Source organism: Mycobacterium sp. NGS67 (assembly GCF_059812185.1).
In genome coordinates this window covers 1-56,378 of sequence record NZ_JCALCF010000027.1, presented here as the reverse complement: position 1 = coordinate 56,378, position 56,378 = coordinate 1, and the positions used below count along the sequence as shown (strand labels likewise).

Here is a 56,378-nt window from a genome sequence, read left to right as displayed (position 1 = left end):
GAAGTACACCAGCACCGCGGCCTCGGTGCCGAGCTGGCTGACCGCGGTGAACGACGCGCCGGCGTCACCTCGGAAGAAGATGCGCGAGACGATCGCCAGGTGCCCGGATGAGGAGACCGGCAGGAATTCGGTCAGGCCCTGCACCACGGACAAGACGACGACTTGCCCCCAGGACATCGGCGCGACCGCAGACACGACGACGACCGTACCCGGTCGGTCAGGAACTGGTTCAGCGTGAGACGGGCACCGCGTGGGCGACCGAGTCGCGCACGGCGGCAGCTAGGCTGCGCTCGTCGGTGAGGTCGATGTAGCGGATGCTGTGTACGGCGCGGGCGACCACGTCTTCGTCTTGCGGAACGGGGCCCGACAACCGCGGCCGGTAAACTTCGACGACCAGCGAGTGATGTTCGATATGGAAGGAAAAACTGCGCCCATCTCCGACTTGTCCGTAGCCGCTGGCGAAAATTCCCGCGCACATGTCTTCGATAGCAAACTCGTTGTTTGCGATATGCCGGTCGACGATGACGGTCATGGCGTGAGAATACCTCTCCGGCGGGTTTCTAATCAGCCAACATGGCCAAATTGAGCGCGATAGCGTTCCTTAGAGTTTTCTATGTGCCACTGAAGGGTCTGGAGCGCAGATTTGCTGTTGAAGTGTCGTAAGCGGTTCCATCAGTGCGTGGTGGCCCTGACGGCTTTGCTGCTGCTCGCGACCGGGTGTTCCTCGAATCCGCTGGTCGCGCCGCCACCGACCATCGAACCCGCCCGGCCGGCAGTCGCACCGCCCGCCCAGCAGCCTCCGCCCGGCGCGGTGCGACCCATCGATGGGCGAGCGCAGGAGGCGTTCTTCGACGGCGGAACCCGCCAGTTGGTGGTGCTGTCCCCCGGCCCCGAGGCGGGCGCACCTGCCACTCTCACCGTGCTGGGTCCGCAGTCCGCACCGCGTGTCCTCACTCTGCCGGCGCCCGCGACGTCGCTGACCGGCGACGGACGCGGAACCGTCTACCTGGCGACCGCAGGTGGCTTCCTGACGGTGGACGTGGCGCGCGGCGCGAGCACCCCGGTGACGGTTGCGCAGGGCGTGGACTTCACCGCGATCGCCCGGCGCGCCGACGGCAAACTGGTACTGGGCAGCGCCGACGGCGCGGTGTACACGCTGGCCACGGACAACTCGGTGGCCAGTCGCAACAAGATCTTCGCACGGGTCGATGCTCTTGTGACGCAAGGCAATACGACAGTCGTGCTGGACCGCGGTCAGACGTCGGTGACGACGATCGGAGCCGACGGGCGGGCCGAACAGGCGCTGCGCGCGGGTGAGGGTGCGACCACGCTGGCCTCCGATCCCTACGGCCGGGTGTTGGTCGCGGACACCCGCGGCGGCCAGCTGCTGGTCTACGGGGTCGACCCGCTGATCTTGCGGCAGGCTTTCCCGGTCCGGCAGGCCCCGTACGGACTCGCCGGATCCCGGGAGCTCGCGTGGGTGTCCCAGACGGCGTCCAACGTCGTCGTTGGTTACGATCTGAGCACCGGAATACCCGTGGAAAAGGTGCGATACCCAACCGTGCAGCAACCCAACGCGCTGGCCTTCGACGAAGCCTCGGACACGCTTTACGTGGTGTCGGGTTCGGGTGCCGGGGTTCAGGTGATCGAGCACGCGGCGGGCAAGCAGTGACCGCGCCGCGCTGGAGTCGCCTGCCGGCGGGCTGGGAAGCCGACATGTCCGACGAATACGAGTGGGCGCCGCTGCGTCTGCCTCCGGACGTCACCCGGCTCAGCGCCTCCACCCGGCTGTCGATCGAGGCGGAGTACCGCGGCTGGGAGCTGACCCGGGTGCGGCTCTACACCGACGGTAGTAGACGAGTTCTGTTGCGCCGCAAGAAGACCCGCATGTCCGATCAGCCCGAACCATGACGGTCACCGAACCGCTCGCCGAGCGTCATCAGCTGTACGGCCTACTGCGAAACCTGCTGTTCATGGTGCCCGCGGAACGGGTGCACACCCTGGTATTCGCCGCGCTGCGCGGTGCCACTGCGGGGGCGCCGGCCCGCCGGGCGCTGAGCCGACGGCTGGGTCCCACAGACCCGATCCTGGCCAGCACGGTGTTCGGGGTGCGGTTCCCGGCACCGCTCGGGCTGGCGGCCGGATTCGACAAGGACGGGACCGGCCTTTCCGTCTGGGGCGCAATGGGTTTCGGCTATGCCGAGATCGGCACCGTCACCGCCCACGCCCAACCCGGCAACCCGCCGCCTCGGCTGTTCCGGCTACCCGACGATCGCGCGCTGCTCAACCGGATGGGCTTCAACAACCACGGTGCCGGAGCGCTGGCCGCGCGACTCGCCCAGCACGTGCCCGAGGTGCCGCTGGGAGTCAACATCGGCAAGACCAAGAACACCCCGGCTGAGGAGGCCGTCGAGGACTACCGGGCCAGCGCCCGGTTGTTGGCACCGCTGGCCTCCTATCTGGTGGTGAACGTCAGCTCCCCCAACACTCCGGGACTGCGCGATCTACAGGCGGTCGAGTCGCTGCGGCCGATCCTGTCCGGGGTCCTGGCCGAAGCATCCGGCACCCCGGTCCTGGTCAAGATCGCACCGGACCTCTCCGACTCTGACGTCGACGAAATCGCCGATCTGGCAGTGGAATTGGACCTGGCCGGCATCGTGGCCACCAACACCACGGTGTCGCGGGACGGACTGCGCACGCCGAGGGTCGACGAGTTGGGCGCCGGCGGCATTTCCGGGCCGCCGGTGGCGCGGCGCGCCGTGGCGGTGCTGCGTCGGCTGTATCGCCGCGTCGGGGATCGGTTGACGCTGATCAGCGTGGGCGGCATCGAGACCGCCGACGACGCTTGGGAGCGCATCACCGCGGGTGCCTCACTGCTGCAGGGCTACACCGGCTTCGTCTACGGCGGAGGGCTGTGGGCCAAGGAGATTCACGACGGGATCGCCCGACGGTTGCATGACGGCGGGTTCGATTCGCTCAGTGCGGCAGTCGGCACGGCCGTCTGACGTCAGGCGGAGCCGCTCGGCGCAGCGAGGCTCTCGGCAATGAAATCGGCAGTGCGACTGTGCCATTCGCGCCACCGACGGACCATGTGGTGACCAACGCCCTTGATGCCCACCCACTGCGCGTCCACCCCACGCTGCCGCGCACGCTCGGTCTGAATGCGGGAGACGTCCGGATCAGTGCGGGTGTCGGCGGTGCCGTGAATGACCAGCAGCCGGGTACCGACCGGGATCAGGTCGCCCTTGTCGCCGTACCACCACGGTGCCAGCGCCACCAGGACGTCGATGTCATTGTGGGCGGCGAGGTGCGCCGCCACCCGTCCACCCATCGAATGTCCCACCAGTGCAACGTGTTTGGGCTCATACCGGGCCCGCACCCGGTCCAGCACTGCCTGCGCGTCGCGAACCGGGTCCTGCCGTGGGCTGTTCCACCCACGCAGCCGATAGCGGACGCTGACGACTTTGACGTCGGGCCCCAACCGGCGACGTAACGCGTGCGCCAAGGCAGCTGCCCGCAGGCCCGCCGGCTGCCACCATCGGTAAGCCTGCTCACTGCGGATCATGCCGCCGGGCAGGACGAGCACGCAGGCGAGCATCCGGCTGCCCCGGCGCCTTAAGTCTGCTCGTAGGTGGCGTGGATGACGGCGCGGGCGATCGCGTGCTGGAACAGGTTGAAGCCCAGGTATGCCGGTGTGGCGTCCTCGGGCAGATCCAGTTTGTCGACGTCCACCGCATGCACGGCGACGTAGTAGCGGTGCGGGCCGTGTCCTTCAGGGGGTGCCGCGCCGATGTAACGCCGCTGCCCGGCGTCGTTGGCCAGCGTCAGGGCCCCACCCGGCAGATCGCTGCCGTCGCCGGCGCCGGCCGGCAGCTCGGTGACGTCGGCGGGCAGGTTGGCCACCGCCCAGTGCCAGAACCCGGACGCGGTCGGGGCGTCGGGGTCGTAGACGGTGACCGCGAAGCTACGCGTCTCGTCGGGGAAACCCGACCAGCTCAGCTGCGGGCTCTCGTCGTCGCCGCCGGCCCCCATGATCCCGCTGACCTGTGCATTGGACAGCGACTGCCCGTCGGTGATCGACTCCGAGGTCAACGTGAACGACGGCAGGTCGGGCAGCGCATCGTAGGGGTTGGGCACACTCATGGTCTGTCCTCTCGTGTGATCAGCAGTGGGTGAGAAAGTGGGCCAGCACCTGCGTGCCGAACCGCAGCGCTTCGATGGGTACCCGCTCGTCGACCCCATGGAACAGCGACGAGAAATCCAGCTCCGGCGGCAATCGCAGCGGGCTGAACCCGAAGCAGCGAATTCCCAACCGCGCGAAGGCTTTTGCATCGGTGCCGCCGGAAAGCATATAGGGCACCGTGCGCCCGTCCGGGTCGACGGCGAGCACCGCGGCGTTCATCGCGTCGACCAGATCGCCGTCGAAAGAGGTCTCGTAGGAATCCAGGCTGCGGATCCACTCGCGGGTCACGTCGGGTCCGAGCAGGGCGTCAACCTCGGCCTCGAAAGCGGCCTGTCGCCCGGGCAGCACCCGGCAGTCGATCACCGCTTCCGCCGTCGCGGGCACCACGTTCGCTTTGTACCCGGCTTTGAGCATGGTGGGGTTGGCGGTGTCGTGCAGCACGGCCTTGAGCATGCGGGCCATCGGTCCCAGCTTGTCGATCACCCCGTCCAAGTCAGGCGAGTTGACGTCGAGGCTCAGGCCGGTCTCCTCACTGACCGCAGCCAGGAACTGAGCGACGGTGTCGGTGACCACCAGCGGGAACTGGTGACGACCGAGCCGGGCGACGGCCTCGGCGAGAACGGTGACCGCGTTGTGGTCGTGCACCATCGACCCGTGCCCGGCCCGGCCCCGCGCGGTCAGCCGCATCCACTGAATGCCCTTCTCCGCGGTCTCGATCAGATACAGGCGGCGCTCGCCGCCGTCGCGGCGCGGCACGGTCAACGAGAAGCCGCCGACTTCACCGATGGCTTCGGTGACCCCGGCGAACAGATCGGGGCGGTTGTCGACCAACCACTGTCCCCCGTATTTGCCGCCGTTTTCCTCGTCGGCCAGGAACGCGAAAACCAGATCGCGGGGCGGCACGATGCCCGCGCGGCGCAGGTGCCGGGCCAGCACCAGGGTCATGCCCACCATGTCCTTCATGTCGACCGCGCCGCGGCCCCAGACGTAGCCGTCCTCGATGGCTCCGGAGAACGGGTGCACGCTCCATTCGGCCGGTTCGGCCGGCACCACATCCAGGTGGCCGTGGATCATCAGGGCGCCGCGGGATGGGTCAGCGCCGGGTAGCCGGGCGAAGACGTTGCCGCGGCCGGGCGCACCGGATTCGACGTATTCGGGCTGGTAGCCGACTTCGGCAAGTTGCTCGGCGATCCAGCGGGCGCACTCCGCCTCGCCCTTGGTGGTCTCCAGTTCGCCGGTGTTGCTGGTGTCGAACCGGATCAACCTGCTGACCACCTCGGCCACGTCGTCGCCGAAAACGCTGTCCGACCGAGGAAGGGTCACAGTCACCTTTCCTACCACTACACCGGCGGCCGCGACCCGGGCCGGGCCGATTGGGCGGTCGCCCGCCGATCCGATAGCCTTAGCTGCCAACTCTGTTGGTCTGGTCCGAGTGGCGGAATGGCAGACGCGCTAGCTTGAGGTGCTAGTGCCCTACTAATGGGCGTGGGGGTTCAAGTCCCCCCTCGGACACATCCGGCGACACGACTCAGGTCGGCAGTCGCCGTGACTCGCCGAAGATGCGGGTCGTAGTCGAGACGCAGGCCCAAGCTTGCGTACACCTCGGCGCGCTCAGCTCCGGTTGCCGCGCCGAGGATGACCGACAGTCCGCCTAACTCCTTAACTAACTCACTGATCTCGGCGGCACACATGGCGCGGGGCCGCTCCACTCGCTCAACGCGTGCCCTCAGCTCGTCGCGCTCGGCGGTACGTTGACGCAACGCAGCAGTTAGATCCTCAACGGCCACGCCAGACTCCACGGCGGTGATCAAGGCAGCCACTTTGGCATTCGCCTCGCTCAGCTGGCGCTGCAAGGCGGCGTAGCCAGGTCCGGCCGCCGGGTCCACGTCTTGCCCGCGTGCGAGGTCTTCTGGATCGGCCAGAGTGGCGATCCATTCGTCGAGTCGCGCTGTCACTGCGTCTTCGCGGAGATAGACGGTGCGCGGATGATCACTCAGGTCCACAGGTACAGAACGTGACTTGCCGAACTCACAACGGTAGAGGATCCGCGTTGTTTGCTTCCCCGGCCGGGCGGCGCCCTGCATTCGCCGTCCACATGCGGCGCAGAACAGCAGCCCACGCAGCGCATACGGCACTGTCGATTCTCTGCTGCACACGCGACCGGGACCACGCCGCGCCTGCATCCGGAGACGAACAGCCTGCGCCAGCTCATCAGGGATCAGCTCTTCGTGCGTGCGTCGATCGGGTGCGATCCAGTCGGCCCGATCGCGCCACCGCATGCGAGTCTCATATCCCGCGGCGACATCATCGGGGTTCAAAAGGACCTCATACTTCTCCTGCTTGCCCCAGACACGGATACCGCGGTACGCAGGGTTGTCGAGAATGGCGCGGATCGCCGAATGGGACCATCCACGTGGGTCACGATGCCGGTTCCGTGCCGGGTCGTATTGGCTCGGTGATGGCACTCCATCGTCGGTGAGCTGCTGTGCGATGAAGCGCAAGCCAGCACCATCGGCATACATGCGATAGATCCGCTCGACGGTCGGGGCGGTCTCGGGGTCAGGCTCCAGGCGGTGAAGACGCTGCCCAAGACTTGCCTTGGCGGGGTTTGGGTGCGGGCCGGCATCGACGAGTTGATAACCGTACGGTGGGCGACCGCCGAGGTATCTGGTTGTGTCCTGCGCGAGTGCCGACATCGCGGTACGCACGCGCATCTGGATTCGCGCACGTTCTCCCTTGCTCATTCCGCCAAAGAGCGTCATCACGAGGTCGTGTGCCTCGGATCCGGGATCAACCGCTCCGCCAACTTCAGGCACCCATAGGCCGACCCCGTAGTGCGTGAGCACCGGGAAGGTGAGCGCAAATTGCGGTCCGTAGAACGCGCGAGCAGGTTCCCCGATCACGACGGCATCGAAGCCACGGCCACGAGAAGTGACATCTGCGAGCAGACGTGAAGCCTCCGGCCTGCGTTTCCAGGGAAGCGACCGGCTCTGGCCTATATCGAAGTAGTCGGCGGCGAGGACGCCGCCATGCGGACTGATCAGATCGATGGCACGACGTTTCTGCCAGCTGCGGCTCGCCTCCGGATCTTGGGCGTCCTCGGTACTCACTCGGCCATAGAAGGCGAACCTGAGGCTCATGCCACTCCCCTCCCTGATCTAGGCGTCCGGTCCCGCATAGCCAGTATGACGTTTACCAGCGCGCGGTTGGCCTCGCGCGGGAGCCGATACCGGTTCGGCAGGTCAATTTCAACACCTCCCTCTGACATGTTCGGAGCATCGACTCGAACGTCACACTCGGAGCGAGCATGTGTCGTAGTCGGGCATCTTTCAGCCATCGCTTGCCCCTAGCGGATCCCATTGTTCGTTGTGGGCTTGGCGACGTGCTTCTACCAGTCCGATGAGGCGGGAGTGGATGCGTTGGAGGGCCGCGGAATAGACGAGACTGCGATCGCCGAGGCTGCCGAGGCCGGCACGTTCGAACTCCCACGCCACCAGATCATCGCGACCGGCGAAGTCACAGTTGGGATCGTATTGGTATGCAGTGCTTTTCAAGCGTTCTTCACGCGTCCAAATGGCGCGCTGTTCGCGCAGCACGGTCATGGTAGTGGAATAACGGCGGGATTTGCTGGTGATGTGGCCGCGGAATCCGAGGGTGTGCAACCACCGCCCGATGCCGGACAGTCCTTTGTCCGCGAGATCGCTGATGGTGGTCAGGATGGTCCGCACATGCTCTGACACGTCCAGGTCGGGTATGGCTTCCGTAGATAGGCGGCGCGCGCTGATTCCGAGGTCTACCAAGGATTTGGTGACATACTTGGCGAGATAGCGTGCCACCAGCCGGCCAGACATGGACCGTCCTGAGCCTGACCCTGGTTCTGGTTCTGGTTCTGGTGGAGCACTTTTCACTGGTTTTGCGGATGCGGCGAGGGGTTGGGTGTCGATCTGTGTGCCGAAACGCATCGTCCGCGCATCGGTATCAGCGGTCGGATCGTCGATGGTGAGCGTGACGGTGCGGGCGGCGTGTTGGATGATGGTGGCGAGTTCGACTGCACCGATGGGTGATTCCCAATCGGTCTGATCGGGGTCGTCTTGGGGGTCCAGGCGGATCAGGGCGTGGATGTGTGGGATGGCGCGGGCTTGCAGTTCGACGATTTTGATGAAGCTCACCCGCACCGCATCCGGATCCACACCGGTGGCTTTCAGTTCTTTGCGGAGGGTGCGCCGCATGGTGATGGTGAAGCGTCGCCACAGTTCGGGAAGATGCCAGGCGAACAGGACATGCCCGGCATAGTCGTAGCACTCCGGACAGAGCGGCTGACCGACCCGCTCGTCGCCATGATCATGGGACATGCTGCACCACAATTGTTTTCCATGCGGGCAGCGGCGGTAGCCGCCGATCCGGTGCTGGTCTCGGCATACCTGCGCTTTCTTGTCCCCCGACGTCGTGGCGGTGTGGACGGCCCCGAAGCTGGGGGCAGTCAGGGTGAGGAAAACTTGCGGATGATCGCCCACCGCGGTGGGCATGCCGTGGTGGCCTCCCGCAGCGCCGGCGTGCACGAGTTGCCAGGTGTCGCGGGCGTAGAGATCTGAACACGACGGGCAAATGTGGGCGCGACGGTTGTTGCACCGCGTCCACACCACCCGCTGACGCCCGTACTCATCGGTACCGATCAGCTGGATGGGGTGAGCGCAGAATCCGACGGATTCTGCTCGTCGCCACCAGGATTGGTATCCCATCGACGCGGCCCGGCGCACCATCTGCTCGACCACTCGGGTGGTATCAACTGTATCCGGAACACCCGGCAGGGCAAGCTGCGCCGATGTCATGGAGCTATTCACCGCTGCCCTCACCCACGGTGTGCCCGGTATCGGTGTTGTGTGGCTGGTGGGTCTTGTTCGGTCGGCTCGGGGGTCGGCGGAACCGAGTGGCCAGCGCGGTGATGTCGTGGTCGGTGACGTGGAAGGCCCGCACCCGCTGGGCGTAGGCGGTGCCGTCAACCATCATGTAGCCAACACCCGGTGTCGCGTCGGGGATGCGGTCACATTCGGCGCCGGCATCGCGTGCTCCCTGTCCCAGGACCATAGTGGTTTGGGTGGCTTCAGTCAGGCGCAACCCGATCCGCACCGTGAACAGCTGCCTTAACGGCAGGGTGTCTTTGGCGGGGTCTTGCACCGCGGCGACGACGCTGATGCCGACTGCGCGGCCTTGCGAGAGCAGGAGGCCCAGGAGTTGTTCGATTTCGGTGCGGACCTTGCGGTCGGTCACATACGCACTCAGTGCTGCGATTTCATCGATCACTACCACGAACAACGGCTCCGACGTCGTGGGAGTGTGTAGTCGGGTGTGGCCGCGCAGACGATTCGCCCGGGCGTGCATCACCGTGACGAGCTGGCGTAGCAGCTCCAGGGTGGTGTCGGTGGCGTCGTGGGTGAACACGGTGAACAGGGGTGCTCCGGCACCGAGTTCCATGCCACCTTTGGGGTCGATGACACATAACCGCACCAGTCCGGTCTTCACCGCGGGGGCGATGCCGGCGATCAACGACCACAGCACTGAGCCTTTACCTGCGCCGGTTGCCCCGGCGATCAGCACATGGTGACCGAGCAGCGGCACTTGCCACCAATGCCGCGTTTCGGTGATCCCGACCCGCACCAGCGCCAGGTCCACCGGGGTTGCCGGGGCGGGCATGGGCAGGACGATCGGTTCAGCGAGCACGTCTGCCCGCATTAAAGTGATGCGCAGTTCGCCAGGCGAGGTGGCGGTGATGCTGATGCGGTCGGCGCGCCACGCGGCGGCCAGCGCGTCGGACTGTTTATGCCAATCTGCCACGGACTGGCCGGTGACGATGCGCACCGCCAGCACATCGGTGGTTTTACCGATTGTCACCGTGCGCAGGGTGGGAGTGAGGGTGCGGCCGCCGAGTGTGGCCGTCAGGCCGTGCAAGGTGCAGGTCGATTCCCAGGTGCGGGTGTAGCGCGACCACGTGAGCCAGCGCCGCCGTACCGGTTCGGTCACCCAGGCGCGAAATGACCCCGGTTGGAGCCAGGCCCAGCCCGCATACCCGGCACTGCACACGATCGCGCAGATCAGGCCCACGCGTGGGCCGTGGCTGATGGCAAGCACGAGGCTGGCGATGATGGGCACGTTGATCGCCGGGAACAGCACCGCCCACCAGAGCACATACCCGGCTGCGGTGAACAGCGACATGACCAGTTCTCCGAACCAGTCGTCATCGCCTGATCCACTGTTGGTGGTGTTCTTATTGTTCGATGTCATGAGAGATGCCCTCCGTGAGCGTGTGGTCAACAGCAATGCCCGGGGTGGCGGGGTGCGGTGATCGGTTCACCGCACCCCACACCCGCTTGGGGTTACTTCTGCGGGCGTGTCTGCTCACTCGGCGCAGCACCACTGGCGGTGGCGGGGGTGAGGGCATCAGCGCGGAACGCCACCCCGCTGCGATCACCTTGGGCCCACGGGATGGCCACCAGACCAACCACCGAAATAGACTGCGTGACTGTAACTTTGGGGTCTCCTGCCACGGTGACATTGAGTACTTCGCCGCCGGAGTCATCCAGCGCGAGGACCTGGGTGGCGTACATCGGCATCCCGGTGGCGGTGTCGACTTTCGGGGCGCCGGTTTCGAAGTTCAGCCGTGGCTCCGGAGCGCGGGTGACGATAAAACGAGTTCCAGACGTATCGATTCTCAAACGCATTGTCCTACTAGTCCTTTCGTGAGATGTTGACGCCGGTCCGGCGCTGGATTCAGTTCACGTGGACATCACGGACGTTGCGAGAGACATGTGCCGACATTTCCGACACATCCACGGGCATTTCGGACACGGCCGGACATACCCACGGACATCACACCGACACTATCGCCGCAGGGTGGCGGCAATCGCATGGCAAACTAGACACCACGCGCTGAAGGATGGATACGGACGACACGGGAAGATGTGCGCTGACACGATGGACGAGCAGGACGGCACCGAGGCCGCCATCACTCCCAACGATCGCCTCGCGCAGCGGCTACAGGCCAAAGGTCTGTCCTCGCAGCGGTTCGCCACCGCGGTGGGTGTCGATATCAAGTCGGTGCGACGCTGGCTGGCCGATAGCGACTACAGAATTCGCGAACACAACGCCCGCAGCGCCAGCGAGGTGCTCGACTGCACTCCGCATGACCTGTGGCCCAAGCAGTACCCGGCCGCTACCCCCCGTGCAGTGACAACAGCGTCTGCGGGTGGGCCATTCACCGCGACCCTGTATGCCAGCCGTACTCAGCTGCCGATCACGACGTGGCAGCAGCATTTCGCCGACGCCACCACCGGCATCGACATCCTCGTGCTCGCGGCCACGTTCCTGTTCGACACCCTCGACGGATTCCTCGACACCCTGCTCGCCGCCGCCGCCCGCGGTGTGTCGGTGCGGTTTCTCGTCGGGGATCCCGACACTGCGACCACGATCTTGCGCGGTGAGGAGGAAGGGATCGGCGAGGCTGTCATCGCCCGCTGCCGCACGTCGGTGGAGTTGCTCGCCCCTCACGCTTGTACCCCGGGGCTGGACATTCGCACCCACGACACCGCGCTCTACACGTCGATCTTTCGGGTCGATGACGCCATGATTGTCAACTTCCACATCTACGGCTCACCCGGGCGCAACAACCCTGTGCTGGTTCTGTCACGTCACCATGAGCCAAGGCTCTGGACCACCCTCGAAGACGCTTTCACCCAGGTCTGGAACCGCGCCAGACCGCTGACCGCGAAAGGCTGACCCCCGATGCGCACCGACTACTACAATGACCCCAACGCCCCGGCGCCCAACAGTGTCGTTCCGTCCGCCTCGGCCATCGTCACCGACGAACAAGGTCGTATTCTGCTGATCAAACGCCGCGACAACACCCTGTGGGCGTTACCCGGCGGCGGACACGACATCGGCGAAACCATCGCCGACACCGCCGTGCGGGAAGTCAAAGAAGAAACCGGGCTCGACGTCGAAGTCACGGGTCTGGTCGGTGTCTACACCAACCCCCACCACGTGGTCGCGTTCACCGATGGCGAAGTGCGCCAACAATTCTCGCTACTGTTCGCCACCACGGTGCTCGGCGGGACCCTCGCCATCGACCACGAAAGCACCGACATCGCCTGGACTGCCCCCGACGACATCGCTGGCCTGGATATGCATCCGTCGATGCGACTGCGCGTCGAGCACTACCTGCAACGCCGCGACAGCCCCTACCTCGGCTGACCGCTGGGCTACAGCCAGTCGCGTACTCGCCGGACCGCCGCCAACAATTCGTCGCGGCCCGCGTCGACCGCCCGGTGCACCGGGTCCTCGGATCCATAACGCGCCAACACGTCGCGTAGTCGATCTCGCGGTGATATCGGCGCCCCGTCAGGTCCAGTCGTCAGATCGCAAAAAGTCAACGCATCAAGGACATTGCTGGGCGGATCGCTGAACGCGGACAAACCCGACAAGCCCCGCTCGGCAGCCTCCGCGTGCGCTCCGGTATGAAAGGCCACCAAGGAAGCGACCAGCTCCCCGAAACCCGCCGATCGCACGAACTCCGCTCCATCAAGGGGATGAAAACCGGTCCGGCGCACCGACGGTGCGTAACCGATATCGTGCAACCACCCCGCCGCGACCAGACAGTCCGCCGTTTGAGCATCGAAACGCCGGCTCAACCGCTCGGCAGTCGTCGCGACCCCCCGGACATGCGCCAACCGCCGCGGCTGCTCAGCCAGCCGCGCCTCGGCCTCGCGCCGTGCACGCTGCGCCAAAACTACGCTCACAACCGCCAGCCTACGAGCCCCAGCACCATGCCGCAGCCCCGTCGCGGCTGATGGCGCAGATCCTGGACACCCGCGACCCGCAGGAACCGGCGGCCACCAGCAGGCTTCGCTACGCTCGCTCTGCTCCCGTCCGCTGGCGCTCCCGTCCGCGCCGCTCCCTGCGCTCCGCCCTCCGTCCGCCGCCACGCATGCATGCACCCACGACCGGCGCCGGAACTAAGTCGCAGGCCACAGCGCTGGCATCACGACGAGGCGCAGCTGCCCTCGCTGCTCGCCGCATCGAGACGCCGCGAGCGGCAGGCCGGACCAATAGCCTGACCGTCGCTGACCTGCGATGTGAGAACTTTCTTTACTGGTATCGAGACACCTGCTCGATACAGCGGCGAAGGCGTACCGCCGCTAACAGGAAGAAGTGCAGGTCACGTTCAAGAGTTTGGAGTTCCACGTGGTCGGCGTGCCGCTTGTTGAAGCGTCGGTCGATGCGTCCTGATTGGAGCGCCACGGCGTTGATCCAGTTGGTTGCCTCGGTGCGAAGACGCTCGACAATGACGCCCTCTGATGGGGCATTGCGTTGACGTTCCGTTGCCCTCATTCTGTCCCTGCTGTGTGATCCATGGGGTGCGTTACACCGGGGAGGAAGTGGTGTCGGGGGCCGCTGGCCGCGTGCGGCAGAGCGATGAGGTGTGTGCCCGAAACCGCGGAGTCCGGTTGTTGGAGGTGGCTTCCGATCAGGTTGACGAGTGTGGCTGCGACCGCTACGAGGTCGGCTGCCGAGCCGTGGAATGTGGGGACCGAGCAGCCCCTGGTTGGTATAAGTTCGTCATCGCTGGGTTCTTGCCACAGCGTGTGGTAGAGCTCAAGTCCGCTGTCGCCCTGGATTGTTCGGCCAGCGTCTTGATCGATGCTGGAAACTGTCGCTGTTGCGCTTGCGGCGCACAGCACGGCTAGGCCGAGCGTGCCAGAGCGAGCGTCTGTGGCGACCTGAGCGATCAATGCCTTTCGCGTCGGCGCAGTTGCCAACGCATCGAGACAGCTCGTGATGCCGTTGTTCACTGTGGCGTCGATGATGAGATCCGCTGCCAGGCATGACGTGTGGTCTTCTGGGAGGTGCCCTTCTGCGACGGTGACCGTCAGGTCATCACGGATCGCGCGGAGCCGTCCAGCGAGTGCCTCGGCTTTGGAACGGCCAATGTCGTCTTCGACGTAGTTTTGTCGGACGAGCAAGCCGCCGGTGACGATGCCAGGGTCGCACACGGTGATCTCCGATGCTCCTGCGCGAGCGATGAATTCGGCGATCCATGATCCGAGCCCGCCGCAGCCCCAGATGTGGACAGTCTTTCGTTGAAATCCGTTCACGGGGCGGCCGTCGTCGCGGCGGGTTGTCACTTCGGGTCGTTCGTCGGACATCCTGCACCACTCAATCGGGATTTCAGTGTTGATCTTCGCGGGGTCGAGAACAACCCCCACACCCCGTTGCTGCGCGACCTCGCGGAGCGCATTCGCCGTTGGGGTGGGGAGCCGTCCGCCCAAGAGGTGGGGTGGGCCTCCAGCGGGGTGCGGCACGGCGAGGACGAAGTATTGCTCGGCGTCGTGGTGATTTCGTAACGCACTCGCCAGGAGGGCGGTGAGGAACGCCGGCGATTGCGGTGCGATCCGGGGAGCCCGTCCTTCGAGGCGGTCAAGGTAGGGGTCGTCCAGGAGAGCAAGCAGTAGCGCGAATGTGGATGCGGCACCGAACGGCAGCGCGGTGGCCAGGGTAATTACCGGTACGCGATGCCCGGCAGCTCCAGGCGAGTACGTCAGGTCGTATCGGTGCGTTGACCGGGCGATCAGGTGAGCCGTTTGGTGGCGCTTCGCCGGTCCGGGTTCTCGGGTAACGATCGTCGGTGTGTCATGTGCCTGATGCGGCACTCCGCCAACAGCGTGGTACATGGCGGTGGCGGCGTCGAAGTTTCCGGCGGCCGCGTCGACGAGCCAGTCCCAAAGGCGGGTGAGTAGGCCGGCCACACCAAGCGTCGGCTGCCATTCCCGTGAAGGATCCAAATAGATGCATAGTCGTTGACCCGCGAGCACATGGGGGTAGCCGAGAAACCGAGTGTGATCAACGTCGATAGCCGGTAGCGAGTACGAAGAGGGGCGAAGCTGAAGGATGAACTCCTCGGTCTCTTGAAGTTGCAGGCCACCCGGATGATGCGGGATGGCGGCCGTGCGTAGCGAGATGCGGAGCGACGCCTCGCCGCTAGCGTCGAGCGTGGGTCTTCCTCGGACCTGGATTTCGTTGGGACGTTGTTGCGCTAGCGCTTTGAGTTCGGCGAGGAGATGCTTCTGCCAGCCCGTCAGCGTGGGCTGGTGGCGTCTGGTCACCCTGCCCGACCAGAGCGCCCCACTGTTGAGTCCGCGGCAGAGGTGGCTGCTGGAAACTTCGCGCTAGCGGTTGTTGTGGCCGGCGCCTTGAATCCGTCGCCGAAGATGTTCTGCCACAGCTGGACACTGCGGTCTTTGTCTTTCTCCTCGTAGGCCGCTTCGATGTCGGCGGCATGCACGTGGATTCGGTCACGGAAGTAGCTGTAGGTCGCCTGAGCGCTCTCGGGGTCTGGTCCCCACCGGTGGTCGAACGTCACGCCGGAACCGGACGGGTCGGCGATGGAGGGCTTGATCGGGTTCGCTTGCAACCAGGTGTCGAGGTCTTGCACGACATGAAGAAGAGTTGTGGGGACGTTGCTGTAGTAACTCGGGTCCAGGAGCTTGCGCAAGTCTGTTACCTGCTCCCCCAGCATGGTGGTCAGCAGGACTGAACGTGTGCCGGTGAACGAATTCTTGTGATCACGAAGGTATTTCATGAGTCTGATCACTTTGCGTAAGTTCCCGCTGGCGATAGAGTCCTGTTTCTTCATCCAATCGGTGAAACCCTGCGGGTTCGTCAGCTCCCACTCGTTGTCGTCGCGGTTGACGATGACCTCTCGACCGTCGGCCAGGTTGAGGTGAGGGACGATGTCGACGTGCATGGAGTTGGCGTAGACGAGCCGCGCGCAGCGGCACTTACGTGAGTGCGGCATGGTGCCGTAGGTGCTGTGCCGATGCAGGGCTGCGTAGACCTCATCGATGTAGGTCTTGGGGTTGTCGGCCCAGTCCGGGTTCTGGCTCATGTCGAGCATGAAGTCGGCGTCGAACTCGTTGTCACCGACGGGGTTGATGATCGTGCGGTGTGCCCAGGAGCCTTGCGGCGTCTTGCCGGTGATCAGCGCACCGATTTCGACGTCGGCTTTGAGTGCCTTGTAGATGGCTTCGACGCGCTGGTTGAGTAGGTCCAGTTTGAACTGGCTGAGATTGACCGTGTCTTTCAGCAAGACGTTGAAGTGGTCAGCGAGTTGCATTGGGGGCCTCCGTGTGTGAAATGCTGCCCGGATCGTCGCGGTGTCGGCGTCCGTTCACCGGTGTGTATGCGGGCGCCTGGTGGTCAGCGAATTTCGCGGTGTAGCTAGGGCTGAGTTCTCGGCTGACTGAGGCAGCGAGGCCGGCCACGTCCTTTGGGTCCGCCGAGTCCAGTGCGTAGAGGCCGCCGGGCACTAGAGCGTCGAAGCGCGTGTAGTTGGATTTGCCGATCAAGTGTTCGGCGAGGCCCTGTCCGCCACGGCTGCTGGCGTTAAGGATCAGCGGGGCAATCGGTCTTGCCCAGTGTAAGAGTCCGCCGCGGTCCAAGCGCTTGGGGTGATCGGTCAGCTGATCAATGGTGCCGACGTTGAGGACGGTAATCGCGTCGAGAGGAACACCGAGCATGCTGACGGCCTCGGCGATCGCGACGACAGCCGGGTTGTTGGCCCATACTCCGCCGTCAATGAGCCTGTGTCCGTCGACGTACGCCGCGGGGAAGTACAGCGGCGCCGCCGAGGTCGCCAGTGCAACGTCCACCATCGGTATGCGCCAGTCGCGGGTCAGCCGTGTGTGGTGCGGAGTCTTGAAGATGTGCACGGCCCCGCGTTGTACATCCCACGCGGGAATGACGAGTCGCTTCGTGCTGTCGCCAAGGAGTCGGGCTCCGAGGACGCCGGTCAACGCTTGCCGCAGCGCCTCTGCGTCATAGATGGGCGATCTCAGCTGCCGTGGTCGGCGCCATCCTCGCCGCCTCGACGCCGGAAAGACTTTCTCGACCAGTTCTTCGTAGTGGGAGACAATCTCCTTCGGCGTGAGGCCCGCACCGAGACCCAGTGCGACGATGCCGCCCGCCGACGTGCCAGCAATGAGGTCGAAGGAATCGGTGATCCTAACGCCCAGATCCTGCTCCAGACGTGCAAGCACATGCGCAGTGAACAACGCCTTGGCGCCCCCTCCATCGAGAGCGAGGACCTGGAAGCGCTCGGGGCGCGGGCCAGCCGCCTCGCGCTCGGCTGCTGGATAGACCTGCGCGGCGAATTCGCCAGGTCCCGGCGAGGACGTACCATTATCAAGGTTGGCAGGCGTCGCGGGAACTACATCCATGTAACTAGACTACGCCGCTCCGCCGACAACGACCTAGCCGTTATTGCCACCGGCGTGGGGACCCGCGCAGCCAGCAGCCATGTCAATGCTCCGGCTCAGCATTTGCCGGCTCCGTCGAGACCGAAACCGTTTCGCTCGGCGTAGCCGCACGGAAACGAACGACTGTCTGCTGGTGCGTCATCGCGACACGATGGCGACATGGCGCCGGAGCAGCGCCCGCACTCTGGCCGGCACCCTCGTCGGCGGACTGGAGATCATCTGCGCTGCCACACGCGCAGCGTCGCCGCGCTCGCCGGCCTTTGTGATCTTGGGGTCGCCCAGGCGCCACGGCGAAGCGTGGTAATCGGGTTGTGACGCGACGATCTCCAGTAGTGTCTCGATATCCTGGAGGTCACGTTCGGAGTCGCGAACGGTACGTGCCAGCATCTTCAACACGAATGCTGCCTCGACGTCGGGAACCGGAATTTCGAACTCAACCGTGTCGCCGTCGGTGAGTCGGGCTGTGACGGCGACTTCGATCGGCGGTAGGGCGAGCGCCAACCGCAGCCCTGGCGCTCCGTCGAAGGCTCGTTCGCCGATGATCCGCTTGCCTGGTTTGGCTGCGGTGGGAACTAAGAGGTCGACCGCTTGCTCACCCCGCTCGTAGCGGTTGCCGCACTCAGCGGTGTACCCCAGTGCGGTGAGTCGATCGTGGAGGTTCCCGGTGGACGCCACGTTGACGTCGATCCCGGTGTCTGCGTCGGAGGTCAGTCGCGGTATGCCCGACACGTTGTAGACGTGCCGCAGCAGTCGCACCATGTGACCGCCGATGACGCGGTACTCGATGTCGGCAGTGACTGCGGCCACGTCACGCAGTGCACGCATTCCGTTGTCGTCGGCCACCGCAGTGCAGGCGATTTGCACCGATGCTGTTCCGGTCACCGGTGCACGATCCAGTCGCTGAGATGCTGCGGTGCACCGTCGCCAAGATCGGCACCGCCGCTGAGGTCCTGAAGCGCAATCACTGGATCCACAGTGATGATGTCGGAACGCTGCGTATCACGAACCCGCCGCCACCAGGCCGCGGTCGTCCAGACGGTCGGGTCGGCGGGAACCCGCACAGTCAAGGTCGCTTCCTCGGCGGTGGCCTCCACCAAACCGAACTCGGAGAGGTCGACCAGTTCTTTGGCATAGACCAGACCTCTGGTTGGTACCTGCCACGGTCGCAGGACGTCGGCGGCGACCTCGCCGCCAGCAAGGATCGGCACGGTGAGCTCGGCGCCGAGTCGGGTCGCACTGCGCACCTGCTCCACTACCGGATCCATTCCATACCAGTACGTTTCGACAAGTCCGCTGTCCGCAGGTACCAATGCCAGTTTCACCAGGAGCTCCCGGCGCGCAGCCTCGGTCATCGGCGTGTCCGGCAGCGGATCCTTCTCGGTCATTTTGGACACCGCCTGCTGGCTAACTCCGATGGCCGCGGCAATGTCGCGTTGGCGGAGGTGACCGCGCGTAAGCACACAGACCCGTTCAGCCGCCCGCCGCCGCCAGCTGCGCTCGCTGGCGGCGCGGGGCGGCCGTCCTGGTGTTGGCGTTCGGTAGGTTCGCCCGGAGAGCACCAGTTCGCCGGTGCTGCCGACGCTGAGATCCACGTCAGCCTGAGCCAGGAGCGCTGAACGTGCCTCATCTGAGATGGTCTCGCACACCACGAATACGCGGCGGCCTGGATGGCGGCGCACACGACTAAGGACTGCGGCCGGAGATGGCACACGTTCTGCCAGAACCAGGTCCGCTACTACGGCGCGGCCATCGATTCGGTATGTGATGCTGTGTGCATCACCAGTCACCATCCGCACGCCTGCGTCGACCAAGCGGGCAGGAATCGAAGCAGAGAGCACGTCTGTTACTCTACTCAGTGACTACTTGTCAAACAACCTATTGTCGATAAATAGCGTTCTGGTTGTTTGACTTCGACCAACCAGTGGCGTACAAACCGTCCATTGATCCGTCATACGCTGGTGGAGTTTAACGGGCCTAGCGTCGAGGAACCTGAGCAGATAGAGCTACTCTGACGTTTTCGCGGCGACGCCGGTAGCCCAGGCATCGCTGACAGCCGCTGACTCTTAATCAGCGGGTCTGGGGTTCGAAACCCTGACGGCGCACCATGCAAACGCAATGCTCAGGCAGGGTTGTTGTCGTTTCGGAGTGTTTGCTGCCTGTGACAGATGTGACCGATGTGACCGAAAGGTCTCCATATTGTCCCCGCGCTGCGGAAGCAGACCCACCACAGCAAACGGCGCGTCGGCGTGACATGTGAGACCGCCGTCCTAAGGTCGTGCCGTGTCTAATATGCCTCCCGACCCCGATGCATCTGACTCACGCGAGGACGGTGCACCTACCAAAGAGGCCTGTGCCAAGCTCTATCAGGAAGTGGGTCTGCTGCACGATCAGGTGACAATTTCGGTCACGCGGCCTGACTGGCCGTCGTGGTCATGATGGCTTCGTATTCGACGGGGGTCAACCGGCCGAGGGCGCCTTGGCGGCGACGTCGGTGGTAGGTGCGTTCGATCCAAGTGACGATGGCGATCCGCAGCTCCTCTCGGGTGGCCCAGCGGCGGCGGTCGAGGACGTTCTTCTGCAGCAGGCTGAAGAAGCTCTCCATCGCCGCGTTGTCGCCGGCCGCGCCGACACGTCCCATTGAGCCGACCATGCCGTGATGGTGCAGGGCCTGGACGAACTTTCGACTTCGAAACTGCGACCCTCTGTCCGTGTGAACCACGCAGCCGGCGACCACCCCACGGCGGCCGACCGCGTTGCGCAGCGCGGCGGTCGCCAGGCGTGACTTCATTCGGGAGTCGATCGAATAACCCACGATGCGGTTGGAGAATGCATCCTTGATCGCGCAGAGGTAGAGCTTGCCCTCGCCGGTATAATGCTCAGTTATGTCGCTGAGCCACAACATGTTTGGCGTTTCAGCGGTGAAGTCGCGCTGGACCAGATCGTCGTGCACCGGCGGTCCTGGTTTGCCGTTCTTGCCGCGCTTCTTGCCGAACACGCTCCACAACTGCTGCTGTGAGCAGATGCGCCAGGCGGTGCGCTCGGCCATCGGCTCGCCGGCCTCACGGGCCTCCTCGACGAGGTAGCGGTAGCCGAACTCGGGGTCCTCGCCGTGCGCGTCGAACAGGGCGTTGGCGCGGTATGCCTCGACGAGTTCGGCATTGGTGATGGGATTTGCCCGCCAGCGGTAGTAGGGCTGGCGGGCGAGCTTGAGTACCCGGCGCGTCACCGCGACGGGAATCCCGTCGGCGGCGAGCTCACTTACGAGCGGGTAGACCCTTTTCCCGGCAGATTGGCCTGCGACAAGTACGCCGCTGCCCGCCGTAAGACTTCATTCTCTTGTTCCAACAACCGATTTCGGCGTCGTAGCTCGCGCAGATCAGCGGAGTCATTGGTGCTCTTACCTGGCTTGGCGCCCTCGTCGACGTCGGCTTGGCGCATCCACTTGGTCAACGTCATCGGGTGCACGCCGAAATCGGTGGCGATCTGCTCGATCGTCACCCCGTCGTCGCGGTTACGGGCAACGCGGACGACGTCGTCGCGAAATTCACGGGGGTAGGGCCTAGGCACACTGACATCCTTCCAGCCCGCCCGCTTTGGGCAAGCCAACTCAGATGTCACCTATTGGTGCAGCAGACCCGATGATCGTGGGCTGGCGGGTAGCGTCGCACATGCGTACCACCATGGTGCTGGATGCGTTGGAGATGGCTCGTTGGTCACGCGGAAACACATTGCCGGGCTTGACATGTCACTCCGATGCCGGATCGCAATTCACCTCTATCCGCTATGGCGAACGGCTCGCCGAGATCGGAGCGGTCCGCTCGATCGGCACGATCGGAGACAGCTACGATAATGCCCTGGAGACGGTGAACGGCTACTACAAGGCGGAGCTGATCTACGGGCCAGTCCGCACCAGGCCGTGGAAGACCGTCGAGGACGTCGAACTCGCGACCCTGAGCTGGGTGTACTGGCACAACACCAGCCGCTTACACAGCTACCTTAATGACATCCCACCCACCGAGTTCGAAGCCGCGTTCCACGATGCACATGGGACCGACCAACCCCTGGCCGGAATCCAATAACCCGAGCCTCCGGGAAAGTCAGGGCGATTCAATCAAGTAGCTAGAGTCCGATACGTTTGGCGATGACCTCGTTCATGATTTCGTTGGTGCCGCCGCCTATTCCGAGAATTCGGCAATCTCGATAGTGTCTCTCGATCTCAGACTCACGCATGTAGCCCATCCCACCGAAGATCTGAACCGCCTCATTGACCACGTAGTCGCACGCATACACAGCGGTGTTCTTGGCCATCGACACCTCGGCAACGACATCCTCCCCCGCTAGCCACCTCTGCATGACCGCACGGGTGTAGGTGCACGCCACGTCGACCTGTCGAGCCATCTCCGCAAGCTTATGGCGAATGATCTGGCGCCCCGTCAAGGGTCTACCGAACGTTTCACGTTCCCGCGCCCAACTCTTGGCAAGGTCGAGAGCCCGACCCGCCGTCGCGTACGCCTGGACGGCGATGCCGAGCCGTTCAGCCTGAAATTGCTGCATGATCTGCAAAAACCCACTGTTCTCTGCCCCCACCAGGTTGTCAGCCGGTACGCGAACGTCGACGAAAGACAACTCGGCGGTGTCGCTACATCGCCACCCCATCTTGTCTAACCGGCGGGACACTTCGAATCCAGGCGAATTCTTGTCGATCACAAGCAATGAAACTCCACCGTAACCCGGTCCGCCGGTGCGTACCGCCGTAGTAACGAAGTCCGCTCGAACTCCGCTGGTGATGAACGTCTTTGCTCCGTTGACCACGTAGGTGTCCCCCTCGCGCACCGCGCGTGTGCGCAGATTCGCGACATCTGAGCCTGCCCCAGGCTCGGTAACGCCCAGCGAGCCGATCATCTTTCCTGCGAGCGTAGGACGGACATATCGTTGAATCAGGGCGTCGGAGCCATTGGCGGCAATGTGGGGAAGGGCAATGCCATGGGTGAACAAGGCGGCGCAGACGCCAGTGGACCCGCCTGCGGCCAGGATGGCCTCAGTGACCAGTGCAGAGTCAATCGCATTGCCGCCGCTGCCGCCGACTTCTTCCGGGAACCCGATTCTGAGAAGCCCCACCTCGGCAGCATTGAGATGCAGGTCGCGCGGAATCTCACCCACGTGCTCCCATTCCGCTAGCTTCGGCGCGATTTCACGTTCCGAGAAAGACCGCGCCATTTGGCTCAGCGCTCGTCGCTCCGGCGTGGTCCACACCTCCGGGGCGATAGCGAAACGAGCAGCCCCATCCCTGCTTGCCGTGGTCGTGCCAGCGTCCGTCATCTCAGCCTCCCAGAGAATGTGATAGATGATCGATGAGGTGTCTGATGCTTGCCGTCCTCACGACGGGAAAGAAGGACCCGACGCCAACCACCCAAGGGGCCCGGCCGCATGATCTGCAGCAACGCAAGGACATGGAGACCAGCAGTGGGCATGATGCTCTTCAGAACCGGACCAGCCCTCGGATATTTTTTCCTGAACGCATATCCTGGTAGCCCTCATTAATTTGGTCGAGGGAGTATTCGCGGGTGACCAACTCATCGAGCTTCAACAACCCAGCGGAGTACAGCTCGACCAGTCGCGGAATATCGTGCGGCGCATTGGATGAGCCATACAAAGCGCCACGAATCTGCTTCTCGTAAAGCGTCATTTCAAGCAGTGATCCTGAGATCGATGAGTCGTCGGGGTGCCCGATGGCCGTGACCACGACGCGCCCGCGCTTTCCGACCAAGGCCAGCGCTTCCGCGGTGTAGGAGGCCTCAGCCACATCGGTGGTGAGGATGCAGACATCAGCCAGCTTGCCCAGCGTCATATCGCTGACCAGCGACCAAGCTTCATCCATCGAGGCCGCGGTGTGCGTCGCACCGAACCCGCTCGCTTGCTCTCGCTTGAACTTCACCGGATCGACCGCCACAATCGCCAGCGCTCCCGCGATTCGCGCGCCCTGAATCGCATTCATTCCGATTCCGCCCGCTCCCACTACCACGACGGTGTCCCCGGCGCGCACCTCCCCAGTCCGCACCGCAGATCCGTAACCGGTCGTGACGCCGCAACCGATCAAGGCTGCCCGATCCAGGGGGATTCCGCCGTCAATCTTGACCACGGACGCCTGCGGCACCACTGTGTACTCGGAAAACGTCCCGAGCAAACACATCTGCCCGACGTCCTCGCCTCGTGCGTGAAAGCGATAGGTGCCGTCGATCTGCGGTCCCATCATGAGCGCCGCTCCCAACTCACAGAGATTGCCCATGCCGCGCGCGCAGTACGAGCAGCGCCCACACGAGGGAAGGAAGGTCAAGATGACAGAATCACCTTCGGACAGTTCCTCAACCCCTTCGCCGCACTCCACGACTGTGCCAGCACCCTCATGACCCCCCACTACCGGCAATGGGATCGGGAGGTCGCCGGTCACCAGATGTTCGTCGGAATGGCACAAGCCGGTGGCCGCCAGCCGCACGAGGACCTCCCCGGGACCTGGCGGATCCAAATCGACTTCTTCGACCTCCCACTTCTGCTCCAAGCCCCACAAAACAGCCGCACGTGTCTTCATGTTGAAGTCCCTTCTATCGAATTACGCTTCTCGAGTAGTTATCCCGACCGCGCACGGTGGTCGCGCGAACTGTCCTGGATGATCTCCGGGCACATCGCCCAGAGGCCCGCGCCGCTCACCCGGGCCCGGGCGCGGTACCGCACCGACATCACACATTGAGCAGGTCGTGACGCTTGTCGGCCTCAAGGATTGCCCGGTATTCCGGAAAGAGGTTCTTTGCCTGCGGTATGAGCTTGATCAGTTTGGTGACAGGACCTTTCGCTCGTACAGTTCCTTTCGCCATCGCCATGGTCAAGTTCACCTTCCCCAACCAGAACCTGTTGCCGGTATCCGCGGACATGAACAATTCGACATTCGGTGTAACGCCACTGTCCGCGCCGGTCTCTACGACCTTCTCCGGCATATCCACGGTTACTACCGCATCCGGATCGGTGTAGTGGATCCGTAACACCACCCCGGACCCGGCAAGTCTGTTCGCAAGGTCTTCGTTCTCCAAACCTCGTCGAAAGATGCCGGCGAGGTAGCGGTAAACCTCTTCCGCATCAGCGAAGACAGCCATCGTGATTCTCCCTTCCTATGACACAATTCAAAGCGCTCAAATAAATCTGCTGGGTCGCAACCAGTTCGGCTTGCTCCGAAGCAATCAGAACTCATAGGAGTAGATCTCCTGCCTCCCTCAGCGCCTCCGCGAGTCGACGTTCGGCTGTCGGCAATTGCGCAGCCACGGACGCGGCGCCGCTCGCTCTTCGGTGCGGATCTGCACCGCGGTCATAAGCGGCGTGCGCAACCGCGGTCCACAACTCAGATGCGGTCTTTGCAGCCTCCGCTGCTTTAAACGCAGGTTCGAAACTCAACTCTTCAGCGACGCGCCGACATCCACGTGCTTGCAGATCTCGGAACAGACCGCCTCCGGTTCCGGCTTTTTCGATGAAGGCGCTCAGCGCAAACAAGGCTCCGTCGAGGGTGTCGTCGTCAAAGATCTTCGGCCACCGCTTGAGATCCTCCACAAAAGTCGATACCCCTGGTAGCCCACGCACCTGAATTTCACAATCGGAGTCCTCGGTGATCGGCGCGCTCACACACGAACCCTGCATCGCGTCCGCGGACCTACGGAAGGCCGACCGGGCAGCATTGCCGAGATCTGGTGCCGCGCCGGGCCACTCGACTACGTAGGTGGTGTGCCGCGTGGGGACGGGAAATCCCGTCGATGCCCGCGCCTTCCGTAGATTCTCGTAAGGCACGGCTTGAGGTGTATCGCGATCGTTATCGACCACGAAGGCGAGTTCCTCGTCGTCGTCGTACCCTACGATCACGACATCGTGCCGGCTCATACTCAGACGCGTTCTCAGATAGGGCAATTCGGCGATGTCAGTCCACACCATGACCGGCGTACCGGCATCGATCTGTTCGGTCACCCATTTCCACCCGAGATCGGGGTCGTCTGTCGAACGACACTCGAAGCGCGCGCCCAACCGGGTCAAGTATTCGTCTTCGAGGTCCGCGCTGCGTCCAACGAGGTAGATCGGTGGACGTAGGTGGGCCGAGCGAACATACGAGAAGTCGAGGGCCCCGCCGAGAGCAAACACGATGCCTTCGTCCGGGGTGTCATCACCCCAACGGATCCCGGCCCATTCGGTCAAATCCCGAAGAGCCCCCGATCCGCAGTGGCCGCCCATGTCGTGGCGATACGGCACCACCATCGATGCCATCAGTCCTCCTCCTCTAGATGACTAACGTGCGGGCGGCAACTCCTCTGAGTCATAGGGAACGCGAGATGATTTCCTTCATCACCTCGTTCGTGCCGGCATAGATTTTTTGCACGCGCTGATCCACCCACAACCTCGAGATGGGGTACTCGGTCATGTAGCCATATCCGCCGTGAAGCTGCATACAGTCATCGAGTACCTTCATCGCTCGCTCAGTGGTCCACCACTTCGCCATGGCGACGGTCTGCACGTCGAGTTGACCCGCAAGGTGCAGGTCGATGCAGTAGTCGAGGAACACTCGTGCGATGCGCGTTTCTGTCGCGGCTTCAGCCAGCGTGAACTTGGTGTTCTGAAAGCCAAAGACAGGCCGACCGAACGCCTCCCGCTCACGCGTGTACTTGAGCGTCTGCTCCAGGGCAAGTTCCATCGCTGCGACAGCCCCCACCGCGACGATGAGTCGCTCTTGTGGCAGCTGCGTCATCAGCTGAATGAAGCCCTGTCCCTCAGACTGGCCCAGTAGATGCGAGCGCGGAACTCTCACTTCATCGAAGAACAACTCGGAGGTGTCCTGGCCGCGCTGGCCGATTTTGTCGAGAACCTTGCCGCGCCGGAATCCCGCCCGGTCAGCCTCGACAACGATCAAAGAGATGCCCGCAGCGCCCTGGCTCGGATCTGTCTTGGCAACAACGATGATGAGGTCGGCCTGTTGGCCGTTGGTGATGAAAGTCTTGGAGCCGGTGATCACGTACTCGTCACCGTCCAGGAGGGCTTTTGTCTTGACGCTCTGCAGATCGGACCCGGTCCCCGGTTCTGTCATGGCGATCGCCCCGATCATTTCACCGGACGCCATCTTGGGAAGCCACTGCGCGCGCAGCTCTTCAGTCGCGTACTGCAGGATGTAGTGGGCGACGATTCCGCTGTGCAGTCCCGCGCCCCATGAGCTGTCACCTATGCGGGCCTGCTCTTCAAGCACGACCGCTTCGTGCGCGAAAGTGCCACCGCCTCCGCCGTATTCCTCAGGTATAGACATGCAGAGCAGGCCCAGCTCGCCTGCTCGGTTCCACAGTTCTCGGTCGACGTGGTGCTGGTCTGCAAAGCGGTTCGCATGCGGCGCCAATTCGGCCGAGAAGAACTTCGCAGCGAGGTCACGAAGCTCGAGTAATTCGGCATTCATCCAGGGAGAGATTGGTGAGGACATGATTACCTTCCGACTGTTGGAATTCCAGGGATTTGACGTTATGACGTTTCGATTTCGATGAGGTATTCGCCGGCAGAGTGGCGCGCACGGATGACCTTTTTGTCGTACTTTCCGACGCTCGTCCTCGGAATATCGGACACGAAGCTCCATCGCTCGGGAATCCACCATTTGGCGACTTTGTCCGCAAGGAACGATCGGAGTTGGTCAATGTCAACGTCGGTTCCGGGGTGGACGACGACAAGCGCCAACGGCCTTTCCTGCCATTTATCGTCCGCGACGCCGACTACCGCCGCTTCGTACACGGCAGGGTGGCCGATCAGCGTGTTTTCCAGCTCCACCGAGGAGATCCATTCGCCACCTGACTTGATGACGTCTTTCGAGCGGTCGGTCAGTGTCAGATAGCCCTCGGCGTCGATCTTGCCCACATCACCGGTACGCAGCCATCCTTCGTCGAACTTCTCCGTATCGTTGTTTCCGAAATAGGACCCGGTGATCCAGGGACCGCGCGCCTGGATCTCCCCAACTGATTGCCCGTCCCACGGCACGTCTTTCCCGTCGTCGTCCCGCAACCGGATTTCGACACCGCAGATCGGTCGGCCCTGGGATGCGCGCAGCTCCCAGCGCCGCGTCGCGTCGGCTCTGTGAGCCGGACGTGCAACGGTCGCCAACGGAGAGGTTTCGGTCATACCCCAGGCCTGCACAATGGGCACGTCGTACTTCTCTTCGAATGCCCGCATCAACGAAAGCGGAACAGCAGACCCCCCGCACGCGACCAGCCGTAACGAAGAAATGTCCCGCTCAGGGTGCGAATCCAGATATCGGTCGACATCGTTCCAGATCGTCGGCACTGCACCGGCCAAGGTCGGTCTGGTGTCTTCGATGATCGACACCAACGGTTCGGCTTGGAGATACCGGTCAGGCAGTACCAGATCCGCACCGGACATCAACGCTGCGTAAATAAGCCCCCACGCATTGGCGTGAAACATTGGGACGATGGCCAGCACACGGTCGGCCTCGCTGACTGACAAAGCGTTAGCTGTGCAGGCGGTCAGGGAGTGAAGGTACGTCGAACGGTGGCTGTAGACGACGCCTTTGGGATCTCCGGTGGTACCGCTCGTATAACACATGGCCGCGGCGGACAGCTCGTCGAGCTCAGGCCAGTCAAATGATTCTTCTTGGCCGGCAAGCACTTCCTCGTAACGCAGAACGGTCTTCCCGCATCCCTGGAGCGGGGCAAGGTCGCCCTCTCCGGTGACGATGACGGTGTGCACCGACGCCATCGCTGGGAGCGCGCGCGCCAACAACGGGGCAACCGAAGCGTCGACTAGGACGATCTGATCGCTCGCGTGATTGGCGATGTACGCCAGTTGCTCTGGGGCCAAACGAATGTTGAGCGTGTGCAGGACCGCGCCCATGGAGGGAATCGCACAGTAGGCCTCCAGATGTTCCTGGTTGCTCCACTGGAAGGTGGCCACGCGTTGGTCTGCCGTGACGCCAAGACTGCGCAGCGCATTGGCAAGGCGAGCCACTCGCGCCAGCACAATGCGGTAAGGCGTTCTCCGATATCCATTTCCGGTCGGAGTGACGACCTCGCTGTCACCGTGTATGGCTGCCGCATGCTGGACGATCGCCGACACCGTGAGCGGAACATTTTGCATTGTGCTTTGCATCGTGTAGTGCCCTTTCAGGCGAAGAGGTCGGGACGGCTGTTCGGCTGATCGATGAATGTGCCGTAATGCGTTCTCAGTGCTTGCAGGATGTCTGCTAGGGGTAGATCGTCGTAGGCTCCCCGGTCGCGCAGATACTCCATGTGCTGGGTGCCGTCAGCGGTGAAACCATGGAGTAGCGCGTCGCTACGGCCGTCGAATTCGATCGGCGAGACACCGAAGCGTGCGCACAGCTCGCGATTGAACGCCGGGGTGGCCTTTACCCACGCACCGTTGAGGAACATGAGACTGTAGCCGTGGTAGACGAAAACGTCGCTACCACCCATCCGCTCGCGCAATGCCTTGGTCTGGAGGTGGTTTCGGACGTCGGCGAACCCCAGCCGCGCCGGGATTCCCGCCGCTCGGCACGCTGCAGTCAAGAGCACGGCCTTCGGGACGCAGTAGGCCCGTTCTGCGGTCGCGACGGTGCTGGCGCGATACGCGTGCGGGTTGTCGGTCACCGTGTAGGGGTCGTACCAAATGGAGTCACGGACCGCGGTGAAGATGGCGATGGCCTTCTCGGTGTCGCCGCAGGCACCACGGATCGCCGATGACACGAAGTCACGTACCGAATCTTGTTGCCAGTCAAGAAACTCCGTGGGTTCGAGGTAGGGGCTGTGGTCGACGGTCATCGGCGCTTCATCTCCAACGGAAGTCCGTCCACCGGAATGGGCAGCGAGGTGTTGTCCCATCGGACGTGATAGTTCTCCGGAACCTTCCAAGTGAACGAACGCAGCATCCTGTGCAGGATTGCTTTGACTTCGAGCGTCCCGAATTGCATGCCGATGCACTTGTGCGCTCCACCTCCGAACGGAACCCAGGCGAATCGGTGGTGTTGGTCTTCGCGCCGAGGCTCGTCGAAACGTGAGGGATCGAACCGCTCCGGATCACTCCAGATCGTTCGATCGAAGTGATTCACGGCAGGCGTTATAGCGCATAACGTGTTCGAGGGGATGTGATATCCATCGATGGCGACATCTCGAACCGTCTTGCGCATCACCAGCGGAACAGGTGCAAGCAGTCTGAGCGCTTCCTTGATCACGAGGTCGATGACCGTCATCTTCTCCAGGGCCTCGATGTCCGGCAACCCGTCACCGATGGCCGCGGCTTCCGCAGCCGCAGCCTCCTGCCACTGCGGATACTTGGCAAGGAAATAGGTGACCGCTGTGGTGGTGATCGTCGAGGTGTCGTGGGCCGCCATCATCAAGAAGATCATGTGATTCACCACATCCTCGTCGGAAAACCGCTCCCCGTCTTCGGTCGTGGCTTGACAGAGAGCAGCGAACAGATCCTCCGTTTCACCGGCTCGCGCGGCCGGCAGATGCCGGAAGAAGTAGTCCTCCAAAACGCGCCGCCCTTGCACACCAGCGCGGAATCTGGTTCCCGGAAGCGGAGCACGCACAAGGGAACTCGCCGCCCGGACCGTAGCGACGAACGCCTTGTTGACAGCATCGCTCTCGTCCTTGCCGCGGCCGCCCATGAAGACGTCGGTAGCGATGTCGAGGGTGAGTTCCTTCAACAGTGGGTAGATTCGAACCGACGGGCCCACCGGCCACGCAGGCACTGCCGAGCGAACGCATGGCGTTACCTGTTCGACGTATCCGGTCAGGCGCGGACGCGTAAACGCCTCCTGCATGATGCGCCGGTGCATCAAGTGCTCGTCGAAGCTCATGAGCATCAAACCGCGATGGAAGAAGGCGTCGATCAGGAAGGACCAGCCATCCTGAGAGAATGCTTTCGCTTCGCTCGTGAACGCCTCTCGAGTGGCGTCAGGGCCGGCGATGACCACCATCTTGGTGCCGAACGCGCCCATCCACGACACCGAACCCAGACGGTCGTAGCGCTCTCGACTGAAATCCGAGCCGAATCGGATGTAGTCGAGCGTGTGACCTACGAAGGGCAGTCCGGCATCCCCCCGGACGGCTTTCAATCCACTGCCCGCGGGTGCCGGTGCCAGTTCACGAACCGGCCAGTCCCGGCTCCATCGACGCCATCTGTCGTCGACGGCGTGAGGCGCGGGGACCATGATCACAGAGGACAACCGCTCCTTCACGTGGTGCGCAGGTGCGAGAAGGTGATTCGTCATGGTTCCTCCTGGACGCTGGGCCGCTTTGACGGCGTCCACCAGTCTTTACAAAGATGCCATTGATGTCAATATCTAGACATTATTGGCCTAGCGGTTAAGTGCGCGTCTCGTGCCCTTAGTCGGCCAGGCTCGGTTCTGCAGGGTCTCAGACCTTTAGACGCCCGACGTTTCTCAAGACGTAATCGCCGCTGTGCGGCTTCCGGGTAAGGAGTCGATAAACCAAGGTAGGCCCCGGCCAGTTCGTCGGGATTTCCCCGCTCGAGGTTCGATACCAGCTCGCACACAGCGCCCACACCGACCTCCGTAGTCGCCTTCTCAAGCGCGTGTTGTAGCGTTGCGCGCTCTCCGTCCTGACATCGATCGCATGACCCGGATGAGCAGCCACGGCTTTGATGAGCGTTGCGATGTGACGGACTTGTGACTCGATCATGTAGAGGATCGACCCCGAGCCCACATTCGTGTTGGGACCATAAAGCAGGAACAGGTTCGGGAACATGGGGACAGTGATGCCCAGATATGCGTACGCCTGGGTCTTCCACACCTCGGCCAAGGAGACTCCGCGAGAGCCGCGCACGGACATCGGGGCGAGAAAATCGGTGGCGCGAAACCCGGTTCCGTAGATCACGACATCTGCAGGACGAAACTCTCCATCCACGGTCTTGACACCGTTGTCGCAGAGCTCTGCGATAGCCTTCGGCACCAACGACACGCGATCACTCGCGATTGCTGGATAGTAATCATTCGAGAACAGCACTCGCTTGCACCCTGGCGCGTCCGAAGGCATCAATTGCTCGCGCAAAGATGGGCTAGCAACCTGCCGATGTAGGTGGCGGCGCGCGATCGCACCGAGGACGCGTGAGAGGGGCTTCGCGTCGACTAGCGTCACAGCGAGCAACTCGAAAATTAGCCATACCGCGAAACGCTCGAGGCGCAGCGCCATCGGCAATAACTCGCTCACCCTGTCGTGAAGGACTCCATACCTGCTGTCCCACTTCGGCAAGATCCACGGAGCCGTGCGCTGATATAGCGTGACATGCTCCGCCTCCTGGGCGATGTGTGGCACGAATTGGATGGCACTAGCTCCTGTGCCGATGACGGCTACTTGCTTGCCGCGAAGCGAAACCGATCGGTCCCAACGCGCCGAATGAAAGCGCGGCCCCTGGAAGGTGTCTGCGTCGGCAATAACGGGTACGTGGGGCAAGGAGAGCTGACCCACGGCCGAGACGACGACATCGCAGGTTATTGTCTCGTTCGAGTTCGTAACCAGGGTCCAACGCCCTAGCTGGTCATCGAAGGTCATTGCGACAACTTCGGTCTGGGTACGCAGATGCGCGGCCAGTCCGCCACTCTCCACGAGTTGTTGGAGGTACTTGAGTATCTCGGGTTGCTCGGCATATCGCCGTGACCAACGAGGATTGGGCTTGTACGAGAGTGAGTACAACGCTGACGGCACGTCGCAGGCCGCTCCCGGATAGGTGTTGTCACGCCAAACACCCCCGATGTCTGCAGCCTTTTCCAGGATCGTGAAGTTCGTGAACCCGTCCTTCTTCAGCCGGTGGGCCATCGCAACCCCGGCGAAGCCGGCCCCGATGATCACGATCGACGGATCGTATGCGCGACAGGCCGTCGCGAAGTTGCTGCTCATGAGGCAGAGACGACTGACTTCACGCTGCGGCGGTCGAGGTGGTGTAGGTGTAGGAGCATTGCCTGTTCGGACACTTTCACCTGACTTCCGAGGCTTCAAGGAAGCGTCCCGCTCGATGAATCGCGTCTCGGGCTTCGGGAAGAATCCGGAACATAGCCTGGAATACATGGATCTGTCCCCGGTATACCTGGATCTCGACGTGGGATCCAGCTGATTGAAGTCGCTCGGCGAGACGGCGCGAGTCATCGATCAACATTTCTCTCCCGCCCACCTGAATGAGGATCGGCGGCATCGAGGTGAGGTCCGCGTCAAGCACGCTGAGGCGCGGATCTCCGCGATCTGCGCCACCTACGTAGAGGTCAAGAGCGCGCGCCGCTGATTGAGCGGAGGCAAAAGGATCCCGGCGGCGAATTTCACGCGCTCTGGCAAGTTCGCACCTGAGATCCAGGACGGGAGACATCAGCAGCATCGCATCAGGGAGCGGCAATCCAACTGCACGTGCGCCCAAGGCCGTGGCCATCGTGAGCTGACCGCCCGCTGAATCGCCGGCAACCGCGACGGTGCGCTGACAAGAACCCGGGGACCCTCCGCTGGTAAGCCAGCGATACGCATTCAGCGCATCGTCCGCGGCTGCGGGATAGGGATACCGCGGGGCAAGACGATACTTCACTGCGAAGATGGGGCGCCCGCTCGCCGAGGCGAGTTCACCAAGAAGACCGCGGTGCGTCTCCGGCGAGCACATAGAATAGGCGCCGCCGTGGATGTACAGCAAAGGGTTGGCATGCGGATTAATGGCAGGCGTGGTGATCCAGTCCCCACGAACCGGGCCTCCGGCGAATACAGTGTCAACCTTGCGCACTGTGACGCCGCGCCGAGGCCGTGAGGCTACGAGCGCTGTTCGAAGCACGCGATCCATCACCGCAAGTCCGTAGGCGTTTGATGGCATCAGCTGCGCCAGTGGCCGCAGCGTGGTTCGCGAGGACATCGCGACGAGATGACTGGCAAGACTGGGCTGCCAGTCAGGGGCATCCATTCTGGTCACCGGGGACACACCTCTTCGGGCCGATTCTCGAATCGGTAGTCCGAGAGGCGAAAGGTGCGGCTCCGCCAATAGGTCTCCAGAGTCGTTGATGGACGGAGTGGAACGTCACCGTGCCTGTCGAAGTAGTAGCTGTTGGCATTGGAACAGCTCGGCTGCCAGAAAACCTGTCTGTGACGCCGCCTTAGCACTTCGGCGAAATAACGGTCGTTCGCCTCCTTCTTGACCTCCACGCAGTTAGCACCCAGCGCCCGCGCGCGACGAAGACACCGGACGATGTGCCGACTCTGCGCCTCGATGAGCGTGAAGTACGAGGAACCGTTGTAGCCGTACGGGCCGAAGATGTTGAAATGATTCGGAAATCCCGGGACGCTCACCCCTTCGAAGGCCTGCAGTCGATGCTCGTCCCACCATGTAGCCTGCTCCAGCCCGCCGCGTCCCTTCAATACGTAAGTTGGCATGTTGCCCGACTCCATCACTTTGAAGCCGGTGGCCAGGATCAAGACGTCAATGGGATGAGCTTTGCCGTCTCGAGTATGGACGGATGCATGGTCGATATGGGTTATGCCGCTCGTCTCGAGCGAAACGTTGGACCGGTTGTACGTTGCGAGATAGGAATTGTGGAAGCTGGGTCGTTTACAGCCCAACGAGTAGCGCGGAATGAGTTGTTCTCTCGTCGTCGGGTCATGGACCTCACGCCGCATGTACCGCTTTGCGGCGCTCTCCATGACATCGGCGAACGGTATCACCGTATGAAAGTGAGCGGCGATTGGGAAAGTGATTTCCACGAACGCCTGGCTGGCGGTCCGGGTCGCCAATTGTGCCCCCGGCAGGAAATGTAGAAGCCTTCCACCCCACGTCGGTATGGGGAAGTCTGGCTTCGGCAGACAATAAATTGGAGTTCGCTGAAATACCGTCAGACTCTCTGCTTTCTTTGCGACTTCGGGTATCAGTTGCACCGCCGATGCACCGGTACCGATTACTGCAACCCTCTTCCCGCTGAGATCTTTGGCATTGTCCCATCTAGCCGTGTGGAGCGTAACGCCGGCGAAATCTCGCACCCCCTTGATTTCAGGCCACTTTGGCCGACTGAGAACGCCGGAGCAATTTATCACGAAGCGTGCCGTGAACTCCTCACCATTGGCACTGGTCAAATGCCACCGTGTTGCGTTCTCGTCGAAACAAGCCTCGGTAATGGTTGTGTTGAAACGAATATGGTCCCAGAGCCGATACTTTTCAACACATCGCTCGGCATAGGCTTTGAGCTCATTGCCGTGGGCGTACGTGCGCGACCAAGAGGGCCGCATTTCGTATGAGAATTGATAACTGAACGACGGTATATCGACAGCGATACCCGGGTAGGTGTTCCAGTGCCACGTACCACCTACGCCATCGGCGTCATCAACCATCAAGAAGTCGGTAAATCCCGCCTTCATCAAGCTAATGCCAGACCCGATGCCGGAAAATCCAGCTCCTATGATAATTATCTCGTAATTACGGTCGGACTTGCGATCCATTCCTGTATTTCACCGTTCTGACGGTCAGCCCTGCAAACTTGTATTCAGAGTGATTGCGTCAGCTCGACGTGTGTATCGTCGCGCCGGGTTATCACGTAATCATGAGGATCCAAGCGGGATAGTTCTCTCATAAACTGGGTCGCGAAACCTGGGTACATCGTGCCGTTGTAGCCGTCCTCGGTCAAATACCAACTGCTGCACCCCGAATTCCAAGTCGTTCGTCGAAGGCGGCGCTGAATTTCGGAGTGATAGCGGTCCTGACGATCCTCCCTCACATCCAAAGTGCCGATGTCATTTTGCTGAAGGAGCTTGATCGCCTTGACTATATAGTCAATTGCAGCCTCCATATATACGAGCGCCGAGTTGTGGCCTGGCCCGGAATTCGGTCCGAAAGTGAAGAATAAGTTCGGATACCCGGCCACGCTCACGCTCTTGAAGGCAAATGTCCCCTGAGACCATTCATCGCCGAGCTTCCGACCGCCGAGGCCGCTAATCGGGAACGGGGTGCCACGTTTGGCCACATCGAAGCCAGTGGCAAATACGATACAGTCCACTTCGTGCTCGACACCGTCGGCGGTCCGAACACCGTTGGGTGACAATGTGGCGATCGGCCAGCTGATCAGCTTGCAGTTATCCGCCTGTAGCGCAGGGTAATAATCACTGGTCATGAGCATGCGCTTGCATCCAGGCCTGAAATGGGGCGTCAACTGACGTCTCAACCAGGAGTCTTTCACCTGCCGACGGAGATGAGCCTTGGCCGCCAGCTGTATCGCGGACGTCGCGGCGGTGTTCCAGACCATACCCACTGCCATCACTTCGTGGGCCCAAAACCACGCGTCGCGGAGCGCTTGTTCGCTCACCGGCAGGTGTGTGAAGGTCGAACGCGCCCAGGCCGGATGCCTGAAGTTCACCCTGGGCAACACCCAGCCGGGCGTTCTCTGGAAGACTTTGACCGAGGCAGCCGACTTTACGAGCTCGGGAATGATCTGAACCGCGCTCGCGCCTGTCCCGATGACTGCAACCCTCTTACCGCCGAGATCGTAGCCATGGTCCCATCGAGCGCTGTGGATCTTTTTTCCACCGTACGAGTCAATACCCCGAATATCGGGAAAGCTGGCGTTGGCAAGTGGTCCACTGGCCATCACAACTGACCGGGTGTGATACCGCTTTCCATCTGCCGTGTCGGCCATCCAGATGCCGGCACTCTCATCGAATTCCAAGGCAGTCACGTCGGTATCAAACTGGATGAACCGGGCAAGATCGTACTTGTCGACCATATCGTCGATATATTCGAGGATCTCAGCGCTCCCCGAGTAGGTACGAGTCCAGCCCGGATTCGGCTCGAACGAGTAGGAGTAGAGAAGCGAGGGAATATCGCAGGCCGCACCGGGATAAGTATTGTCTCGCCAGGTGCCTCCGACGCGATCTGACCGTTCCAGGATGACGAAGTCATCCGTGCCCTCTTGAAGCAGTCTGATCGCCGCACCGATACCTGCGAACCCGGCGCCGACGATCAACGTCGTCGTGGTGCCTGTCATTTGGCAACCGGTTCGTAGGTCAGTTCGTCCGTCCAGGATGGCGGCCGACCGAAAATCTGAACAGGGAAAACATCGATCGCATTGCCAAGGCGCTGAGACACGAAGTGCAGAGGCTGGGACCGCTTGATGGACGACGACATGTGCGCCTTCAAGATGTGATAGCCGGGCACCCTCCGCGTATGCTCACTGCGATCGCCGACATTGGCATACCGCGTCACTGCGTTGTATAACTTCTCCTCGGACAGACCCATAGCGTTGAGATTCATCAACATGCGCGTCAGGAGCGGGATATACAGCAACGCGCCGGTGAGAATGCGCGGGTCGACAAGAGCACCCGCAGTTTGAATGGCGTGGATTCGCATCGGGCTGGCGCCCAGGTCATTCAAGACCTGGAAGCCAACCGCGAGATGCCTTGATTCGTCGCTGTTGACCTTGTTGAACACCTCCCCGCACACAGGGTCGTCAACCTCATCGAGGAGAAACTTCAGCAGCGCTCCATCGAGCGCAGTCTCCAGTGCCGGAATCGCGGCCCCGATGACGGTCAGGGGCAGGGCTTCCGCATAACGGTCCAGCCATTCGATGACCAGCCGAATATTCTTGTTCGGGACCGGTTTCTCGCCTTCCTCGAGCATGCCCCAGCGACGCATCAAGGCAAGTTCGGCATTGGCGTGACGCTGCTCCTCGGCGTGAAAGTAACGGTAAATGTCTCCGAGCGCTTCGAATGGCGCCTTTGGAGCCATCGCGGCGAAGGCACGTGCTCCAACATGCTCAATCCACACCACGTCGGACATGAATTGCTTGAGTTTGGGACGCTGTTCATCGGTGATCAGTTCCGCGCCAGGGGCGTTCCAATCGATATCGGCAAGAGCCCATTGCTTGTTTTTGATTGTCTCGAGCATGTCACTGTATGCGAAAGCCATTTTCCCTGCTCCTCTACTCGGCTGAATCGTTCCATGAGGCCATGCGCTCCACGAGGCCCAGCGTGCGAGTAAAGGGGCCGGGTAGGGCTCTCTTGAGTTGCCACAAGACTTTGGCATCGAGTTGGGGTACTACATAAATTTGTCCGCGATCGTGCGCGTTCAACGTCGTTCGAGCAACGTGCTGTGGCGAAATGCCGGTCCATTTCATCAGGTTGGCCGCGAGTCTTGCAGCCGCCTCGTCGATTTGAGGATTGTTGACGATGTTCGTCTTCACGAAGGTGGGGCAAAGCACTGTGACGTTGATGTCAGTACCGCTCAGTTCGGCCGCCAATGTCTCCGACAGAGCGAGCACCCCGGCCTTGCTCACGTTGTAAGCCGCCATCCGAGGGGCCGAGCCAAAGCTCGCTGCCGACGCCACATTGATGACTCCGCCATGCCCATTGCTGCGGAGCCGAGGCACAAAAGTCTCGCAGCCGTAGATAACGCCCCAGAGGTTGACAGAAATCGCCGCGTTCCAGTCCTCGATCGACGTCGCGCCGATGCGGTTGCCGCCCGCACCGATTCCGGCGTTGTTGATGACGAGGCTCGCAGCCTTCTCGAACCAGTCTTCGCTCACATCAGCGAGGTTGCGGACCTGCTCAAGATCGGTGACATCGCATTCGATGTCGAAGCCCTCGCCGCCAGCCTGCCTCACCAACTCTGCCGACTCTTTTGCAGTGACGGGATCTTTGTCGGCGCACACCACGCGTCCACCTCGGCGCGCAAGCTCCACGGCGAATGCGCGGCCGATACCGCTTCCTGCGCCCGTGACGACTGCATCGGCGCGGTGCGTTCTGCCTGGTGCGCCGCCGAAGGGCAGCAATCTCATCCGTCTGCCTTTCGGGTCGCGACATGGACGTCTGCTGTGGGGAAACTCTCATCTGGGGGCACCAGCCACCATTGGTGTCGCATGCCACCAGTTTGGTGGTGGAACGAGCACCTTGTCAAGATGGAGAGGTGCGGTCGAGAAACAAGCGCTGGGGTGGTCGGACCGGGGCCGAGCGTCGTGCCGAGCGACGGCAGCAATTGATCGAGGCCGCAACCGAGATTTGGAGTGAGAGCGGTTGGGCCGCGGTCACTATGCGCGGCGTATGCGCCCGCACAGGGCTGAACGATCGATACTTCTACGAGGGCTTCAAGACGCGCGATGAGCTGCTCGTTGCTGCGTGGGATGGCGTCCGCAATGACATGCTCGGCGAGGTCGCCGCGCTCTTCAACGAGCGTGCGAATCGGCCGCCGATCGAAACCATCACCGCGGCGATCACCATCGTGGTCGACCGGATCGCACGCGATCCCGGCCGGGCACGCATCCTCCTCGCTCAGCATGTCGGTAGCTCACCGCTACAAGACCGCCGCGCCGTGGCGCTACAGGAAGCAACGCAGTTGGTCGTTGAGGCAAGCCGGCCACACCTCCGACAAGATGCCGACGAGATAGCCCTTCGCATGGACACCCTGATCGCTGTCGGGGGATTCGTCGAAGTCATCACCGCCTGGCACTCCGGTTTGCTTGCGGTGACCGAGAAAGAAGTGGTCGCGCACACCAGCAGACTTGCTGAAACCCTGGCTCAACGCTATGTCATCAGCGACTGATCGAGGCTCACAACAGGCCAGCCAGCCCCGTGGCGATCGCTGCGAACCGCATTTGCGGGTCCGACCGCCACCTTCACCGGCCACCGAGCACCGAATCCGTGAGTCACCGACGCGTCGCACCCTGTTCGGAAGGAGCGACGCAGGAACGGTGCTCCTGCGTCGCCGCACTTCCGCATCTTTGCTATCCCGACGAAGCGATAACTCGCTGTGAACCGTCTTGGTCGAACAGTTCTTTGCTCCAATGCTCCAGGACCGCGGCGCTGTCCCAATCATCAGGATGGAAACCCGGGCGATTGTAGGAACGGAAACGCCGCAGCGCATCGGCGGTGAACATCGGGGTGCGACTAAAGCGGTACAGACTGCGCACCAGGGTGACCGGGTTATATGAGGCTCTATCAGCGGCCATAGACAAGGCAGTCTGCAGAATGAGCTCGCCGAACAGAATTACTGAAGCGATCCGCATGCCCCGTACACGGGTGCGCTCGGTTGCTCCCACCAGCCGATAGACATCAAAGGCAACCGCTTTGTGCTCCGACTCCTCGAAGGCATGCCACAGCAGAATCGGTCGAACCTCTGTCTGGCCGATGAGCTTCTGGGCGTCTTCGCTGGTAAGAATGATTTCTGCCAGCGTAGCGGTGTAGTGCTCCAACGCGGAGGTCATGGACAGCCGCATTTCCGGCGAAAAGCGCCGTTCCAATCGCTTGATCAAGCGTCCGACATGACGGTCGATTCGCGCGGTCGGATAACCCATGACCTGGAGTCGCTCGTTTAGGAGACGATGCTGGTGTCGATGTGTGGCCTCTTGTCCGATGAAACCCTTGACCGCTGTCTCTAGTTGGGGATCGTCGATGGAACTCTGGAAGTTCCTGACCGAGCGGATGAAGAAATCCTCGCCTTCCGGGAACGTCGCAGAAAGCACCGAGATGAAATGGCTCATCACCAGGTCGCCATCGACAAAATGTTGCCGCTTCGTGGAGGTCGGCATCGGAAACCGAACGCGCCTGGGTTTTGGCAGCACCCGGGTCGGGGTCGGGGCTTGATCGTCCGACATTTGAGGTCCTTCCTCGAAGTTTGGATCTGACTTTATGCCTTGTCAGATAAGACTGCCAGACTGTAGGACATGAGTCCAGCACGTGTCTATGGCGGGCTGTCCGCAACTCAACGCGATGCACAGCGTCGCGTGATGTTGATTGATGCCGCGGTCTCAATCATGGGCACCCACGGAGCTACCGCGTGCACCGTGACCGCCGTGTGTGCGAAATCAGGAGTGACGAGCCGGTACTTCTACCAACAGTTTCGCGATCGAGACGCGCTCTTGCGTGCGGTATTTGCCAAGATCTCCACTACCTTCCAAGCGGTGATAACCAGCGCCATTCCGGACGACACGGTTGCTCCTCAAGAACTGGCTTACGCTCCGATCAAGGCCCTGGTTCAGGTGATCGAGAACGATCCCCGCATGGCCCGCATACTGTTTGTCGAGTCGGGCGCAGAACCCCTCCTTCGGCAGCTGCGAAGCGATCTGATGACCGATTTTGCGGAGCTGGTGCTCAGAGAGGCCCGCTTGCACCTCGATATACCCAGCGATGTGCTCCAAGTCGCAGATCTCGCCGCTACCTACGGTGTCGGGGGCCTGTTCGAGATACTCCGTCGCTGGATAGATGGACAACTGAACCTCTCGACTGAAATGCTCATCGAGCACTGTGCGGGTTTTCTCGGCATTCTCGGCCTGTATACCCTCGGACAGGCGCCTGATCAGGCCGCTCCGCCGCTGGCCAAAGCCGAGGAGACCCGATAGATTCTGGCCGACCGGCGTTATGCACTACTCGGTTGGCTGAAGGGCATGGCGCGACACTGACAATCGCTGCGGGTGTTCACCCGAGATCGCGAACCGTAGACTCCACGCGCGCCGGACGAGGAACTCGATACGACCTCGCACGGGCCCTGTGTGCCGTCCCTCCCCAGTCAATTCCTTCGATCGCTCGATCTGCAGCGAACGCACCGCTTCGATCCTCGCCATTCGACGGAACCACGGCGCGGAACAAATCCGACGCCCGCCTGCGCCGTTGTCACCTGATGTTAATTGCGGCTAACATCAGCGCCTAGTAGATCGACGTCGATGCTCGCCCGGAAGGAAAACTTTGGTACAGGTCCTGCCCGATCGGGTCGACGACACCGCGCCCGGCTATCTCAAGAACCGCGAAGGACTGAGCGCGCAACTCGACACCATCGCGGAGCAACTGGCGCTGGTCAACGGCGGCGGCGGCGCGAAATACGTTGCGCGCCACCGTAAGCGGGGCAAGCTGCTTGTCCGCGAGCGCATCGAGCTGATGCTCGACCCCGACACGGCGTTCCTCGAACTATGCCCCTTCGCCGCCTGGGGCAGTAAGTTCCCCGTCGGCGGTAGCGTGGTGGTAGGCATCGGCGTGGTCGAGGGCATCGAGTCGATGATCATCGCCCACGACCCCACCGTCCGCGGCGGCGCATCGAACCCTTATACCTTCCGCAAGGTGTTCCGCGGCATGGCCATCGCGCGGGAGAACCGACTGCCCATCATCAACATCGTCGAATCTGGCGGCGCCGACCTGCCCACACAGGCAGAGATCTTCGTGCCCGGCGGACAGCTGTTCCACGACTTGACCCAGCACAGCGCAGCGGGGCTGCCGACACTGGCCCTGGTCTTCGGCAACTCGACCGCGGGAGGTGCGTACGTCCCGGGCATGTGCGACTACGTCGTGATGGTGCGCAACCGTTCCAAGGTGTTCCTCGGCGGTCCGCCGCTGGTCAAGATGGCCACGGGCGAGGTCTCCGATGACGAGTCGCTCGGCGGCGCCGACATGCACGCCCGCACCTCGGGGCTGGCCGATTACATGGCCGAGGACGAGCAGGATGCGATCCGCATCGGCCGTCGCATCATGGCGCGGCTCAACTGGCGGAAGAACGGCCCCGGACCCACCACGCCGCCGCACCCACCGGTGCACGACCCCGATCAGCTGCTCGGCATCGCGTCGGTCGATCCGAAGGTGCCCTTCGACCCCCGCGACGTCATCGCCCGAGTGGTCGACGGCTCGGCCTTCGACGAGTTCAAACCTCTCTACGGCACGTCACTCGTCACCGGCTGGGCCTCGATCCACGGCTTCCCGGTCGGCATCCTCGCAAACGCACGGGGCATCCTGTTCAGTGAGGAGGCCGAGAAAGGTTCGCAGTTCATCCAACTGGCAAATCAGATCGACACCCCCCTCATCTTCCTGCAGAACACCACCGGTTTCATGGTCGGTGCCGAGTACGAACAGGGCGGCATCATCAAGGACGGCGCCAAGATGATCAACGCCGTATCAAACAGCACGGTCCCCCACGTGACCATCACCATGGGTGCGTCCTACGGTGCCGGGAACTACGGCATGTGCGGGCGATCGTACTCACCGCGTTTCCTATTCGCTTGGCCTAACTCGAAGTCGGCCGTGATGGGTCCGGCGCAACTGGCCGGAGTGCTGTCCATCGTGGCGCGCGAGTCCGCCGCCGACCGCGGGCTGCCCTTCGACGAGCAGGCCGACGCCCAGATGCGCGCCGCCGTCGAGGAACAGATCGAGCGCGAATCCGTCGCACTGGCCAACAGCGGCCGACTTTACGACGACGGGATCATCGATCCCCGCGATACGCGGACCGTTCTCGGGTTCTGCCTGTCGGTGATCCACAACGGCGAGGTCCGTGGCCAGCGTGGCTACGGCGTGTTCCGGATGTGATGGCGATGCCCAAGATCCGCAAGGTCCTGGTCGCCAACCGTGGCGAGATCGCGCGGCGGGTGTTCCGCACTTGCCGCGATCTCGGGATCGCCACCGTCGCGGTCTATTCCGACGCCGACGCCGACGCGTGGCACGTCGCCGACGCCGACGAGGCCGTGCACCTTCCCGGCTCGTCTGCCGCCGAGACCTACCTCGACATCCACCGGATCATCGCCGCTGCCTCGCTCACCGGCGCGGACGCAGTACACCCCGGCTACGGCTTCCTTTCGGAAAACGCCGGGTTCGCGCGCGCCTGTGCCGCCGCCGACCTCGTCTTCATCGGTCCGCCGCCCGGGGCGATCGACGCGATGGGCTCGAAGCTGCAGGCCAAGAAGACGATGTCCGACGCGGGGGTGCCTGTGCTGCCCGGTGGCGACACGACGGGGCTATCGGCCGAGCAGCTGGCGAAGCTGGCCGCCGACGTCGGCTACCCCGTGCTGGTCAAGGCCAGCGCCGGCGGCGGTGGCCGAGGCATGCGCATTGTCGCGTCGCCGGACGAGCTCGACGAAGCGGTCACCTCCGCTTCGCGTGAGGCCGCCGCCGCGTTCGCCGACGGCACCGTCTTCCTCGAGCGTTACGTCCAGCGCCCACGCCACGTCGAGATCCAGATCATGGCCGACACGCACGGAAACGTCGTCTCTCTGTTCGAGCGCGAGTGCTCCGTGCAGCGTCGACACCAGAAGGTGATCGAGGAGGCGCCGTCACCGGTCGTCGACGACGCGTTGCGCGCTCGGATGAGCGAGGCCGCCATCGCCGCCGCGCGCGCCGTCGGCTACGTAGGCGCCGGGACGGTCGAGTTCGTCTACGACGCCGCTCAGGATGGCAAAGCCGACTCCTTCGCCTTCCTAGAGATGAACACCCGGCTGCAGGTCGAGCACCCGGTTACCGAGCTGATCACCGGCCTCGACCTGGTGCGTGCCCAGCTGCTCGTAGCCATGGGCCGCCCGCTGCCTGAGGAGATGCACAACCCGCGAATTCGCGGTCACGCGGTCGAGGCCCGGCTGTGCGCCGAGGATCCGGCCGATGACTACCGGCCCTGTACCGGCACCCTGCGCACCTTGGATGTCCCGGCGCTTGCCGGCGTGCGGGTTGACTCGGGTTTTCGTGCCGGTTCGGTCATCAGTCATTACTACGATTCGCTGCTGGCCAAGGTCATCGCGTGGGCACCAACGCGCGACGAGGCACTTGCCAGCCTCTCGGCGGCGCTGGCCGGCGCCCGTATTCACGGCGTGACCACCAATCGCAACCTGCTTGTTCGCGTCCTGCGCCATGACGAGTTCGCCGGGCGGGGCACCGACACTGGGTTCCTTGACCGACACGACGTCGCCCAACTCGGCGCTGCCCTCCCAGACACGCAGTCCGAGCGCCTGCACGCCGTCGCGGCGACCGTGGCCGGGGTGGCCGCGCGGCGTGCCGTCGCAACTCTGCAGGCCACGTTGCCCGCCGGCTGGCGCAACAACCCTTCGCAGCCGCAGACCACAACCTGGCAGACCCAGGGCGGGCGCGAAGTGCGCGTCGGGTACACGTTAGGTTCGACAGGGACCTGCCTGCAGGTCGACGACGAGCCGTTGGCCGACGTCGAGGTTGTCGAGGGCAGTAGCGAGCGGGTGGTGCTGCGCGTCGACGGGGTGCGCCGCACTTATGATGTCGTCCTCGACGGCGATGTTGCCCACCTCGACTCGGTCGCCGGCTACTCCGCCCTGCGGCTGGCGCCACGCTTCGTCGACCCGAGCACTCTGAACCCGCCCGGGTCGCTCACCGCGCCGATGCCGGGCTCGGTGATCCGACTACCGGTCGCCGAGGGCGAGACGGTGTCAGCCGGTCAAACGCTCGTCGTCCTGGAGGCGATGAAGATGGAGCACACCGTCGCGAGCCCGATCGACGGGGTGCTGAGCGCCCTGCCGGTCCAGGTCGGCCATCAGGTCTCGAGCGGTGACGTCCTCGCCGTGGTCGAGGCGGTGGACGGCGGTGAAGTGGCGTCGGACGCCACGGAGCTCTAATGAAGCCGGCGCGCTCCCGATCGGTGGCGCGTCGATACCGATGTGAGGAGTGTCATGGAATTGCACGAGACAGAGGAACGTCAGGACCTGCGCAAGGCGGTCGCCGAGATCGCCAAGGACTTCGGACACGAGTACTACCTGGAAAAGTCGCTGGCCGGCGGGAAGAGCACCGAGCTGTGGCAGGCCGTGGGCAAACAGGGCTTCCTCGGGGTGAACCTTTCCGAGCAGTACGGCGGCGGCGGCGGCGGCATCTACGACATGCAGATCGTCGGTGAGGAGCTCGCCGCGGCGGGCTGCCCGCTGCTGATGACCGTCGTCTCGCCGACCATCTGCGGCACGATCATCCAGGCATTCGGCAGTGAGGAACTCAAGCAGCAGTGGCTGCCGGGCATCGCCAGCGGCGAGACGATCATGGCATTCGCGATCACCGAGCCGGACGCGGGCTCGAACTCGCACAACATCTCCACGACCGCGAAACGCGACGGCGACGACTGGGTCATCAACGGCACCAAGTACTACATTTCTGGTGTCGACGAAGCCGAAGCGATCCTGGTCGTCACCCGAACGTCTACCAACGACAGTGGTCGCGGACTACTCAGCTTGCTCGTCGTGCCCACCGATGTCCCCGGGCTCACCAAGTCACTCATCCCGGTGCAGGCGGTCACTCCAGAGAAGCAGTTCACTCTATTCTTCGATGACGTCCGCGTGCCGGCCGCCAACCTTATCGGCGCGGAGAACGAGGGCCTGCGCCAGGTCTTCATGGGCCTGAACCCGGAGCGAATCATGGGGGCGGCGCTCGGCAACGGCATCGGTCGCTACGCGCTGGATAAAGCCGCCGATTACGCCCGCAACCGCCACGTGTGGGGAACGCCGATCGGCTCGCACCAAGGCGTATCGCACCCGCTCGCCCACGCCAAGATCCAGGTTGAGCTGGCCCGGTTGATGACTCAGCGTGCCGCCTCCCTGCACGACGCCGGCGATCCGGGGTCGGGTGAGGCGTCGAACATGGCGAAATATGCCGCAGCCGAGGCGGGCATCCTGGCGCTCGACCAGGCGATTCAAACCCACGGCGGCAACGGCATGGCCACCGAGTACGGCCTCGCCACGTTGTGGGGTCCGGCCCGGCTCATGCGCACCGCGCCGATCAGCCGCGAAATGATCCTCAACTTCGTGGCGCAGCACAGCCTGAAACTGCCCGCGTCCTACTGAGTCGCCGCGGAATGAAAGGGAATCGAATGCAACTCGGCATCGGTCAGTGGGTGAGCCGGCGCGCCTTCCTCAACGGCGGGCGCACCGCGTTGATCAGCAACGGCGCGCACATCACCTACGCCGACCTCGATCGGCGCACCAACCAGGTCGCCGCCGCACTCATCGCCCTCGGCGTGCGCAAGGGCGATCGGGTCGCGATGCTGCTGGTCAATTCGACCGAGTTCATCGAGGTGCTGCTGGGCTGCGCCAAAATCGGCGCACTTGCAGTTCCGCTCAACGTGCGCCTTGCCGGACCCGAGATCGGCTACATCCTGGCCGACTCAGGCGCCGATGTTCTGGTCTTCCACGAGCCGTTCGCCGCGCAGGCCAGGAGCGCCGTCACCGAGTCCGGAGTCCGCGTGCGCCATGTCGTGCGCGCCGGTGGGGTGCCGGCGCCGGGCGAGCTCGGCTACGAAGACGTCGTCTCGGGCGCCGCGCCCGAACCGCTCAACGGTGACGTCGACGGCCGCGACCCCGCGTTCATCATGTACACGTCGGGGACGACGGGCCGACCCAAGGGCGCGATCCTCACCCACGACAACCTGCTATGGAACGCGATCAACGTCCTCGGCACCGACATCGGCCTGCGGGGCGAGGACGTCACCGTCGCGGTGGCGCCGATGTTCCACATCGGCGGGCTGGGAGTACACACCCTGCCGCTGTTGTACGTCGGCGGCACCAGCGTGATCATGCCGTCCTTCGAGCCGCGAGCGACGTTACAGGCGATGGCCGACCACCACGTCACGGTCCAGTTCATGGTGCCGGCCATGTGGACCGCACTCACACAGGTGCCCGACTTCGACTCCTTCAACCTGTCTGCGCTGCGTTTCGCCATGGGCGGCGGGTCGCCCGTCCCCCTCACGGTCATCGACTTCATGCGCGAGCGAGGCGTGCCCTTCACCGAGGGCTTCGGCATGACCGAGACCGCTCCCTTGGTGACCGTCCTCGACGCCGAGAACGTCAGCACGCGGGCCGGGTCGATCGGCCGCGTCGCAATGCATGTCGACGCCCGCATCGTCGACGACGACGACCGCGACGTCGCGACCGACACCGTGGGCGAACTGATCGTGCGCGGCCCGAATGTGTTCACCGGCTACTGGATGAAGGCCGAGGCGAGCGCCGAGGCGTTACGCGGGGGCTGGTTCCACACGGGCGACCTCGGGCGCATGGACGCCGAGGGCTTCATCACCCTCGTCGACCGCAAGAAGGACATGATCATCTCCGGCGGCGAGAACGTCTACCCGATCGAGGTCGAGCAGGTTCTCTTCCGCCACCCGGCGGTGTTCGACGCCGCCGTGATCGGCGGTAAGGACGCGAAGTGGGGCGAACGCGTCGTCGCGGTCGTGGTCGCCGACCCGGCGACACAGGCGCCGAGCGCCGAGGAGATCGTAGCGTGGTGCCGGGAGCGGCTGGCACACTTCAAGTGTCCGCGTGACGTGCACTTCGTCGCCGAACTGCCGCGCAATGCCACCGGCAAGCTGCTCAAGACCGAGCTGCGCGCGCAGTTCACGGGCATCGAGGGCGGAGTCGTTTTGCGCTGAGTCGTGCCGCTGCACATCGCGGGTTCGAAGCAGGGCCCCTAAATCATGAACTGAGAAGAGGATGCGACAGCATCGGCGGGGGCTAGCGGTTTCGTTCACCTCCCTTGATTTGGTGCGGCGGGTGCCGACGCAGGCAACCCCAGCGCCGGTAGGATCCCAGCCCGGCCCAGCGGATCGGACGGCGAACAACGTAACCACAAATCGACAGGAGGCCTGAAAGTGGCCGGTTTGCGCCGCAAACTGCTCCTCGAGGCCGCCGCCGACCTGTTCGCGCGGCAAGGCTTTCACGCCGTGGGCATCGACGACATCGGTGCCGCAGCAGGGGTGAGCGGGCCGGCCGTCTACCGGCACTTTCAGAACAAGGACGCGATCCTGCGCGAGTTATGCGACGCCGCCATGACTGAGCTGCTGGCCGGCGCCCGGCGCGCCACCAACGCCGGCACACCGACGGAGGTCCTGCACGCCCTTGTCGACCTACACGCGGCCTTCGGCGCGCGACGACGCGGCCTGTTGGCCGTCTACGCCCGCGAGCACCGCTCGCTGTCGCCGCTGGCGACCCGTGCCCTGCGACGCCGACAGCACAGGTACGAGTCCTTCTGGGTCGACGCGCTCGTACGAGCACGGGGCGATCTGGACCGTGAGCGCGCACAGGGCCTGGTCGCCGCCGTGCTGTCATTGCTCAACGCGTCCGCGTACATGCCGGCGTCGCTGGACGACGCGACGATTGAGGCGATGCTGGCCGCCGCGGCCGTTGCGGCGCTGTTCAGCCGCGCGGTTACACAGCAGGTAGACGGCGCCCCGCACCGGATTTAGTGTGTGTCGAGCAGCGATTCGGGAACGTCCACCACTCGGGATCGCACGTACTCCCCGAGCCCCTTGGCCTGCGCGTCCGGCCGGGTCGAGGAGGCCACCCCGTCACCGAGCAAGCCGTGCACCACCACGTTGAGCGCGCGCAGGTTCGGCAGTTCGAAGCGCTCGATGCGCAGGTGCGCCGTCTCCGGCCCGAGCAGTGTGCGCAGCCGCTCGACGCTCAGGTACTCGCGCGCCCACGCGTAACCGGGGTCGTCGCGTGCCCACAGTCCGAGGTTGGCGTTGCCGCCCTTATCTCCGGACCGCGCACCGAGTACCGACCCGAGCGGCGCGAGCCGCGTCGGCCCGGATGGCGCCGGCAGCTTCGCGGGCGGGGCGATCCCAGCCGGCGGGACCGCACCGGTCGGCGGGTCAGGGATCACGTGCCGATTGCCGTCGGCGTCGACGAGCACGTGCGTGAGGGCCGAGCGCGGAACGTAGGCCGGCCGGTAGACGCCGAACGCGGTCTCCGAGGACGGTGGCGTGGTGGTGTGGAAGCCGGCGAAACCAGCCAGGGCGATCTCCATGACCCCGCCGGAGAAGGCTCGGCCCACCTTTCGCGGGTCGGCGTCCTTCACCGTCACACGCAGGTGCGCGCAGGCTTGCTCGTTCGTCGGCGCATCGGAGACGTCGAAACGCAACAGTCGCACGTCGACTTCGTCGAAGGCGTCGCGTCCGCCGAGAACGTCGAAGAGCTGCTGTTCGGCGAAGGCCGCCTTGGCCTCGATGTCGAGGCCGGTGAGCACCATGGTCATCGTGTTGCGGAAGCCGCCCACCTCGTTCAGCGCCACCTTCAACGTGTCCGGCGGCGGACTGCCTTTCGTACCGCTGATCGCGACACGGTGCTCACCCTGTTGAGCCAGGCGAATGGTGTCGAAGTGGGCGACGACGTCGGGGCCGAGGTAGGCAGGTTCAGCGATCTCGTAGAGCAGCTGGGCGGTGACCGTGCCGACTGAGACCAGTCCCCCGGTGCCGGGATGCTTCGTGATCACCGAAGAGCCGTCCTCGGCGACCTCGGCGATCGGAAACCCCGGGTAGCGGCGGTCGGTGATCTCGTCGAGGAACGCGTAGTTGCCGCCCGTCGCCTGAGGGCCGCACTCGATCACGTGCCCGGCGACGACCGCACCCGCGAGCCGATCCCAGTCGGCGCGTGCCCAGGCGTGCCACCAGGCCGCGGGACCGACCACGAGGGATGCGTCGGTGACCCGGCCGGTCACGACGACGTCGGCGCCCGAATGCAGCGCCTCGGTGATGCCCCAGGCGCCGAGGTAGGCGTTGGCCGACACCGGTTTGATGTCGCCGACGGGCGGCGTGATTGCGTGGAGGTCGCCACGTAGGTCGTCGCCCTCGACGTGCGCGACGCGCGCGGTGAGGCCGAGACGTGCGGACAGCTCGCGCAACGCGGCGGCCAAGCCGGCGGGATTCAGCCCGCCCGCGTTCGCGACGACCTTGATGCCACGATCGAGACAGGTGCCCAGCACCTGTTCCATTTGGGTGAGGAAAGTCCGCGCGTACCCGCCGGACGGGTCTTTGGCCTGGGCCTTGGCCAGGATGAGCATGGTCAGCTCGGCCAGATAGTCACCGCACAGGACGTCGATCGGTCCGCCCTCGACCATCTCGCGGGCTGCGGCGATGCGGTCGCCGTAAAAGCCGGAGCAGTTGCCGATGCGGACCGGGACGCTCACCGCTGACCCCCTGCGAACTGGCCCGCCACGCGCCCGCCGCCAGGGGGCCCCGCGAAGGCCTGGGCGATCGCGAGCCACTGGTCGGCCAGCGGTCCGTCGGCGACCAAAGCGGTGTCGTCGCGGTGGCGGCGTTGGGTCACCAACAGGCAAAAGTCCAGCGCCGGCCCGCTCACGCGGTTGGCGGCGTCGGCTGGCCCCCACGTCCAGACGCTGCCGTCCGGAGCGGTCAGCTCGACGCGTACCGGGTCCGCGGGGAGGTCCAGACCGTTGGCCAGGTAGCTGAAAGCGCGCGCACCCACCCCGATGTGGGCCACGTGCCGCAGCCGTGCCGTGGCCTCGCGGGTCGCGCCGAGCGCGTCGACGATGTCCTGGCCGTGCGCCCAGGTCTCCATGAGTCGCGCTGTCAGCGACGAGACCGCGCTCATCGTCGGCCCGAACCACGGCAGGCGGGTCGCCGGGGCAATGTCCGCGAACGCCGCAACGAGGGCTGCACGCGACGTGTCGAACCACGCGAGCAGGTCGGCAGCCGGCATTTGACGGTAGCGCTCAGCGATGACGTCGGGTGAGATGCTTCCGTCGGCCATCATCGGCAGGTAGTCGCTGCTGAAACCGTCGGGGTCGGTGGCCGAGCGCACCGCCACGTCGTCGAAGAACGCCAGATGGCTGATCTGGTCGCGGATCGCCCAGCCCACGGCCGGAGTCGGCGCGTCCCAGCCGCGCGGACCTTCGGGCAGCGGTGCGATGAGTTCGCGCAACGCGGCCGTTTCGGCTTCGATGTCGGCGATTACCGACTGCATGGTCACCGCCATGTCAGCGTCCCTTCCACTGTGGTGCGCGCTTCTCGCGGAACGCCGTCGGGCCTTCCTGCGCGTCGTCGCTCAGATAGACCGGCTCCCATATCTCGTCGGCCAGGTCGTAGGCGGCGGCGAGGTGGTGCTGTGCCGAGAGGTACACGGTGCGCTTGGACGCAAGCACCGATAGCGGTGCGTTCGCGGCGATGCTGAGCGCCAACTGCCGGGTACGCTCGCGCAACTGATCGGCCGGCACCACCTCATTGACTAAGCCGACCTGGTGGGCGCGCTCGGCGGTGATCGGGTCGCCGGTCAGCAGGATCTGCATGGCAACGCGTGGGGGCACCAGCCACGATAGCGGTGCCGCCCACGGCGACCCGCGGCCGACTTTGACCTCGCTGACGGCGAAGGTCGCGTGTTCGGCAGCCACGACCAGGTCGCACTGCTGCGCGAGCAGGAAGCCCCCGGCGAACGCGACACCGTTGACGGCCGCGATCGTCGGCTTCGCGACATCGATGTTGCGGCCGAACTGCGGAGCGAAGTCCTTCGGGGGCACCTTGAGCGCGTTCTGCGCCATCTCCTTCAAGTCCCCGCCGGCGCAGAACGCCTTATCGCCCACGCCGGTGAGGACGAGCACCTTCGCCGCGTCGTCGTCATTGAAGCGGCGTACCGCGTCGAAAAGCCCCGTGCGCACAGCGTTGTTCAGCGCGTTGCGCGCCTCGGGCCGGTTGATCGTCAGCCAGGCCACGCTGTCGACGACCTCGTAGCGAACCGGTTGCTCGGCCACCGAGCCTCCGTCCCTCACCGTCGCCTCGCATGTGAGTGGCAGCTCACCCCGGCACCTCGACAAACGGGTCGGCCAGCTCAACGGTGGCTTCACTCGGCACGCACGGACCATCTTCGCTCGAGACGAGCAACTCGAGGTCGACGAGGCGCCGTCCGCCATCGTCGCGTTTGGCCACGACCTTGCCGCTCAGGGTTGCGGTCTGGCCCGGATAGATCGACCGGATCATTGAGATTCTGCGGCGCCGGATGAGCGCGTCGGGTCCGGCCCATTCGTTGAGGCCGCGGTCGATGAAGCCATGGAAGAAGAGGGTTGACAGGTAGATCGTGCGCTGGCCCTGGCTGCGCGCGTAGTCGGGGTCGTGGTGACCGGGGAACCAGTCCCATGTCGAAGCCGCGTTCATGCAGATGCGCTTGTAGCTGATCTCGATCGAGACGGGCGTCAGGGTGTCGCCGACGGCGATGTCCTCGAACCGCACGGGGACGCGGACCATGCTGCGCTCGGTGGAGTCGTTCATGATGCGCCTTCACTATCGGCGGTGTCGTATCGGAAGAGCACGTTGGTGTTGCGGCCGATGACCTCACCGTGCTGGTCGGAGAAGGTGCTCACCGTGGTGATGAACACACCGGTGCCCACCCGCGTCGTCTTGGGCTCGGAGATCGAGGCGATCTCCTCCACGATCGACACGTGATCGCCTACCCGGGGCCGGCGTTCGAACTCCGTCGTCGTCGAGGCGTTGATGATGTGGTGGCCCGGCAACGGGACGCTGAGCGCGAACATCATGTCGGCACGCGCTAGGTACCCGGGCACCCACTGCGGCGCGAAGCCGAGGCTCATCAGCAGCCCGGGCGGGCAGTCCTCACCCTCCCAGTAACGGGGGTTCGCGTCCTCGACGAGCGAGCAGTAGTACAACACCATCGAGCGGTCGATCGGGAACCACGCATGCCGCGGTTCGGAGCGATGACCGACCCACGCCCGGCCTTCGTCGAAGGTCCCGAACGTCATCCCGAGGCCGGTGACGTCGCTCGTTGGCGCGCTCACCGGGTCACCTGCACGACGGCGCTCCCCTTTATCGCGGGTTCGCCGGTCTGGCGCGTGACCACGAGTTCGAGGTCTGCCACCTGCTGCCCTCCGGCCTCGCGCACGCCGGTGACCCTGCCGCCGAAGCTGAGCAGGTCACCGGGCCATACCTGACCGGTGAACCGGATGCGGAACGAGCGGATGTTGGCCAGCCCCACCCAGGCGGTCAGCCGCTGCGCGAGCACACCGCCGTGCAGCAGTCCCATGCCGAACACACCGGGCATGCCGGCCGCGCGGGCGAACTCTTCGTCGTGGTGGATCGGGTTGAAGTCGCCGCCGGAGCCGGCGTAGCGAACGATGTGCGAGCGCGTCAGCGGGCCGAACTGTGAGGTCGGCATCTCGTCGCCGATGGCCAACGCCACCGGCGCGGGGGATGTCGTCATTGGGTGGAGCCTCCGGTTTCGATCAAGACGTCGGTCTGGCGCACGACGAGTTCGTCGCGCTGGTTGGTGAAGTCGGTCTCGATCGTCACGATTGTCATGATGCCGCCGCGCTTCCCCTCGCGGCTGGTCACGTTCGACACCCGACGAGTCTCGGTGAGCTCGTCGCCGACGAACACCGGCGCGAAATACTCCCAGCCGCACTCACCGTGCAGTACGCGTCGCAGGTCGAGCCCGAGGGCGCCGAACATGTCGTCGTCGGCGCGCCAGTGAGCCGAGGAGACGACGAAGGTCGGAGGAGCGGGGATCGCGCCGAAGCCGGCGGCGCGGGCGGCCGCGACGTCCTGGTAGATCGGGTCGCGGTCGCCGAGCGAAAGTGCGAACTCGCGCACTTTGGACCGGTCGACGGGAAACGTGGTCCTCCCGAGTTGCGTCCCGATGAGCGATGCGTCAGCCACTCTGGTCACCTTTCCCGCCGGCGAAGGCCGGCGCACAATCGCGAATGAGGCTGCCGAGGTTCTCGGCGATGCGCTCGGGCGCGAGACCAATCGAGGGTGAGTAGAGAACGATGTGGTCCAGCACGCCCTCGTAGCGGCGCAGCCCTTCTCGGACCTCGGCGGCGGTGCCGGCCACCGCCATCGCGTCGATCATGTCGTCGGTGACCGCGGCGAACATGGCCGGCAGGTCACGCCGTGCGAACGCGTCGCGGATGGCCGCTGCCTGCCTGGCGAAACCGCTGACGTCGAGCACGTGCTCGTAGGTCTTCACCGAGGAGTAGAACGCGATCTGCTGCGCGGCCTCACGACGTGCGATCTGTGGGTCGTCGTGCACCGCGCAGATGACCATCGAGACGATCTCAATGTCGGCGGGATCGCGTCCGGCCCGCTCCGCACCGCGCACGACGGCTGGGCGGGCGACCTCCTCGACGTAAGTCGTGGTGAACAGCGGATGACCAGCCAACCCGTCGGCTACGCGCCCTGCCACCTCGCACATCCGCGGACGCACGCCCGCGGTGATGATCGGGATCGCTCGCTTCGGCGGCGCGACGTCGCCGGTTGGGACGAGATTCATCCGGTAGAAGCGCCCCTCATGGCGCACGGGGCCCTCGTGCAGGTTCCAGATCCGACGCACGAGCGGGACCAGCTCCTCCATGCGCAGAGCGGGAGCGGAGGTGTCCTCCACGCCGTGCCAGTCGCTCATCATGCGGCGTGTACCGTTGCCGAGCCCGAGTACGACGCGCCCGCCTGAAAGCTCGTCGAGGTCACGCGCCTCGGTGGCGAGCACGAGCGGGCTGCGCCCGACGCCATACAGGATCGACGACCCGATGCGGCAGCGCTTTGTGCGCGCGGCCATCGCGGCCATCGAGATCGAGCCGGAGCGCGAGTAGAACTCCGAGGCCCAGGCGGCGTCGAAGCCGGCGAGGTCGGTAGCCTCGGCGGTCTCGACAAGGGTGGCCAAGTCCGCGCCGAGCACCGAGACCCCGTACGTGGTCACGACGCCGCCAGCCTGAATCGGACCAGCCCAAGGTCCTCGTTCACCCGCTCGAACACTGCGCGCACTCTCGCCCCGATCGCAACTTCATCTGGGGCCACGCCCTCGAGACTGGCCAACAACTGCGGCCCCTCGTCCAGACGAACGAGCACGACGACGTACGGCTCGCTGCGCGGGAACGAGTCCCACGGGGGGCGGTACACCGGCGCGAAACTGACGATCTCACCAGTACCCGCCGCGGTCTCCCAGGCCAACTCACCGTCATGGCAGACGGGACACACCAGCCGCGGGTAGAGGAAAGGGTGGTCGTTCGCGCACCGCTGGAAGACGAGTACACCGCGGGCCGCTGCTGCGAAGTAGGGACGGTTGACATCGGTCAGCGGCGGCAGCGCCTCAGGATCGTGCAGACCGTCGAGAGAACTCGAAGCTGCGGTCATGACGCTCCCTCCATCACCATGCTGACGTGACTGCACAGCATCGAGCCGTAGCTGTGCACGAACGCGGTATCCGCCCCGGGCACCTGACGGCCCTCGGCGCGACCGGACAACTGCCAGTAACCCTCAAGGATCTGCGAAATGCCAGAGGAGGTCCCGGTGTGCCCGAACCGGATTAGGCCGCCGTCGGTGTTCACCGGAAGGTCGCCCCCCGGATCGGCGCAGCCGTCACGGTAGAAATCGCCTGCCCCACCGGGCTTCACGAAACCCGCCTCCTCAAGGATCATCGCCGGGTTGGAGGCGAAGGCGTCGTAGAGCAAAGCGATGTCGACGTCGGCCGGCGCCCGTCCGGAGCGCTCAAAGGCCATCGGACCCGAACGGGCGGCCCCGGTACGACCCGGCCGGGCCAGCGAGGTCAGAAAACCGTGGGTGTGACCCTCTCCAAAGCCCAGCAAATGCACCGGCCGGTGCTTGCCCGCGCGAGCCCGGCGGGCCGAGCCCAGCACCAGCGCGCCACCGCCCTCGCAGGGAATCGAGCAGTGGTAGAAGTGGAACGGCCCGGCGATCGGCCGGGACGCCAGCACGTCCTCCACAGTCAGGCGTTGAGCGCCGTGCGCGATAGCCGCGGGGTTCAGTGCGGCCCAACGGTCCTGCGACACGGTGACCTCGGCGATGTCCGCCTTGCCCTGTCCCGTCTCGTGCATCCAGGCCTGCGCGATCAAACCGTAGAGCGCCGGCACGGACGGTCCATAGGGCATCTCGAACGCGTGGTCACACACCAGCGCCATCAGTTCGCGCCCGCCATCGCGGATCGGTGGAAACTTGCCCGCCGACACGACCAGCACCGTCTCGGCCTCGCCCCGGGCGATGACGTTACTCGCCATGCGCGTCATGGCGAGATGGGTCCCGCCGCCAAGCTGACAGGTCATCTGAAGTTTCAGATTGTGCAGCCCGAGATAGTCCATGAGGTCCTCGGACAGGAAGATCGAACCCTCGTTCGTCATCGGCCCGGCGCACACCAGACCGTCGACCTCGTCTGGGACCACCCCTGCGTCGGCGAGAGCCGCGACCGCGGCGCGCACATGCAATTCAGTGGAGGTGTACGGAACGTTTCTCCCTGGAGCGAGTTCGGCGGCACCGATGATGGCCGGCTGGTCGTGTGGCATCCGGACTCCTCTCGACCACGCGTCCAACGCCGGTCCCGACGTGAACGACGGTTAGCATAGCGTGCCTAGAGGTCCGCGTCACCCCCGCCCGCA

General features: G+C 64.0%; 54 protein-coding genes, 1 tRNA gene and 1 pseudogene (1 of these 56 running past the window's edge). 14 read left to right on the top strand and 42 right to left on the bottom strand.

Annotated features, from left to right (window positions below):
* Both AC5Y4D_RS21555 and AC5Y4D_RS21550 read right to left on the bottom strand, forming a co-directional pair.
* Window positions 1-177: the start of an undecaprenyl-diphosphate phosphatase gene (locus tag AC5Y4D_RS21555; protein WP_500038174.1), read on the bottom strand. The gene continues 654 nt to the left of window position 1, outside the view; the window shows 177 of its 831 coding nt (coding positions 1-177); the start codon lies at window positions 175-177; its stop codon lies off the left edge, out of view.
* Between the two features lie 52 nt (window positions 178-229).
* Entirely contained in the window at window positions 230-532 is a 303-nt protein-coding gene (locus AC5Y4D_RS21550; RefSeq protein ID WP_499945051.1) for a hypothetical protein, read from the bottom strand.
* A 111-nt stretch (window positions 533-643) separates the two neighbouring features.
* On the opposite strand from AC5Y4D_RS21550, the gene AC5Y4D_RS21545 reads away from it, so the two are divergent.
* The 3 genes from AC5Y4D_RS21545 to AC5Y4D_RS21535 are packed head-to-tail and all read left to right on the top strand — an operon-like array spanning window position 644 to window position 3,005.
* Window positions 644-1,672: a YncE family protein gene (locus AC5Y4D_RS21545; RefSeq protein ID WP_500038167.1), complete on the top strand. Its 1,029-nt coding sequence runs from the start codon at window positions 644-646 to the stop codon at window positions 1,670-1,672.
* Entirely contained in the window at window positions 1,669-1,911 is a 243-nt protein-coding gene (locus tag AC5Y4D_RS21540; RefSeq protein ID WP_499945048.1) for a DUF5703 family protein, read from the top strand. The genes AC5Y4D_RS21545 and AC5Y4D_RS21540 overlap by 4 nt, the downstream gene beginning before the upstream one ends.
* Window positions 1,912-1,943: 32 nt before the next feature.
* A complete protein-coding gene (locus tag AC5Y4D_RS21535) occupies window positions 1,944-3,005 on the top strand; it encodes a quinone-dependent dihydroorotate dehydrogenase (RefSeq protein ID WP_500038173.1) in 1,062 nt (353 codons plus the stop codon).
* A 2-nt stretch (window positions 3,006-3,007) separates the two neighbouring features.
* On the opposite strand, the gene AC5Y4D_RS21530 is transcribed toward AC5Y4D_RS21535, so the two are convergent.
* The 3 genes from AC5Y4D_RS21530 to AC5Y4D_RS21520 are packed head-to-tail and all read right to left on the bottom strand — an operon-like array spanning window position 3,008 to window position 5,506.
* Complete coding sequence (locus tag AC5Y4D_RS21530; RefSeq protein ID WP_500038166.1) at window positions 3,008-3,586, bottom strand: alpha/beta fold hydrolase; 579 nt, start codon at window positions 3,584-3,586, stop codon at window positions 3,008-3,010.
* A gap of 29 nt (window positions 3,587-3,615) precedes the next feature.
* Window positions 3,616-4,143: a YbhB/YbcL family Raf kinase inhibitor-like protein gene (locus tag AC5Y4D_RS21525; protein ID WP_499945044.1), complete on the bottom strand. Its 528-nt coding sequence runs from the start codon at window positions 4,141-4,143 to the stop codon at window positions 3,616-3,618.
* Window positions 4,144-4,162: 19 nt separating this feature from the next.
* Window positions 4,163-5,506 carry a M20/M25/M40 family metallo-hydrolase gene (locus AC5Y4D_RS21520; RefSeq protein ID WP_500038165.1) on the bottom strand — a complete coding sequence of 448 codons (1,344 nt, stop codon included), beginning with the start codon at window positions 5,504-5,506 and terminating at the stop codon, window positions 4,163-4,165.
* A gap of 103 nt (window positions 5,507-5,609) precedes the next feature.
* Here AC5Y4D_RS21520 and AC5Y4D_RS21515 point away from each other — a divergent pair.
* Window positions 5,610-5,695 (top strand) — tRNA-Leu (locus AC5Y4D_RS21515).
* On the opposite strand, the gene AC5Y4D_RS21510 is transcribed toward AC5Y4D_RS21515, so the two are convergent.
* From AC5Y4D_RS21510 to AC5Y4D_RS21495, 4 genes are all read right to left on the bottom strand, one after another.
* The gene (locus AC5Y4D_RS21510) at window positions 5,677-7,323 is read right to left on the bottom strand and encodes a recombinase family protein (RefSeq protein ID WP_011560558.1); all 1,647 of its coding nucleotides are present in this window, start codon (window positions 7,321-7,323) and stop codon (window positions 5,677-5,679) included. The two genes, AC5Y4D_RS21515 and AC5Y4D_RS21510, sit on opposite strands and share 19 nt — an antisense overlap.
* 189 nt (window positions 7,324-7,512) lie before the next feature.
* A complete protein-coding gene (locus tag AC5Y4D_RS21505; protein ID WP_011560559.1) occupies window positions 7,513-9,012 on the bottom strand; it encodes a replication initiator in 1,500 nt (499 codons plus the stop codon).
* 4 nt (window positions 9,013-9,016) lie between these two features.
* Complete coding sequence (locus AC5Y4D_RS21500; RefSeq protein ID WP_017205322.1) at window positions 9,017-10,462, bottom strand: FtsK/SpoIIIE domain-containing protein; 1,446 nt, start codon at window positions 10,460-10,462, stop codon at window positions 9,017-9,019.
* 92 nt (window positions 10,463-10,554) lie between these two features.
* The gene (locus tag AC5Y4D_RS21495) at window positions 10,555-10,899 is read right to left on the bottom strand and encodes an SCO3933 family regulatory protein (RefSeq protein ID WP_011560561.1); all 345 of its coding nucleotides are present in this window, start codon (window positions 10,897-10,899) and stop codon (window positions 10,555-10,557) included.
* Between the two features lie 253 nt (window positions 10,900-11,152).
* Here AC5Y4D_RS21495 and AC5Y4D_RS21490 point away from each other — a divergent pair, with 253 nt between their 5' ends.
* Together AC5Y4D_RS21490 and AC5Y4D_RS21485 are read left to right on the top strand one after the other, a co-directional pair.
* On the top strand, window positions 11,153-11,953 hold the full coding sequence (locus AC5Y4D_RS21490; protein ID WP_011560562.1) for a hypothetical protein: 801 nt from the start codon (window positions 11,153-11,155) through the stop codon (window positions 11,951-11,953).
* A 6-nt stretch (window positions 11,954-11,959) separates the two neighbouring features.
* Window positions 11,960-12,427: an NUDIX hydrolase gene (locus AC5Y4D_RS21485; protein WP_005110618.1), complete on the top strand. Its 468-nt coding sequence runs from the start codon at window positions 11,960-11,962 to the stop codon at window positions 12,425-12,427.
* An 8-nt stretch (window positions 12,428-12,435) separates the two neighbouring features.
* Here the strand turns inward: AC5Y4D_RS21485 and AC5Y4D_RS21480 are convergent, their stop codons facing one another.
* The 8 genes from AC5Y4D_RS21480 to AC5Y4D_RS21445 all read right to left on the bottom strand — a co-directional run bounded on the left by AC5Y4D_RS21480 (window position 12,436) and on the right by AC5Y4D_RS21445 (window position 21,054).
* Window positions 12,436-12,972 (bottom strand): HD domain-containing protein, encoded by a 537-nt coding sequence (locus AC5Y4D_RS21480; RefSeq protein WP_005110615.1) that lies wholly within the window; start codon window positions 12,970-12,972, stop codon window positions 12,436-12,438.
* 349 nt (window positions 12,973-13,321) lie between these two features.
* Window positions 13,322-13,564, bottom strand: a complete 243-nt coding sequence (locus tag AC5Y4D_RS21475) for a hypothetical protein (protein WP_005110614.1) — start codon at window positions 13,562-13,564, stop codon at window positions 13,322-13,324.
* On the bottom strand, window positions 13,561-15,336 hold the full coding sequence (locus AC5Y4D_RS21470) for a ThiF family adenylyltransferase (RefSeq protein ID WP_011768281.1): 1,776 nt from the start codon (window positions 15,334-15,336) through the stop codon (window positions 13,561-13,563). The genes AC5Y4D_RS21475 and AC5Y4D_RS21470 overlap by 4 nt, the downstream gene beginning before the upstream one ends.
* Window positions 15,333-16,346, bottom strand: coding sequence for an SMODS domain-containing nucleotidyltransferase (locus AC5Y4D_RS21465; RefSeq protein ID WP_005110610.1), 1,014 nt, complete (start codon window positions 16,344-16,346; stop codon window positions 15,333-15,335). The genes AC5Y4D_RS21470 and AC5Y4D_RS21465 overlap by 4 nt, the downstream gene beginning before the upstream one ends.
* Window positions 16,333-17,448: a CBASS cGAMP-activated phospholipase gene (locus AC5Y4D_RS21460; protein ID WP_011560565.1), complete on the bottom strand. Its 1,116-nt coding sequence runs from the start codon at window positions 17,446-17,448 to the stop codon at window positions 16,333-16,335. Before AC5Y4D_RS21460 ends, AC5Y4D_RS21465 begins: the two co-directional genes overlap by 14 nt.
* 177 nt (window positions 17,449-17,625) lie before the next feature.
* Window positions 17,626-18,369: a nucleotidyl transferase AbiEii/AbiGii toxin family protein gene (locus tag AC5Y4D_RS21455; RefSeq protein WP_011560566.1), complete on the bottom strand. Its 744-nt coding sequence runs from the start codon at window positions 18,367-18,369 to the stop codon at window positions 17,626-17,628.
* Window positions 18,366-19,277: a hypothetical protein gene (locus tag AC5Y4D_RS21450; protein WP_017205323.1), complete on the bottom strand. Its 912-nt coding sequence runs from the start codon at window positions 19,275-19,277 to the stop codon at window positions 18,366-18,368. Before AC5Y4D_RS21450 ends, AC5Y4D_RS21455 begins: the two co-directional genes overlap by 4 nt.
* A 614-nt stretch (window positions 19,278-19,891) precedes the next feature.
* A protein-coding gene (locus AC5Y4D_RS21445) for an IS3 family transposase (protein WP_225323256.1) occupies window positions 19,892-21,054 on the bottom strand; the annotation gives its coding sequence in 2 pieces (ribosomal slippage) (window positions 19,892-20,767 and window positions 20,770-21,054; 1,161 coding nt in all).
* Between the two features lie 68 nt (window positions 21,055-21,122).
* Between AC5Y4D_RS21445 and AC5Y4D_RS21440 the strand changes: the two are divergent.
* A pseudogene (locus tag AC5Y4D_RS21440) lies at window positions 21,123-21,566 on the top strand (DDE-type integrase/transposase/recombinase); the annotation flags it as partial.
* Window positions 21,567-21,606: 40 nt separating this feature from the next.
* On the opposite strand, the gene AC5Y4D_RS21435 reads toward AC5Y4D_RS21440, so the two are convergent.
* The 14 genes from AC5Y4D_RS21435 to AC5Y4D_RS21370 all read right to left on the bottom strand — a co-directional run bounded on the left by AC5Y4D_RS21435 (window position 21,607) and on the right by AC5Y4D_RS21370 (window position 38,296).
* On the bottom strand, window positions 21,607-22,806 hold the full coding sequence (locus AC5Y4D_RS21435) for an acyl-CoA dehydrogenase family protein (RefSeq protein ID WP_011856018.1): 1,200 nt from the start codon (window positions 22,804-22,806) through the stop codon (window positions 21,607-21,609).
* Between the two features lie 160 nt (window positions 22,807-22,966).
* A complete protein-coding gene (locus AC5Y4D_RS21430) occupies window positions 22,967-24,073 on the bottom strand; it encodes an NDMA-dependent alcohol dehydrogenase (protein ID WP_011560572.1) in 1,107 nt (368 codons plus the stop codon).
* A 148-nt stretch (window positions 24,074-24,221) separates the two neighbouring features.
* Entirely contained in the window at window positions 24,222-24,632 is a 411-nt protein-coding gene (locus AC5Y4D_RS21425; RefSeq protein WP_005110592.1) for an SCP2 sterol-binding domain-containing protein, read from the bottom strand.
* Window positions 24,633-24,723: 91 nt separating this feature from the next.
* On the bottom strand, window positions 24,724-25,782 hold the full coding sequence (locus AC5Y4D_RS21420; protein ID WP_005086581.1) for a BtrH N-terminal domain-containing protein: 1,059 nt from the start codon (window positions 25,780-25,782) through the stop codon (window positions 24,724-24,726).
* A gap of 49 nt (window positions 25,783-25,831) precedes the next feature.
* Window positions 25,832-26,977 (bottom strand): acyl-CoA dehydrogenase family protein, encoded by a 1,146-nt coding sequence (locus tag AC5Y4D_RS21415; protein ID WP_005086582.1) that lies wholly within the window; start codon window positions 26,975-26,977, stop codon window positions 25,832-25,834.
* A gap of 38 nt (window positions 26,978-27,015) precedes the next feature.
* Window positions 27,016-28,635, bottom strand: coding sequence for a fatty acid--CoA ligase (locus AC5Y4D_RS21410; RefSeq protein ID WP_017205326.1), 1,620 nt, complete (start codon window positions 28,633-28,635; stop codon window positions 27,016-27,018).
* A gap of 26 nt (window positions 28,636-28,661) precedes the next feature.
* Window positions 28,662-29,315, bottom strand: coding sequence for a transglutaminase-like domain-containing protein (locus AC5Y4D_RS21405; protein ID WP_011560574.1), 654 nt, complete (start codon window positions 29,313-29,315; stop codon window positions 28,662-28,664).
* Window positions 29,312-30,769, bottom strand: a complete 1,458-nt coding sequence (locus tag AC5Y4D_RS21400) for a cytochrome P450 (RefSeq protein WP_011560575.1) — start codon at window positions 30,767-30,769, stop codon at window positions 29,312-29,314. Before AC5Y4D_RS21400 ends, AC5Y4D_RS21405 begins: the two co-directional genes overlap by 4 nt.
* A 145-nt stretch (window positions 30,770-30,914) precedes the next feature.
* Window positions 30,915-32,414, bottom strand: coding sequence for a flavin-containing monooxygenase (locus AC5Y4D_RS21395; protein WP_017205328.1), 1,500 nt, complete (start codon window positions 32,412-32,414; stop codon window positions 30,915-30,917).
* 76 nt (window positions 32,415-32,490) lie between these two features.
* Window positions 32,491-33,456 (bottom strand): alpha/beta hydrolase, encoded by a 966-nt coding sequence (locus tag AC5Y4D_RS21390; RefSeq protein ID WP_012296509.1) that lies wholly within the window; start codon window positions 33,454-33,456, stop codon window positions 32,491-32,493.
* Window positions 33,453-34,970: a flavin-containing monooxygenase gene (locus tag AC5Y4D_RS21385; RefSeq protein WP_011560579.1), complete on the bottom strand. Its 1,518-nt coding sequence runs from the start codon at window positions 34,968-34,970 to the stop codon at window positions 33,453-33,455. Before AC5Y4D_RS21385 ends, AC5Y4D_RS21390 begins: the two co-directional genes overlap by 4 nt.
* 44 nt (window positions 34,971-35,014) lie before the next feature.
* Complete coding sequence (locus AC5Y4D_RS21380; protein WP_011560580.1) at window positions 35,015-36,508, bottom strand: flavin-containing monooxygenase; 1,494 nt, start codon at window positions 36,506-36,508, stop codon at window positions 35,015-35,017.
* On the bottom strand, window positions 36,505-37,428 hold the full coding sequence (locus tag AC5Y4D_RS21375) for a hypothetical protein (protein ID WP_005086594.1): 924 nt from the start codon (window positions 37,426-37,428) through the stop codon (window positions 36,505-36,507). Before AC5Y4D_RS21375 ends, AC5Y4D_RS21380 begins: the two co-directional genes overlap by 4 nt.
* A gap of 13 nt (window positions 37,429-37,441) precedes the next feature.
* The gene (locus AC5Y4D_RS21370; RefSeq protein ID WP_011560581.1) at window positions 37,442-38,296 is read right to left on the bottom strand and encodes an SDR family NAD(P)-dependent oxidoreductase; all 855 of its coding nucleotides are present in this window, start codon (window positions 38,294-38,296) and stop codon (window positions 37,442-37,444) included.
* A gap of 128 nt (window positions 38,297-38,424) precedes the next feature.
* Between AC5Y4D_RS21370 and AC5Y4D_RS21365 the strand changes: the two genes are divergently transcribed.
* Window positions 38,425-39,057, top strand: a complete 633-nt coding sequence (locus tag AC5Y4D_RS21365; RefSeq protein WP_005086596.1) for a TetR/AcrR family transcriptional regulator — start codon at window positions 38,425-38,427, stop codon at window positions 39,055-39,057.
* Between the two features lie 181 nt (window positions 39,058-39,238).
* On the opposite strand, the gene AC5Y4D_RS21360 is transcribed toward AC5Y4D_RS21365, so the two are convergent.
* A complete protein-coding gene (locus AC5Y4D_RS21360; protein WP_011560583.1) occupies window positions 39,239-40,108 on the bottom strand; it encodes a metal-dependent hydrolase in 870 nt (289 codons plus the stop codon).
* Window positions 40,109-40,177: 69 nt separating this feature from the next.
* On the opposite strand from AC5Y4D_RS21360, the gene AC5Y4D_RS21355 reads away from it, so the two are divergent.
* The 6 genes from AC5Y4D_RS21355 to AC5Y4D_RS21330 all read left to right on the top strand — a co-directional run bounded on the left by AC5Y4D_RS21355 (window position 40,178) and on the right by AC5Y4D_RS21330 (window position 48,438).
* Window positions 40,178-40,852: a TetR/AcrR family transcriptional regulator gene (locus AC5Y4D_RS21355; RefSeq protein ID WP_011560584.1), complete on the top strand. Its 675-nt coding sequence runs from the start codon at window positions 40,178-40,180 to the stop codon at window positions 40,850-40,852.
* A 343-nt stretch (window positions 40,853-41,195) separates the two neighbouring features.
* The gene (locus tag AC5Y4D_RS21350; protein ID WP_011560585.1) at window positions 41,196-42,797 is read left to right on the top strand and encodes an acyl-CoA carboxylase subunit beta; all 1,602 of its coding nucleotides are present in this window, start codon (window positions 41,196-41,198) and stop codon (window positions 42,795-42,797) included.
* 5 nt (window positions 42,798-42,802) lie between these two features.
* Window positions 42,803-44,836, top strand: a complete 2,034-nt coding sequence (locus tag AC5Y4D_RS21345) for an ATP-binding protein (protein ID WP_005116476.1) — start codon at window positions 42,803-42,805, stop codon at window positions 44,834-44,836.
* Between the two features lie 54 nt (window positions 44,837-44,890).
* On the top strand, window positions 44,891-46,045 hold the full coding sequence (locus AC5Y4D_RS21340) for an acyl-CoA dehydrogenase family protein (protein ID WP_011560586.1): 1,155 nt from the start codon (window positions 44,891-44,893) through the stop codon (window positions 46,043-46,045).
* Between the two features lie 26 nt (window positions 46,046-46,071).
* Window positions 46,072-47,625: an acyl-CoA synthetase gene (locus AC5Y4D_RS21335; protein ID WP_011560587.1), complete on the top strand. Its 1,554-nt coding sequence runs from the start codon at window positions 46,072-46,074 to the stop codon at window positions 47,623-47,625.
* Between the two features lie 219 nt (window positions 47,626-47,844).
* Complete coding sequence (locus AC5Y4D_RS21330) at window positions 47,845-48,438, top strand: TetR/AcrR family transcriptional regulator (protein WP_011560588.1); 594 nt, start codon at window positions 47,845-47,847, stop codon at window positions 48,436-48,438.
* Here the strand turns inward: AC5Y4D_RS21330 and AC5Y4D_RS21325 are convergent.
* The 10 genes from AC5Y4D_RS21325 to AC5Y4D_RS21280 are packed head-to-tail and all read right to left on the bottom strand — an operon-like array spanning window position 48,435 to window position 56,285.
* Window positions 48,435-50,159: an acyclic terpene utilization AtuA family protein gene (locus tag AC5Y4D_RS21325; RefSeq protein WP_011560589.1), complete on the bottom strand. Its 1,725-nt coding sequence runs from the start codon at window positions 50,157-50,159 to the stop codon at window positions 48,435-48,437. The two genes, AC5Y4D_RS21330 and AC5Y4D_RS21325, sit on opposite strands and share 4 nt — an antisense overlap.
* A complete protein-coding gene (locus tag AC5Y4D_RS21320; protein WP_011560590.1) occupies window positions 50,156-50,968 on the bottom strand; it encodes a TIGR03084 family metal-binding protein in 813 nt (270 codons plus the stop codon). Before AC5Y4D_RS21320 ends, AC5Y4D_RS21325 begins: the two co-directional genes overlap by 4 nt.
* 1 nt (window position 50,969) lies before the next feature.
* On the bottom strand, window positions 50,970-51,737 hold the full coding sequence (locus AC5Y4D_RS21315; RefSeq protein WP_011560591.1) for an enoyl-CoA hydratase/isomerase family protein: 768 nt from the start codon (window positions 51,735-51,737) through the stop codon (window positions 50,970-50,972).
* Window positions 51,738-51,780: 43 nt separating this feature from the next.
* Window positions 51,781-52,251, bottom strand: a complete 471-nt coding sequence (locus AC5Y4D_RS21310) for a hotdog family protein (protein ID WP_011560592.1) — start codon at window positions 52,249-52,251, stop codon at window positions 51,781-51,783.
* Window positions 52,248-52,739, bottom strand: a complete 492-nt coding sequence (locus tag AC5Y4D_RS21305; RefSeq protein WP_017205330.1) for an FAS1-like dehydratase domain-containing protein — start codon at window positions 52,737-52,739, stop codon at window positions 52,248-52,250. Before AC5Y4D_RS21305 ends, AC5Y4D_RS21310 begins: the two co-directional genes overlap by 4 nt.
* Window positions 52,740-52,771: 32 nt before the next feature.
* Window positions 52,772-53,197, bottom strand: coding sequence for a dihydroxy-acid dehydratase (locus AC5Y4D_RS21300; RefSeq protein WP_011560594.1), 426 nt, complete (start codon window positions 53,195-53,197; stop codon window positions 52,772-52,774).
* A complete protein-coding gene (locus AC5Y4D_RS21295; protein WP_011560595.1) occupies window positions 53,194-53,652 on the bottom strand; it encodes an FAS1-like dehydratase domain-containing protein in 459 nt (152 codons plus the stop codon). The genes AC5Y4D_RS21300 and AC5Y4D_RS21295 overlap by 4 nt, the downstream gene beginning before the upstream one ends.
* Complete coding sequence (locus AC5Y4D_RS21290; RefSeq protein ID WP_014382413.1) at window positions 53,645-54,688, bottom strand: LLM class flavin-dependent oxidoreductase; 1,044 nt, start codon at window positions 54,686-54,688, stop codon at window positions 53,645-53,647. Before AC5Y4D_RS21290 ends, AC5Y4D_RS21295 begins: the two co-directional genes overlap by 8 nt.
* Window positions 54,685-55,122, bottom strand: a complete 438-nt coding sequence (locus AC5Y4D_RS21285; RefSeq protein ID WP_011560597.1) for a Zn-ribbon domain-containing OB-fold protein — start codon at window positions 55,120-55,122, stop codon at window positions 54,685-54,687. Before AC5Y4D_RS21285 ends, AC5Y4D_RS21290 begins: the two co-directional genes overlap by 4 nt.
* A complete protein-coding gene (locus AC5Y4D_RS21280) occupies window positions 55,119-56,285 on the bottom strand; it encodes a thiolase family protein (RefSeq protein WP_011560598.1) in 1,167 nt (388 codons plus the stop codon). The genes AC5Y4D_RS21285 and AC5Y4D_RS21280 overlap by 4 nt, the downstream gene beginning before the upstream one ends.
* Window positions 56,286-56,378 lie beyond the last annotated feature (93 nt).

Excerpts from the sequence above, each read along its gene's own strand:
- AC5Y4D_RS21415 (WP_005086582.1), bottom strand. The coding sequence starts at position 26,977 with ATGTCCTCACCAATCTCTCCCTGGATGAATGCCGAATTACTCGAGCTT.
- AC5Y4D_RS21380 (WP_011560580.1), bottom strand. The coding sequence starts at position 36,508 with ATGACAGGCACCACGACGACGTTGATCGTCGGCGCCGGGTTCGCAGGT.
- AC5Y4D_RS21340 (WP_011560586.1), top strand. The coding sequence starts at position 44,891 with ATGGAATTGCACGAGACAGAGGAACGTCAGGACCTGCGCAAGGCGGTC.
- AC5Y4D_RS21385 (WP_011560579.1), bottom strand. The coding sequence starts at position 34,970 with ATGGATCGCAAGTCCGACCGTAATTACGAGATAATTATCATAGGAGCT.
- AC5Y4D_RS21550 (WP_499945051.1), bottom strand. The coding sequence starts at position 532 with ATGACCGTCATCGTCGACCGGCATATCGCAAACAACGAGTTTGCTATC.
- AC5Y4D_RS21370 (WP_011560581.1), bottom strand. The coding sequence starts at position 38,296 with ATGAGATTGCTGCCCTTCGGCGGCGCACCAGGCAGAACGCACCGCGCC.
- AC5Y4D_RS21355 (WP_011560584.1), top strand. The coding sequence starts at position 40,178 with ATGAGTCCAGCACGTGTCTATGGCGGGCTGTCCGCAACTCAACGCGAT.
- AC5Y4D_RS21405 (WP_011560574.1), bottom strand. The coding sequence starts at position 29,315 with ATGACCGTCGACCACAGCCCCTACCTCGAACCCACGGAGTTTCTTGAC.
- AC5Y4D_RS21460 (WP_011560565.1), bottom strand. The coding sequence starts at position 17,448 with ATGGATGTAGTTCCCGCGACGCCTGCCAACCTTGATAATGGTACGTCC.
- AC5Y4D_RS21310 (WP_011560592.1), bottom strand. The coding sequence starts at position 52,251 with ATGAACGACTCCACCGAGCGCAGCATGGTCCGCGTCCCCGTGCGGTTC.
- AC5Y4D_RS21305 (WP_017205330.1), bottom strand. The coding sequence starts at position 52,739 with ATGACGTTCGGGACCTTCGACGAAGGCCGGGCGTGGGTCGGTCATCGC.
- AC5Y4D_RS21465 (WP_005110610.1), bottom strand. The coding sequence starts at position 16,346 with ATGCAACTCGCTGACCACTTCAACGTCTTGCTGAAAGACACGGTCAAT.
- AC5Y4D_RS21505 (WP_011560559.1), bottom strand. The coding sequence starts at position 9,012 with ATGACATCGGCGCAGCTTGCCCTGCCGGGTGTTCCGGATACAGTTGAT.
- AC5Y4D_RS21360 (WP_011560583.1), bottom strand. The coding sequence starts at position 40,108 with ATGTCGGACGATCAAGCCCCGACCCCGACCCGGGTGCTGCCAAAACCC.
- AC5Y4D_RS21280 (WP_011560598.1), bottom strand. The coding sequence starts at position 56,285 with ATGCCACACGACCAGCCGGCCATCATCGGTGCCGCCGAACTCGCTCCA.
- AC5Y4D_RS21300 (WP_011560594.1), bottom strand. The coding sequence starts at position 53,197 with ATGACGACATCCCCCGCGCCGGTGGCGTTGGCCATCGGCGACGAGATG.
- AC5Y4D_RS21375 (WP_005086594.1), bottom strand. The coding sequence starts at position 37,428 with ATGGCTTTCGCATACAGTGACATGCTCGAGACAATCAAAAACAAGCAA.
- AC5Y4D_RS21475 (WP_005110614.1), bottom strand. The coding sequence starts at position 13,564 with ATGAGGGCAACGGAACGTCAACGCAATGCCCCATCAGAGGGCGTCATT.
- AC5Y4D_RS21435 (WP_011856018.1), bottom strand. The coding sequence starts at position 22,806 with ATGACGGACGCTGGCACGACCACGGCAAGCAGGGATGGGGCTGCTCGT.
- AC5Y4D_RS21425 (WP_005110592.1), bottom strand. The coding sequence starts at position 24,632 with ATGGCTGTCTTCGCTGATGCGGAAGAGGTTTACCGCTACCTCGCCGGC.
- AC5Y4D_RS21495 (WP_011560561.1), bottom strand. The coding sequence starts at position 10,899 with ATGCGTTTGAGAATCGATACGTCTGGAACTCGTTTTATCGTCACCCGC.
- AC5Y4D_RS21410 (WP_017205326.1), bottom strand. The coding sequence starts at position 28,635 with ATGCAAAATGTTCCGCTCACGGTGTCGGCGATCGTCCAGCATGCGGCA.
- AC5Y4D_RS21485 (WP_005110618.1), top strand. The coding sequence starts at position 11,960 with ATGCGCACCGACTACTACAATGACCCCAACGCCCCGGCGCCCAACAGT.
- AC5Y4D_RS21500 (WP_017205322.1), bottom strand. The coding sequence starts at position 10,462 with ATGACATCGAACAATAAGAACACCACCAACAGTGGATCAGGCGATGAC.
- AC5Y4D_RS21320 (WP_011560590.1), bottom strand. The coding sequence starts at position 50,968 with ATGGCGGTGACCATGCAGTCGGTAATCGCCGACATCGAAGCCGAAACG.
- AC5Y4D_RS21285 (WP_011560597.1), bottom strand. The coding sequence starts at position 55,122 with ATGACCGCAGCTTCGAGTTCTCTCGACGGTCTGCACGATCCTGAGGCG.
- AC5Y4D_RS21450 (WP_017205323.1), bottom strand. The coding sequence starts at position 19,277 with ATGGTGACTGGTGATGCACACAGCATCACATACCGAATCGATGGCCGC.
- AC5Y4D_RS21395 (WP_017205328.1), bottom strand. The coding sequence starts at position 32,414 with ATGAGCAGCAACTTCGCGACGGCCTGTCGCGCATACGATCCGTCGATC.
- AC5Y4D_RS21345 (WP_005116476.1), top strand. The coding sequence starts at position 42,803 with ATGCCCAAGATCCGCAAGGTCCTGGTCGCCAACCGTGGCGAGATCGCG.
- AC5Y4D_RS21420 (WP_005086581.1), bottom strand. The coding sequence starts at position 25,782 with ATGGCATCGATGGTGGTGCCGTATCGCCACGACATGGGCGGCCACTGC.
- AC5Y4D_RS21510 (WP_011560558.1), bottom strand. The coding sequence starts at position 7,323 with ATGAGCCTCAGGTTCGCCTTCTATGGCCGAGTGAGTACCGAGGACGCC.
- AC5Y4D_RS21525 (WP_499945044.1), bottom strand. The coding sequence starts at position 4,143 with ATGAGTGTGCCCAACCCCTACGATGCGCTGCCCGACCTGCCGTCGTTC.
- AC5Y4D_RS21490 (WP_011560562.1), top strand. The coding sequence starts at position 11,153 with ATGGACGAGCAGGACGGCACCGAGGCCGCCATCACTCCCAACGATCGC.
- AC5Y4D_RS21430 (WP_011560572.1), bottom strand. The coding sequence starts at position 24,073 with ATGAAGACACGTGCGGCTGTTTTGTGGGGCTTGGAGCAGAAGTGGGAG.
- AC5Y4D_RS21400 (WP_011560575.1), bottom strand. The coding sequence starts at position 30,769 with ATGACGAATCACCTTCTCGCACCTGCGCACCACGTGAAGGAGCGGTTG.
- AC5Y4D_RS21335 (WP_011560587.1), top strand. The coding sequence starts at position 46,072 with ATGCAACTCGGCATCGGTCAGTGGGTGAGCCGGCGCGCCTTCCTCAAC.